This window comes from Myceligenerans indicum (genome assembly GCF_016742955.1).
Lineage (GTDB): Bacteria > Actinomycetota > Actinomycetes > Actinomycetales > Cellulomonadaceae > Myceligenerans > Myceligenerans indicum.
This window is the reverse complement of the sequence record NZ_JABBYC010000039.1, coordinates 1-47,061: the sequence shown is the minus strand read 5'-3', so window position 1 is coordinate 47,061 and position 47,061 is coordinate 1. Positions and strand designations below refer to the sequence as shown.

Annotated in this window: 41 protein-coding genes and 1 riboswitch; of the genes, 21 read left to right on the top strand and 20 right to left on the bottom strand. The window is 72.2% G+C overall.

From position 1 onward, the window contains the following. Both HGK34_RS16930 and HGK34_RS16925 read right to left on the bottom strand, forming a co-directional pair. Nucleotides 1-2,472 (bottom strand): molybdopterin oxidoreductase family protein (locus HGK34_RS16930; RefSeq protein ID WP_201849519.1); only part of this gene is annotated, 2,472 nt, incomplete at its 3' end. A gap of 3 nt (nt 2,473-2,475) precedes the next feature. Next, entirely contained in the window at nt 2,476-3,798 is a 1,323-nt protein-coding gene (locus tag HGK34_RS16925; RefSeq protein ID WP_307816040.1) for an MFS transporter, read from the bottom strand. A 469-nt stretch (nt 3,799-4,267) separates the two neighbouring features. On the opposite strand from HGK34_RS16925, the gene HGK34_RS23620 reads away from it, so the two are divergent. The 4 genes from HGK34_RS23620 (at nt 4,268) to HGK34_RS16905 (ending at nt 9,373) form a co-directional block, all read left to right on the top strand. Next, nucleotides 4,268-5,773, top strand: a complete 1,506-nt coding sequence (locus HGK34_RS23620; RefSeq protein WP_201849515.1) for a molybdopterin molybdotransferase MoeA — start codon at nt 4,268-4,270, stop codon at nt 5,771-5,773. After that, the gene (locus HGK34_RS16915) at nt 5,770-6,459 is read left to right on the top strand and encodes an NTP transferase domain-containing protein (RefSeq protein WP_307816038.1); all 690 of its coding nucleotides are present in this window, start codon (nt 5,770-5,772) and stop codon (nt 6,457-6,459) included. The genes HGK34_RS23620 and HGK34_RS16915 overlap by 4 nt, the downstream gene beginning before the upstream one ends. 2 nt (nt 6,460-6,461) lie before the next feature. Then, nucleotides 6,462-6,707 carry a DUF6457 domain-containing protein gene (locus HGK34_RS16910; protein WP_201849513.1) on the top strand — a complete coding sequence of 82 codons (246 nt, stop codon included), beginning with the start codon at nt 6,462-6,464 and terminating at the stop codon, nt 6,705-6,707. Nucleotides 6,708-6,817: 110 nt separating this feature from the next. Next, nucleotides 6,818-9,373, top strand: a complete 2,556-nt coding sequence (locus HGK34_RS16905; RefSeq protein ID WP_201849539.1) for a DEAD/DEAH box helicase — start codon at nt 6,818-6,820, stop codon at nt 9,371-9,373. Nucleotides 9,374-9,596: 223 nt separating this feature from the next. Here HGK34_RS16905 and thiC read toward each other — a convergent pair whose 3' ends face one another. After that, the gene (thiC, locus tag HGK34_RS16900) at nt 9,597-11,420 is read right to left on the bottom strand and encodes a phosphomethylpyrimidine synthase ThiC (RefSeq protein WP_201849511.1); all 1,824 of its coding nucleotides are present in this window, start codon (nt 11,418-11,420) and stop codon (nt 9,597-9,599) included. Beyond that, a riboswitch (TPP riboswitch) is annotated at nt 11,415-11,520 on the bottom strand. It overlaps the preceding gene by 6 nt. A 110-nt stretch (nt 11,521-11,630) precedes the next feature. On the opposite strand from thiC, the gene HGK34_RS16895 reads away from it, so the two are divergent. The 3 genes from HGK34_RS16895 (at nt 11,631) to HGK34_RS16885 (ending at nt 14,231) form a co-directional block, all read left to right on the top strand. Further along, entirely contained in the window at nt 11,631-11,846 is a 216-nt protein-coding gene (locus HGK34_RS16895; protein WP_201849509.1) for a hypothetical protein, read from the top strand. A gap of 153 nt (nt 11,847-11,999) precedes the next feature. Further along, nucleotides 12,000-13,691 (top strand): response regulator transcription factor, encoded by a 1,692-nt coding sequence (locus tag HGK34_RS16890; protein ID WP_201849508.1) that lies wholly within the window; start codon nt 12,000-12,002, stop codon nt 13,689-13,691. Nucleotides 13,692-13,817: 126 nt separating this feature from the next. Beyond that, nucleotides 13,818-14,231 carry an ester cyclase gene (locus HGK34_RS16885; RefSeq protein WP_201849507.1) on the top strand — a complete coding sequence of 138 codons (414 nt, stop codon included), beginning with the start codon at nt 13,818-13,820 and terminating at the stop codon, nt 14,229-14,231. Nucleotides 14,232-14,445: 214 nt separating this feature from the next. Here HGK34_RS16885 and HGK34_RS16880 read toward each other — a convergent pair whose 3' ends face one another. From HGK34_RS16880 to HGK34_RS16840, 9 genes are all read right to left on the bottom strand, one after another. Beyond that, nucleotides 14,446-14,679 carry a helix-turn-helix transcriptional regulator gene (locus HGK34_RS16880; RefSeq protein ID WP_307816036.1) on the bottom strand — a complete coding sequence of 78 codons (234 nt, stop codon included), beginning with the start codon at nt 14,677-14,679 and terminating at the stop codon, nt 14,446-14,448. A gap of 3 nt (nt 14,680-14,682) precedes the next feature. Continuing rightward, entirely contained in the window at nt 14,683-15,546 is an 864-nt protein-coding gene (locus tag HGK34_RS16875) for an ABC transporter permease (RefSeq protein ID WP_201849506.1), read from the bottom strand. Continuing rightward, on the bottom strand, nt 15,543-16,544 hold the full coding sequence (locus HGK34_RS16870; RefSeq protein WP_244666875.1) for an ABC transporter ATP-binding protein: 1,002 nt from the start codon (nt 16,542-16,544) through the stop codon (nt 15,543-15,545). The genes HGK34_RS16875 and HGK34_RS16870 overlap by 4 nt, the downstream gene beginning before the upstream one ends. 77 nt (nt 16,545-16,621) lie before the next feature. Beyond that, nucleotides 16,622-17,452, bottom strand: a complete 831-nt coding sequence (locus HGK34_RS22910; RefSeq protein WP_244666874.1) for an Rv3654c family TadE-like protein — start codon at nt 17,450-17,452, stop codon at nt 16,622-16,624. Then, nucleotides 17,449-17,766, bottom strand: a complete 318-nt coding sequence (locus HGK34_RS16860) for a TadE family type IV pilus minor pilin (protein ID WP_307816035.1) — start codon at nt 17,764-17,766, stop codon at nt 17,449-17,451. Before HGK34_RS16860 ends, HGK34_RS22910 begins: the two co-directional genes overlap by 4 nt. A gap of 35 nt (nt 17,767-17,801) precedes the next feature. Then, on the bottom strand, nt 17,802-18,020 hold the full coding sequence (locus HGK34_RS16855; protein WP_244666873.1) for a DUF4244 domain-containing protein: 219 nt from the start codon (nt 18,018-18,020) through the stop codon (nt 17,802-17,804). A 56-nt stretch (nt 18,021-18,076) separates the two neighbouring features. Further along, nucleotides 18,077-19,273, bottom strand: a complete 1,197-nt coding sequence (locus tag HGK34_RS16850; RefSeq protein WP_307816034.1) for a type II secretion system F family protein — start codon at nt 19,271-19,273, stop codon at nt 18,077-18,079. Next, nucleotides 19,267-20,427 carry a TadA family conjugal transfer-associated ATPase gene (locus HGK34_RS16845; RefSeq protein ID WP_307816033.1) on the bottom strand — a complete coding sequence of 387 codons (1,161 nt, stop codon included), beginning with the start codon at nt 20,425-20,427 and terminating at the stop codon, nt 19,267-19,269. Before HGK34_RS16845 ends, HGK34_RS16850 begins: the two co-directional genes overlap by 7 nt. Further along, nucleotides 20,424-21,134, bottom strand: coding sequence for a P-loop NTPase (locus HGK34_RS16840; protein WP_201849503.1), 711 nt, complete (start codon nt 21,132-21,134; stop codon nt 20,424-20,426). The genes HGK34_RS16845 and HGK34_RS16840 overlap by 4 nt, the downstream gene beginning before the upstream one ends. Nucleotides 21,135-21,434: 300 nt before the next feature. Between HGK34_RS16840 and HGK34_RS16835 the strand changes: the two genes are divergently transcribed. Continuing rightward, nucleotides 21,435-22,271, top strand: coding sequence for an HAD family hydrolase (locus tag HGK34_RS16835; RefSeq protein WP_201849501.1), 837 nt, complete (start codon nt 21,435-21,437; stop codon nt 22,269-22,271). 32 nt (nt 22,272-22,303) lie between these two features. Here HGK34_RS16835 and HGK34_RS16830 read toward each other — a convergent pair whose 3' ends face one another. Continuing rightward, nucleotides 22,304-23,074, bottom strand: a complete 771-nt coding sequence (locus HGK34_RS16830) for an enoyl-CoA hydratase/isomerase family protein (RefSeq protein WP_201849499.1) — start codon at nt 23,072-23,074, stop codon at nt 22,304-22,306. Nucleotides 23,075-23,148: 74 nt separating this feature from the next. Between HGK34_RS16830 and HGK34_RS16825 the strand changes: the two genes are divergently transcribed. After that, nucleotides 23,149-23,835 carry a TetR/AcrR family transcriptional regulator gene (locus tag HGK34_RS16825; RefSeq protein ID WP_201849497.1) on the top strand — a complete coding sequence of 229 codons (687 nt, stop codon included), beginning with the start codon at nt 23,149-23,151 and terminating at the stop codon, nt 23,833-23,835. 15 nt (nt 23,836-23,850) lie between these two features. Here HGK34_RS16825 and paaZ read toward each other — a convergent pair whose 3' ends face one another. Both paaZ and HGK34_RS16815 read right to left on the bottom strand, forming a co-directional pair. After that, on the bottom strand, nt 23,851-26,016 hold the full coding sequence (paaZ, locus tag HGK34_RS16820) for a phenylacetic acid degradation bifunctional protein PaaZ (RefSeq protein ID WP_201849495.1): 2,166 nt from the start codon (nt 26,014-26,016) through the stop codon (nt 23,851-23,853). After that, the gene (locus HGK34_RS16815; protein ID WP_201849493.1) at nt 26,013-26,858 is read right to left on the bottom strand and encodes an enoyl-CoA hydratase/isomerase family protein; all 846 of its coding nucleotides are present in this window, start codon (nt 26,856-26,858) and stop codon (nt 26,013-26,015) included. The genes paaZ and HGK34_RS16815 overlap by 4 nt, the downstream gene beginning before the upstream one ends. A 260-nt stretch (nt 26,859-27,118) precedes the next feature. On the opposite strand from HGK34_RS16815, the gene HGK34_RS16810 reads away from it, so the two are divergent. Both HGK34_RS16810 and HGK34_RS16805 read left to right on the top strand, forming a co-directional pair. Continuing rightward, nucleotides 27,119-27,892, top strand: coding sequence for a class I SAM-dependent methyltransferase (locus tag HGK34_RS16810; RefSeq protein ID WP_201849490.1), 774 nt, complete (start codon nt 27,119-27,121; stop codon nt 27,890-27,892). Between the two features lie 127 nt (nt 27,893-28,019). After that, nucleotides 28,020-29,138, top strand: coding sequence for a DNA glycosylase AlkZ-like family protein (locus HGK34_RS16805; protein WP_201849488.1), 1,119 nt, complete (start codon nt 28,020-28,022; stop codon nt 29,136-29,138). Nucleotides 29,139-29,205: 67 nt separating this feature from the next. Here the strand turns inward: HGK34_RS16805 and HGK34_RS16800 are convergent, their stop codons facing one another. Beyond that, the gene (locus HGK34_RS16800) at nt 29,206-30,843 is read right to left on the bottom strand and encodes a thiamine pyrophosphate-binding protein (RefSeq protein ID WP_201849486.1); all 1,638 of its coding nucleotides are present in this window, start codon (nt 30,841-30,843) and stop codon (nt 29,206-29,208) included. Between the two features lie 221 nt (nt 30,844-31,064). Next, nucleotides 31,065-31,739: a GntR family transcriptional regulator gene (locus tag HGK34_RS16795; protein WP_307816032.1), complete on the bottom strand. Its 675-nt coding sequence runs from the start codon at nt 31,737-31,739 to the stop codon at nt 31,065-31,067. Nucleotides 31,740-32,524: 785 nt separating this feature from the next. Here HGK34_RS16795 and acs point away from each other — a divergent pair. The 4 genes from acs to HGK34_RS16775 all read left to right on the top strand — a co-directional run bounded on the left by acs (nt 32,525) and on the right by HGK34_RS16775 (nt 39,341). Then, nucleotides 32,525-34,609 (top strand): acetate--CoA ligase, encoded by a 2,085-nt coding sequence (gene acs / locus HGK34_RS16790; RefSeq protein WP_201849485.1) that lies wholly within the window; start codon nt 32,525-32,527, stop codon nt 34,607-34,609. 218 nt (nt 34,610-34,827) lie between these two features. Beyond that, nucleotides 34,828-35,874, top strand: coding sequence for a mycothiol synthase (mshD, locus tag HGK34_RS16785; protein ID WP_307816031.1), 1,047 nt, complete (start codon nt 34,828-34,830; stop codon nt 35,872-35,874). Nucleotides 35,875-35,886: 12 nt separating this feature from the next. After that, a complete protein-coding gene (locus HGK34_RS16780; protein WP_207193526.1) occupies nt 35,887-38,334 on the top strand; it encodes an RNA degradosome polyphosphate kinase in 2,448 nt (815 codons plus the stop codon). Further along, entirely contained in the window at nt 38,331-39,341 is a 1,011-nt protein-coding gene (locus tag HGK34_RS16775) for an NUDIX domain-containing protein (RefSeq protein WP_307816030.1), read from the top strand. Before HGK34_RS16780 ends, HGK34_RS16775 begins: the two co-directional genes overlap by 4 nt. A 39-nt stretch (nt 39,342-39,380) precedes the next feature. Here HGK34_RS16775 and HGK34_RS16770 read toward each other — a convergent pair whose 3' ends face one another. Further along, the gene (locus tag HGK34_RS16770; RefSeq protein ID WP_201849483.1) at nt 39,381-40,826 is read right to left on the bottom strand and encodes a sugar porter family MFS transporter; all 1,446 of its coding nucleotides are present in this window, start codon (nt 40,824-40,826) and stop codon (nt 39,381-39,383) included. A gap of 390 nt (nt 40,827-41,216) precedes the next feature. Here HGK34_RS16770 and HGK34_RS16765 point away from each other — a divergent pair, with 390 nt between their 5' ends. Both HGK34_RS16765 and HGK34_RS16760 read left to right on the top strand, forming a co-directional pair. Then, nucleotides 41,217-41,837 carry a DUF47 domain-containing protein gene (locus HGK34_RS16765; RefSeq protein WP_201849482.1) on the top strand — a complete coding sequence of 207 codons (621 nt, stop codon included), beginning with the start codon at nt 41,217-41,219 and terminating at the stop codon, nt 41,835-41,837. Next, on the top strand, nt 41,838-42,842 hold the full coding sequence (locus HGK34_RS16760; protein WP_201849481.1) for an inorganic phosphate transporter: 1,005 nt from the start codon (nt 41,838-41,840) through the stop codon (nt 42,840-42,842). Between the two features lie 13 nt (nt 42,843-42,855). Here the strand turns inward: HGK34_RS16760 and HGK34_RS16755 are convergent, their stop codons facing one another. Then, on the bottom strand, nt 42,856-43,488 hold the full coding sequence (locus tag HGK34_RS16755; RefSeq protein WP_244666872.1) for a hypothetical protein: 633 nt from the start codon (nt 43,486-43,488) through the stop codon (nt 42,856-42,858). 218 nt (nt 43,489-43,706) lie between these two features. On the opposite strand from HGK34_RS16755, the gene HGK34_RS16750 reads away from it, so the two are divergent. From HGK34_RS16750 to HGK34_RS16740, 3 genes are all read left to right on the top strand, one after another. Next, nucleotides 43,707-44,204 carry a MarR family winged helix-turn-helix transcriptional regulator gene (locus HGK34_RS16750; protein ID WP_201849480.1) on the top strand — a complete coding sequence of 166 codons (498 nt, stop codon included), beginning with the start codon at nt 43,707-43,709 and terminating at the stop codon, nt 44,202-44,204. A gap of 5 nt (nt 44,205-44,209) precedes the next feature. Further along, nucleotides 44,210-45,826: an MDR family MFS transporter gene (locus HGK34_RS16745; protein ID WP_201849479.1), complete on the top strand. Its 1,617-nt coding sequence runs from the start codon at nt 44,210-44,212 to the stop codon at nt 45,824-45,826. Between the two features lie 63 nt (nt 45,827-45,889). Further along, a complete protein-coding gene (locus tag HGK34_RS16740) occupies nt 45,890-46,384 on the top strand; it encodes a MarR family winged helix-turn-helix transcriptional regulator (protein WP_201849478.1) in 495 nt (164 codons plus the stop codon). Between the two features lie 42 nt (nt 46,385-46,426). Here HGK34_RS16740 and msrB read toward each other — a convergent pair whose 3' ends face one another. Further along, nucleotides 46,427-46,834: a peptide-methionine (R)-S-oxide reductase MsrB gene (msrB, locus tag HGK34_RS16735; protein WP_201849476.1), complete on the bottom strand. Its 408-nt coding sequence runs from the start codon at nt 46,832-46,834 to the stop codon at nt 46,427-46,429. Nucleotides 46,835-46,859: 25 nt separating this feature from the next. Here msrB and HGK34_RS22350 point away from each other — a divergent pair. Further along, nucleotides 46,860-47,061 (top strand): hypothetical protein (locus HGK34_RS22350; RefSeq protein ID WP_207193525.1); only part of this gene is annotated, 202 nt, incomplete at its 3' end.

Sequence of the window (47,061 nt, the reverse complement as noted above, 5' to 3'; positions counted from 1 at the left end):
AGATGTGTATAAGAGACAGGTGGAGGACTCGGTGACGGCCGTGCCGGACGGTGCGGCCGGCGGAACGCCGTCCGGCACGGGCCCGACCTCGACCGCGCACACCTTGAACTCCGGCATGCCGGAGATCGGGTCGGTGGCGTCGGTGGTCACGCGGTTCACCGATCCGGTTCCGGACCAGTGGAAGGGCATGAAGACCGTGTCGGGACGGACCGCGTCGGTCCAGCGTGCGGTCGCCTCGATGGCGCCGCGGGCCGTGGCGAGACGGGCGCGGGCACCGTCCGGCACGCCGATCCGGAATCCGAGCACGGGATGGATCTCGACGTACGGCTCAGGGACGAGGCGTTCCAGCTCCGCGACGCGGTGAGTCTGCGCACCCGACTGGTAGTGCTGCAGGACACGACCGGTGACCAGGTAGAGCGGAGCGCCGGGGCGCACGTCGTCGGACGGTCCGTTGTGGTCGACGGGGACCATGCGCGCCCGGCCGTCGGCGGTGGGGAACCCGTCGAGGAACATGCGCGGCGTGCCGGGGTGCTCCTGTGTCGTGCCGGACGCGGTACCGGACCTCGTGCCGGACCTGGTGCCGGACGCGGTACCCGCCGTCGTGGAGGTGGCCGGTACCGGCCAGAAGTAGCCCGGGCCGTCCGCCTCCTCGTCGGCGTCCAGGCGTGCGTGGGACAGGCCCGAGTAGTCGGCGACACCGCCGCGCGAGGCGAGGGCCAGTTCGTCGAACACCTCGGCGGCGTCGGTGGAGAACCGCACGGAGCCCGGCCCCGTCTCGCCGGGCGTGCCGAGGCGGCGCGCCAGCTCGGCGAAGATCCACAGCTCGGAGCGAGCCTCGCCCGGCGGGTCGGTGGCGCGACGGCGACGGATGATCCGGCCTTCCAGGGAGGTCATGGTGCCCTCCTCCTCGGCCCACTGGGTGACAGGGAGGACGACGTCGGCCAGCCGGGCGGTCTCGGAGGGCACGAAGTCACAGACCACCAGCAGGTCGAGCGACCTGAGCCGTTCGGCGACCGAGTCCGCGTTCGGGGCGCTGACGATCAGGTTCGATCCGTGCACCAGCAGCGCACGGGGCCGGACGCCCGTTCCCGCCTCGCCGTCCGCCGTGGCGGGTCGTGCCCCCAGGGACCTGAGCAGCTGTACCGCGGGCTTCCCGGGGCCGGGCAGCGACTCGGGCGTCACCCCCCAGACACCGGCGACGTACTCGCGGGTGGCCGGATCGTCGATCTTGCGGTAGCCGGGAAGCTGGTCGGACTTCTGGCCGTGCTCACGACCGCCCTGCCCGTTGCCCTGGCCCGTGACGGCGCCGTAGCCGGCGCCCTCGCGGCCCACGAGGCCGAGCGCCAGCGCGAGGTTGATCGCCGCCGTCACGGTCGCGGTGCCCTGAGCGGACTGCTCCACGCCGCGGCCGGTCAGGACGTAGGCGCCGCGGCCGCCGTGGGCCGGTGCCGCCACGGCGAGCAGCCGCGCCACGTGGCGCAGCTCCTGCGCCGGGACGCCGCAGACGGTCTCGGCGCGCTCGGGCCACCAGGCGGCGACGGACCGCGCCACGTCGTCGAAACCGATCACGCGCGCCGCGAGGTACTCGCGGTCCGTGAGGCCCTCGGCGAGGATCACGTGCAGCAGCGCGAGAAGCACCACCAGGTCCGTGCCGGGCACCGGCTGCAGGTGGATGCCCGCACCGTCGTCGGTCAGCTTCGCCGTCGCCGAGACCCGCGGGTCGACGACGACGAGTCCGCCCGCACCGCGCCGCCCTGCCTCGCGTGCCCCGGCCAGATGCTGCACGGCGGGCGGCATCGTCTCGGCGAGGTTCGAGCCGAGCAGGACGACGACGTCGGCCCCGCCGACGTCGGCGAGCGGGAACGGCAGGCCGCGGTCCGCACCGAGCGCGCGGTTCCCGGCTGCCGCCGCGGACGACATGCAGAACCGGCCGTTGTAGTCGATGTTCGGGGACTGGAGCACGGTGCGCGTGAACTTGCCCAGCGCGTACGCCTTCTCGTTGGTGAGCCCGCCGCCGCCGAACACGGCCACCGATTCGGGGCCGTGCTCGGCACGGAGCGCGGCGAGCTTGCCGGCGACCAGGTCGAGCGCCGTCTCCCAGCTCACCGGGACCAGTGCGTCGGCGTCCCGGCGCACCGGCTCCTCACCACCCGGCCCGGAACCCGAACCCTCGGTGCCGACGACGCCCGCCGCCTCGCCCGCACCGCCGTCGAGCAGCGAGCGCCGCACGAGCGGCGTCGTGATGCGGTCGCTCGCCGTCAGCACGGACGCGGAGGTCCAGCCCTTCTGGCACAAGCCCCCGCGGTTGGTGGGGAACTCGCGCGGTGTCACGGTGAGCGGGAGGGCGGGGCGGGACCCGCCGTCCGGCACGGTGGACGCCGTCGCGGGCGCGCCCCCGGCGCCGGGCTGGGTGCCCGGCGCCAGGGACATGCCGCACTGCAACGCGCAGTAGGGGCAGTGGGTGTCGGCCATGGGTCAGACCCTCGCGGCGCGCATCTCGCCGCGCCCGTAGAAGATCCAGCAGATGACGGCCATCACGGCGTACATCCCGATGAACACCCAGAAGGCGGGGACGAGCGAGCCCGTCGCGTTGGTCGAGATCGCGAACCCGCGGGGGATCAGGAACCCGCCGAACGCCCCGGCGGCGCCGGCGATGCCGATGCAGCCTGCCGCGGCACGCGCCGTCGAGCCCGAGACGCGGAACACGGCCGGGATCATGCGGTAGACCGATCCGTTGCCCACGCCCGTCGCGACGAACAGCAGCATGAACGAGGCGAAGAACATCGCGAAGCTGTGCACGCCGAGCGAGTAGATGGCGCCCACCGTGCCCAGCGCCATGACGACGAAGGAGACGAGGGTGATCGACACGCCGCCCAGCCGGTCGGCGAGGATGCCGCCGAGCGGGCGGGTGGCGGAGCCCACCAGGGCGCCCATGAAGGCCAGGGACAGGGACATCTCGGGGAACTGGCTGTGCATCAGCGTGGGGAAGGCTCCGGCGAACCCGATGAAGGAGCCGAACGTGCCGATGTAGATGAAGCTGATGATCCAGGTGTGTCCCAGCTTCGCCGCCACGGCGAACGAGCGCGGGTCCGCCTTGGCGGTGCTCAGGTTGTCCATGAACCGCCAGGCCAGGACGACGGCCAGCAGGACGAACGGCACGAACACGAGGGAGGCGCGCTCCAGCGCGAGGCCGGCGCCGCCGACGATCACCAGCGGCACGACGAACTGCACGACGGCGGTGCCGACGTTCCCGCCCGCGGCGTTCCAGCCGAGCGCGGCGCCCTTCCCCTTCTCCGGGTAGAAGAACGAGATGTTCGCCATCGACGAGGCGAAGTTGCCGCCGCCGAAGCCTGCGAGCGCCGCGGCGCCGAGCAGGACGCCGAACGGGAGGTCGGGGTTCTGCACGGCGAGTGCGAGTGCCGTGCAGGGGATGAGCAGCAGTCCGGCGGACACCATGGTCCAGTTCCGGCCGCCGAAGATGGGAACGGCGAAGGTGTAGGGGATGCGGAGCGTGGAGCCCACGAGCGCCGGAACGCCGATGAGCCAGAACATCTGGTCGGTGGTCAGGTCGAAGCCGGCGGCGGGCAGCTGCGGGACGACGATGGACCACAGCGCCCAGACGCAGAAGCCGAGGAGTTCGGCGAAGATCGAGATGAGGAGGTTGCGGCGGGCGATGCGGCTGCCGCCGTCGTTCCAGAAGGTGGAGTCCTCCGGGTCCCAGTGCTGGATCCAGCGGCCTGTGCGGTGGTGCTTGCGTTCCGCGGCGGCGCTGATGCCGGCGGCGCGCGCTGCCTCGATGGCGTGGGCGGGGGCGGCGTCGGAGATCGTCGCCGCGCCGTCCCGGACCACATCGGTCGCGGTCGCCGCGTCGGCGACGGCGGTGGGGTTGTCTTCTCGGGCGGTCGGTGCGGACACGGGATGCCTCCCTGGTGGGTGGGTGCCCGACGACGTCGGGCATCCGGGAACGATGTTCCCGGCACCGGCCCGACGTCGGACCGGATGCGACGACAGTAGGAAAGCGGTGTTTCCATGCCCGTCATGAGGTGGTGAAGCAACCGTAAGAAAGAACGCACAGGCGCCGACCGGCGGCTGTGAGAGGGGACGCTCGTCCGCACACGCCCGGATTCGGGCCTCGGGGGCGGTGGATGCCGGGATCGACCGCCGTGGCCGGGTGCGCGGACCCGCGGGCTCGCTCTCACAGACTACGACCGCCGGCGGTGAGACCACGGCAACTCCTGGCGAACAGCGGACGACTAGCGTGGACATCGTGGAACCGACCCCCCGCACCGTCGCCGAGCACGTCGAGCGCGTGCTCGCGCTGGTCACGCCGCTGCCCGCGGACGAGGTGACCCTTGCCCGGCTCGTCGACCGCGGTTCCGGGACCGCCATGCCGGGCGAGGTGGCGGCATCCACGGAGGCGCCGGTGCTCGCCCAGGACGTGTACGCCGTCGGCTCCGTGCCGGCCTTCGACCACTCCGCCATGGACGGCTACGCGGTACGCAGCGAGGACCTGCCCCTGACCGGCGATCCGGTGACTCTCCAGGTGGTGGCCGACATCCCGGCCGCGGCCACCGAACCCCGCGACCTGGCGCCGGGTACCGCCGCGCGGATCATGACCGGTGCGCCCCTTCCTCCGGGCGCCGACGCCGTGGTCCCCGTGGAGCGGACGTCCACCGGCCGGTTCGACCCGGTCGCGGGGTCCCGACCTCGCGCGGCGGCACCAGGGCAGGCGGAGACGGAACGCCGCCCGGCCGGGGACACGGTCACGCTCGGGCGCGAGCCGCGTGACCACATCCGCCTGCGCGGCTCGGACATCGCGGCGGGCTCGGTGCTCGCGCGTGCCGGGCGGGAGCTGACGGCGCCGGTCGTGGCCGCGCTCGCCGCCGCCGGCGTGACGCGGGTCGGTGTCCGACGACGGCCCCGGGTGGCGGTCGTCGCGACGGGTTCGGAACTCGTGCCGTCCGGGTCGCCGGCCCGACCGGGGCAGATCACCGACTCGAACTCCCTCATGCTCGCGGCCGCCGCCCGAGCCGCCGGAGCGGATGTCGTTCGTCTGGGCCCCGTCCCGGACGACGCGGACGCGTTGCGGACGGTCCTCGACGAGGCCGTCGGTCACGTCCGGGAACCGGGGCGCGCCGCGGGCCGCTCCACGGCCACCGGTCCTCCGGCGGACACGTCACGGCGCGGGAGCGGCCAGGTCGCGCGCGCGATCGATCTGGTGGTGACCGCCGGGGGCGTGTCCGCCGGTGCCGCCGACGTCGTGCGGGCCGTGCTGTCGGCGGGGACCACCGGCCCCGCCCAGGGCGGGGGCGGGCGGGCCCGGACCGAGAGCGATCCGGACCGGGCCGGGGCCGAGCCGGACGGGGACAGGCGTGCCTGGGACGGGGCCGTGTCCGGTGTCGATCTCGCCGCCGTGGGCATGAAACCCGGACGACCTCAGGCCCTCGCGCGCTGGAGGGGGACCCCGTGGATCGCGGTGCCGGGAACCCCCGTGGCCGCCTACGTCTCCTTCGTCATGTTCGTGCGGCCCGCGATCCACCGGCTCCGAGGCCTCCCGCACCCCGTCCCGGAACTCCGCCCGGCGGCCGCGGGCTGGAAGAGCCCACGCGGGCGGGAACAGGTCGTCCCGGTGCGGGTACTGCCGCAGGGCGTCGCCCCGACCGGCGACGGACACCACCTGTCGGCGCTGCTCGCCGCCGACGCGCTCGCCGTCGTCGCGGCCGGTGTCGAGAAGGTCGAACCCGGCGACCCGGTACCGGTGATCCAGCTGTGAAGGACATCGAGAGCGTCCAGGACGTGGCGTGCTACGACACCGTCGTGCTGGCCGGCGGCCGCGCGTCTCGTCTCGACGGCACCGCCAAGCCCGGGCTCCTGTCCGGCGGCGGCGTCCCGCTCCTCCACCTCGCTCTGGACGCGGCGGCGGGGGCGCGCCGGATCGCCGTCGTCGGCCCGGCCGACCTGGCGGAGGCGATCGCCGCTCACCCTGCGGCGTCCCGGTCCGTTCTGACCCGGGAAGACCCACCGTTCGGCGGCCCTGTGGCCGCCATCGCGGCCGGGCTGGCGGCACTCGCCCCACCCGCCCGGCGCGCTCCGGCCGATCCGCCGCCGCCCTGGGTACTGGTACTCGCCGTCGACGTCCCGCGGGCCGCGGGAGCCGTGCCGCGGCTGCGCGCCGCCGTCGAACGTGAGCCCGAGGCGGACGGGGCCCACCTCGTCGCCGGCGGGCGGGCGCAGTGGCTCGTCGGCCTCTATCGCACCGACGCGCTCGGGGAGCGGCTCAGCGCGCTCCACGCCGGCCGGGCCGAGCCCCCGGCGGGGCGCGGTGCCTCCGTCCGGCGCCTGCTGGACGGCTTGCGCCTGCTCGAGGTCCAGGACCCTGGCAGTCTGTCCGCAGACGTCGACACGTGGGACGACGCCGAACGACTCGGCGTCCGCCCCGGTCCCCCACCGAAGGAGTGACGATGACGGATCTGCAGACCTGGATCTCCGCCCTGGAGACCGAGCTCGGGCTCGATCCCGGCACGGTCGACATGAACGTGGTCCTGGACCTGGCACGCGACGCCGCCCACGCGGTCGCACGCCCGGCCGCCCCGGTGACCACCTATGCCGTCGGCTATGCCGCGGGCCTGGCCGCCGCGGCCGGGAACACCACGGACGCGGCCCGCAAGGCTCTGGCCCTGGCGAACCGCTGGCCCGAGGAGGCCTGAGCCGGGGGTCGTCACCTCGCACGCGCGTTTGTCAGACTTGGTCCGTGCCGTTCGCCGAACATCCGCTGCTTGACGTGCTCACCGCGAACGGGTCGCGGGCCGATCGCCTCATGCATGTGCGGACCCTTCCCGGTCGCACGGGCGAGCAGGCTGACTGGCCGGACTGGGCGGATCCCCAGGTCGTCGAGGGATACCGGGTGCTGGGTGCCGACCGGCCGTGGGTCCATCAGGCCGAGGCCGCCGACGCCGCGTGGCACGGACGCCATGTCGCGCTCGCGACGTCGACCGGTTCAGGCAAGTCGCTTGCGTTCTGGCTGCCGGTGCTGTCGGCCGTCCGGTCCGCCGACGGCGGTCGCACCCCGACGGCGGCCGGCGCCGTGCGACCGACGGCGATCTATCTCAGCCCCACCAAGGCCCTCGCCGCCGACCAGCTCCACGCGCTGCGGCGCGTGCTCGACGCCGCCGGCACGAGCGACGTGCGCGTCACCACCTGCGACGGCGACACCCCGCGCGAGGAGCGACTCTGGGCCCAGAACCATGCCGACGTCGTGCTGACCAACCCGGACTTCCTGCACTTCGCGCTGCTGCCGGGACATCGCCGCTGGTCGCGGCTACTGCGCGGGCTGCGTTACGTGATCGTGGACGAAGGGCACGCCTATCGCGGGGTGTTCGGGGCGCACGTGTCGCACGTGCTGCGCCGGCTGATCCGGCTCGCGGAGCACCACGCCACGGGTCCGGCCTTTGGGTCGTCCGTGGCTCCTGCGTCCCACCGGCAGACCGGACGGGTCACGTTCGTCGTGGCGTCGGCGACGAGCGCCGAGCCCGGCGTCAGCGCCGGGCGGCTGGTCGGCGTACCCGCCGGGGGAGTCGCCGTCGTCGACCGCGACACCTCACCCGCCGGACGGCGCACGTTCGCGCTGTGGCAGCCGCCCGAGATCGCGGGATACGGCTTCGCGCGGTCGGGCGGCGGCTCGGGGGACGACGACGCCGGCGCCGACCCCTGGGCGCTCGACGCCGATCCGGCTCATGAGTCGCCACCACCCGCCGAGCACGCCAGGGAGAGTCCTCGGCGCTCCGCCACCGCCGAGGCGGCCGATCTGCTCGCCGACCTCGCCGCCGCGGGCGCCCGCACGCTCGCGTTCACGCGTAGTCGGCGGGGTGCTGAATCCGTCGCGCAACGCGCCCGAGACCACCTGCGGCACGCGGTCTCGGGCGCGATCGCTCGTCCCACCGAGCGGATCGCCGCGTATCGCGGCGGATACCTCCCCGAGGAACGCCGCGAACTCGAGCGCGCCGTGCGGACCGGGGAGATCCTCGGGCTGGCCACGACCAACGCGCTCGAACTCGGGGTGGACATCTCGGGTCTCGACGTCGTCCTCGTCGCGGGCTGGCCGGGCACACGCACGTCGCTCTGGCAGCAGGCGGGCCGGGCCGGGCGTGCAGGGGCCGACGGGCTCGTCGCGTTCGTGGCCCGCGAGGACCCGCTCGACACCTACCTGGTCCATCACCCCGAGGCGGTCTTCGACGCGCCGCTCGAGGCCACGGTCTTCGACCCCGGGAATCCCCACGTCCTGGCCCCGCACCTGTGCGTCGCGGCGCAGGAGATCCCGCTGCGGGCCGCCGACCTCACCCGGTTCGGCGACCCGGCCCACGTGCGGCACGTGCTGGAGGTCCTGGTGGCACGAGGTGCTCTGCGGCGCCGGTCGTCCGGCTGGTACTGGACGCACGTGCAGTCCGCGGCGGGCCTGACGGACCTGCGCGGGTCGGGTGGCTCGCCGGTCCGCGTCGTGGAGGCAGGCTCGGGACGCATGCTCGGGACGGTCGACGCGTCCTCGGCGGACGGCCAGGTGCACGACGGCGCCGTCTACGTCCACCAGGGCGTGACCTATGTGGTCGACAGGTTCGACCTCACGGACCACACGGCCGTCGTCGTGCGCCGCGACGTGGACTACGGGACGTGGTCGCGCGAAGTGATGGAGGTCGCGATCGTCGGGGCCGACGACGGCACGAACGAGATCGCACCCCTTGGCGGCGGCGAGGGACGGGACACGGAGATCCCGACCTCTGCCGTCGCGAACCAGGATTCCGGCGAGGACCGGCCGGTCGTCTCCCGCGAGTGGGGACCGGTCACCTGGGGAATCGGACCGGTCGAGGTGACGAGCCAGGTGGTGAGCTTCCAGCGGCGGCGGCTGCCGGACATGCAGGCTCTCGGCACGGAGGCGCTCGACCTGCCCGAGCGGACCCTCGGTACGACGGCGGTGTGGTGGTCGGTACCCGAATTCGTGCTGCGGGCCGCCGGGGTGTCGCCCGACGAGACGCCGGGTGCCCTGCACGCGGCCGAGCACGCGTCGATCGGGATGCTGCCGCTGCTGGCGACCTGCGACCGCTGGGATCTCGGCGGGGTGTCGACGGAACTGCACGCCGACACGGGGCAGGCCACGGTCTTCGTCTACGACGCGTTCCCCGGCGGGGCGGGCTTCGCGGAACGCGGCTACGAACTCGGCGCGACGTGGCTGCGTGCCACACGGGACGCGATCGCCGGGTGCTCGTGCTCGGACGGCTGCCCGGGGTGTGTGCAGTCACCGAAGTGCGGCTCGTACAACTCGCCCCTGGACAAGGCGGCGGCCGTGCGGCTGCTGGACGCGGTGCTGTCGCACGCGCCGTAGCGTCAGGTCTCGCCGAAGGTCCGCCGGTAGGCGCCGGGCGTCGTGCGGAGGTGGTCGCGGAAGCGGCGGCGGAGATTGACCGCGGACGTGAGCCCGACACGGGTGGCGACGGTGGCCGGTGCCCGGGATCCGCCCTCTTGGGTGCACCTCCTGCTCGGCCGGCCTGCCGGCCGCGAGGCCGTCGCGCGGAGGAACGAAGGGGGCGGATCTCGGGCGCGGAGCCCTAGCTCGGGGCTCCGACCTGCGGGTCCGGGAGGTAGACCGTGCCGCCGGCGGCGAGGAACTCCTCCGACTTGGCCGCCATGCCCGCGCGGGCTTCTTCCTCCGTGAGTCCTGCCGGCGCCGATCCGACGATCGCCTGCTGCTCGACCGCTCCGCCGAACTCGTCGCGGATGTCCTGGGAGATCCTCATGGAGCAGAACTTCGGCCCGCACATCGAGCAGAAGTGCGCCGTCTTGGCGGCCTCGGCCGGAAGCGTCTCGTCGTGGTACTCCTGCGCGAGTTCCGGGTCGAGCGAGAGCGCGAACTGGTCGCGCCAGCGGAACTCGAACCGGGCCTTGCTCAGGGCGTCGTCACGGTCGCGGGCACCCGGGTGGCCCTTGGCGATGTCGGCGGCGTGCGCGGCGATCTTGTAGGTCACGACCCCGGTGCGGACGTCGTCCTTGTTGGGCAGGCCGAGGTGCTCCTTGGGCGTGACGTAGCAGAGCATCGCGGTGCCGTACCGGGCGATCTCGGTGGCGCCGATCGCCGAGGTGATGTGGTCGTAGCCGGGCGCGATGTCGGTGACCAGCGGACCGAGCGTGTAGAACGGCGCGCCGTCGCACAGCTCCTGCTGCCGCTCCACGTTCTCCCGCACGAGGTGCAGCGGGACGTGCCCGGGGCCCTCGACCATGACCTGCACGTCGTACTCCCAGGCCCGCTTCGTGAGCTCCGCGAGCGTGTCGAGCTCGGCGAACTGGGCGGCGTCGTTCGCGTCCGCGATCGAGCCGGGGCGCAGGCCGTCGCCGAGCGAGAACGCGACGTCGTAGGCGGCGAAGATCTCGCACAGCTCGTCGAAGTGCGTGTAGAGGAAGTTCTCCTGGTGGTGGGCGAGGCACCAGCCCGCCATGATCGACCCGCCGCGCGAGACGATCCCCGTGACGCGGTCCGCGGTGAGGGGGACGTACCGCAGCAGCACGCCCGCGTGCACGGTCATGTAGTCGACGCCCTGCTCACACTGCTCGATCACGGTGTCGCGGTAGATCTCCCAGGTCAGCGCGTTCGCGTCGCCGCCCACCTTCTCCAGCGCCTGGTAGATCGGGACGGTCCCGATGGGGATCGGCGAGTTGCGGATGATCCACTCGCGGGTGGTGTGGATGTCGTCACCGGTGGACAGGTCCATGAGGGTGTCGGCGCCCCACCTGGTCGCCCACTGGAGCTTCTCCACCTCCTCCGCCACGGAGCTGTGCACGGCCGAGTTCCCGATGTTCGCATTCACCTTCACGGTGAAGGCGCGGCCGATGATCATCGGCTCCGACTCGGGGTGGTTGACGTTGTTCGGGATGATCGCGCGCCCCGCGGCCACCTCGGCTCGGACCAGTTCGACGTCGCAGCCCTCCCGGAGGGCGACGAACCTCATCTCGGGGGTGATCTCCCCGCGGCGGGCGTAGTGCATCTGGGTGACGGTGCGGCCGTCGACCGCGCGGCGCGGCGGCCGCTCGGCACCCTTCCACTCCTCGGCCGATGCCTGACGACGGTCGCGGCCGCCGCCGTTCTCGCCCGCCGACGAGCGCGCCGCACGACGGGCGGCAGCGTGGCCGTCGTCTGCTGGGTGCGCCTCACGGCCCTGGTACTCCTCGGTATCGCCCCGCTCCGAGATCCACGGGGCCCGGGAGGCCGGGAGGCCGTGAGTCGGATCGCATCCTGGCCCGTCGGTCCGGTAGACCCGAACCGGCCTGTTCGGCGTGCCGTCGGGCGACGGCGCGAGGGTGATCTCGGTGACGGGTATCTGCAGCCCGCTCTCGTGGTCGACGTCGTACGTGAGCGTGCGCGAAGGGATGGTGGTCATCACTCTCCAACTTCCTACGCCGGAATTACCCGGTCAGGTTCAACGGTCCGGGCACGCACCAGCCCGATCTCAGCCCCTGCGAGGGCACCCGTGGGATCGAAGGTCACGTTACAGCAGGTCCGCGTCCGCACGTCAACAGGAGTGCCGCACAGCTCCCAGAAACGTCACCTGGTTCGCAAAACCACCTCTGACCTGGGATGATATGACGCCGTGGACGACATGACAGTGCAACGCGTACCCCCAGGGCCGGTTCTCGACGCCTTGCGCACCTACCACTGGCTACCAGCCAGGTGGGGCTCAGTCCACCCGGTGCTCCTGGAGGCCGCGCTCGACCTCGCCGACGGCGATCCCCGTCGCCTCCGGATCGACGACGACGGGACGGTCGCCGTCCTGAACGGGCCCGTGGAACCGGAGGATCAGCTCTGACGCATCCCCCAAGGCCCTCATGCCCGTCGGCGGGCGGCCCGTGGACAGGAGCGGCCCCAGGCGGGTCGGCCCGGTGAGAAATGCCGTCCGGTGGAGGCGGGCGGCCTGAGCACGTCGGTGTCATGCTGAGCGCGTCGGTGTCATGATCGAGAGATGAACGGCCGTGACCACCTCGCGGCAGGATCAGGTGCCCTGGCCAGGGGCGAGTGGGCCGCCGCACGGGACGCGTTCCAGCAGGCATGGTCCACCGAGGAGACCGCGGACGCCCTCGATGGTCTGGCCCAGGCGCTGTGGTGGCTCAACGACCCGGCAGCGGCGCTCGCCCTCCGAGCGCGTGCGTTCGCCCGCCTGCGCGGCGAAGGCCGCGACACCGAGGCAACGGCCGTCGCCATCTGGCTGGCCCGCCAGTACCGGAGCCTCTACCGCCGTACGCAGATGGCGGACGGATGGCTGTCCCGAGCACGGTCGCTGCTCACGGAGGTCACGGACGGGCGAAGTCTGCGCGGCTGGCTCCTCCTGGCCGAGTCGGAGGCCGGCCCGCTCGGCGCCGGCACCCTGGCCGATCGCGCCGTGGTCATCGCGCGTGAACACGGGGACCGTGACCTCGAGATCGTCGCGCTGATGCGGCGCGGCGCCTGCGCCGTGGATACCGGTGACGTGGCACGGGGATCGTCCGACCTGCACGAGGCCATGACTGCCGCGACCTCCGGGGAGGGTCATGACGTGCAGTACCTGGGCGAGGCCCTGTGCACGCTCCTGGAGGTTGCGAGCCTCCTCGGGGATCCCGGCATGGTGGCGCCCTGGGCGGAGTTCCTCGTCGGGTTCCGCTCGTCCTACGCGTTCGGTCCCTTGCTGCCCTTCGAGACCATGGCCGCCACCGACCTCATCTCCGCGTTCTGCACCGGGTGCTGCGGCGGGGTGTACCTCGTCACGGGCAGGCTTGACGCCGCGGAGGAGCAGCTCGAACGGGCCGTGACGCAGATGGTGACGACCGGCCTGCGCCCGCGCTGCCTGAATCCTGTCGCCGACCTCGTGGAGCTGCGGGTACTGCAGGGGCGTCTGGAGGAGGCGGAAGCGCTGCTCACAGGTTTCGAGGACGACCTCGAGTGCGCCGGGCCGGCCGCGGCCCTCGATTGTGCGCTCGCCCGGCCCCGGCGTGCCGTCGACCGGCTCGTCGGTGCGCTCGGTGCCCTCGCGGGCTCGCCGTACCGCGCGCTTCCTCTGCGTGCCCGGCTCGTGGACGCCGCGCTCGGTGCCGGGGACGCCGTGCTCGCCGGGGAGTCGGCCCGGCAGGTCGCGGAGGTGGCCGCCACAACCCGGACTCCCCTCCACAGGGCCCATCGTGACGACGCGCTGGGCAAGGTCGCACTCGCCTCCGAGAGCCCCGACGCGACGACACTGCTTCGCTCGGCGGCCCTGGCGTTCGCCGAGTCGGGCGCACCGCTGCCGGCGTGCCGAGCACGGCTGGCGCTCGCCCGGTCCCTGGCGCCCCGGGATCGCGGGCTCGCCGTGACGGAGGCCCGCAGCGCCCTTCAGGCCCTCGACCGGATGGGAGCCACCGCGGAGGCGGACCGTGCCGCGGCGTTCCTGCGCGGGCTCGGCGTCAGGGGACGGACCGGACCCCGCGACGTGGGCCTGCTCAGCAGGAGGGAGCACGAGGTGCTGGGCCTGGTAACCGAGGGCCTGTCCAACGCGGAGATCGCCGAGCGGCTCTTCATCACCACCAAGACGGCCGGTCACCACGTCAGCAACATCCTCACCAAGCTCGGTCTGCGCAGCCGCACCGAAGCGGCGGCGTTCGCCCTGCTGAACCTTCCGGCCCGGCAAGGGCGTGACCACCGCTAGGCAGCGCGCGACACGAAGCGGCCGGGCGGGAACGGGCACCCGGATGGGGAAGATGCCCCATGCTCGATCGCCCGGCGAGAGGCACTCTCGAATCAACACACCAGCCGGATACTCAGGAGGCGTCTCATGGAAACCACCGAGAAGAGCGTCGTGCGACGGTTCTACGAGATCGTCGGCAGCGGGCGCCCCGAGGTGCTCGACGAAGTCTGCTCCGCCGGCCTGAAGGGCCACGCCGGAGCCGGATCAGACCTCCAGGAACTGAAGAACTCCGTCGCGAGCCTGCTCGCAGCCTTTCCCGACCTGACCCCGGATGTCCGGCACCTCGTGCAGGAGGGCGACCTCGTCAGCACCTGGGTGTCCTACACGGGCACCCACCAGGCCGACTTCGCCGGTGTCCCCGCCGGCGGCCGCCGCGTCAAGTTCGCCGCCTGGGACCTCATCCGGGTCGAGGACGGCGAGATCGTCGAGATCACGCAGTACTGCGACCTCTTCACGATCATGTCCCAGATCGGTGCGCTGCCCACTGCCGCTCCGGCATGAGCAAGGAGGAGGAGACCACGAGGGCGCTCCCGCCCTGGGGCGCGACGTCGGCGCCACCACCGCACGGCCGTCCCGCACCGCACGGCCGTCGCACGCCTGATGGCCGTCGCACGCCTGATGGACACAGCCCCCGCCTCATGGTGAGGCGAGGGCTGTCCACCAGCGGTGAAAACTCAGGCCACGATGCTCGCACGACGGCGCGGCACCACGCCGCTCATTCCCCGAGCCGCTTGAACGGTCGGGTGGAGAACACGACCTCGACCGCCACGCCGAAGTACTCGGCGATCCGGAGCGCGAGGTGCAGCGACGGGCTGTACTCGCCTCTCTCCAGGTAGCCGACCGTCTGGTAGTGCACCCCGAGCGCCTCGGCGAGTTCGCGACGCGAGATCCCCCGCTCCGCCCGGAGCATGGCTATCCGGTTGTGTACGACATCGGCGGTCTCTCCCACTGCTCACCATCCCTGTGCCATGACGCGATCGCGCGCCTCTGCCACCGCCGCGCCGGACGCCCGCCGGGCCATCCGCCGCAACACGACCGGCGCGACGATGAAGCCTACGACGGCCCAGGCTCCCAGCACGCCGAACATCTCGAGGGTGCGCCACGACCCGCCGATCTCCGCCGCAGCCATCTCCGCAGGCAGCATCGCCGACCGGGCTCCCAGACCGAGCCAGTAGTACGGGAACACCTGCCCGATCCACTGCAGCCAGGCCGGCAGGGCCGTGATCGGGTAGAAGATGCCGGACGGAACCATCAACACCATCGAACCGAGCAGCAGGAGCCCCGTCTGGGAAGCGTTCTTGAACAAGGAACCGAGCGCCACGCCGACCGGCACCGTCGTGACGAGCCCCATCACGAAGATCCCCGCCAGCATCGCCCAGGTCCGGGCGTCGAGACGCAGGTCGCCCGCCACGGTGAAGCCCGGAATGACCAGCAGGGCCGTGCTGATCAGCGTCGTCGTACCGAACAGAATCGTCTTGCCGACCAGGTACCCGATCATCCCGTTCGGTGTGGCCTTGGCCCGCAGGAGGGTGCCGTCCTCACGCTCCGTCGCGATCATTCCCGCGGGACCGGTGAGTCCGCCGAACGCGATCGACATACCCAGGATGCTGGGCAGCACCATGGCACCGAGCGCGAAGTCGGTACCCGGCACCGTGGTGCCGCGCATGAAGATCAGCACGACCGCGAACACCAGGGGCATCAGGAAATACCACAGGACGTCCCCCGGTTCCCGCAGGGACTGCCGAGCCTCCAGCAGGCCGCGTACCAGACCCGCGCGGACCGCCACCCGCCGGGCCTCGCTCGTCGTCGTGGTCATGAGTGCACCTCACTGTCCGTGTTCCTGGCGGCACTCCGGCCCCCAGCGGCGCCGCGACTGCCGGCGACGTCCCGGCTGCCGGCAGCGCCCCGGCCGGCCTCCGCGCTGTGCACGAGTGCCATGTACGTGTCCTCCAGGCTGGCGCGTCGCACCTCGAGTTCGGTGATGCCCGGCTCCGCCGCCAGCAGATCGCGGACGAACGCCGTGGGATCGTTCCGCTCGGCGGCATGGACGTGGCGGCGCCCGTCCACGGTCCAGCGCACCTCGGCGGACGTGGCCATCTGGCGCGCCAGCTCGTCCGCCGATCCGTTCGCGACGATCGCGCCCTGGTCGAGGATGAGGATCCTGTCGGCGAGCCGCTCCGCCTCGTCGAGATCGTGCGTGGTCAGCAGGACCGTCGTGTTCTCGAAGTCGGACAGCCGGTGCACCAGGTCGTGGAACTCGCGGCGCGCATGCGGGTCGAAGCCCGCCGTCGGCTCGTCCAGGAAGACCAGCTCCGGCCGGCCAACGATCCCGATCGCCACGTCCAGCCTGCGACGCTGCCCCCCGGAGAGGTTCTTGGCCTTCTGGTTCGCCTGCTCCGTGAGGCCGACGACGGCGAGAAGGTCGTCGATGTCCCACGGTCGCGTGACGTCGGGGGTCGAGTACGGCACGTAGAACCGGGCCAGATAGCCCAGGAGCTCACGCACCCTCCACCGGCCGTGGTCCCGCCACGACTGGAGCACGACGCCGAGCCGCGCCCGCCAGGCCTCGTCACCGCGCGCCGGGTCCTGCCCGAGCACCGTGACCTGCCCGGCGGATCGGGTGCGGAAGCCCTCCAGGATCTCGATCGTGGTGCTCTTGCCCGCACCGTTGGGACCGAGCAGCGCCAGCACCTCACCGCGTCTCGCCGTGAACGAGACGCCGGTGAGCACATCCCTTGTTCCATAGCGCATCCGCAGGTCGCGGACATCAATGGCCATGTCCGCCGACCCCGGCGATGTCTGTCCTTCAGCCATCACACCCTCCATATTCTTCGTAGCAGAGATACTACGAACTGTCGTGGTGTCATGTCACGCCCTTTTCTCCGGCCGTCTCATCCCCCGGTGCCGTACTCCCAGTGCCAGGCCTCGGGCTTGACGCCGCCCGTTCCCGCCCAGGCCGGATGGGTCCAGCCGTACGCCCGCGCGTTCGCGGCCATCCACCCGTGCTCGGCCGAGCCGAAGTACTGGATCCCGCCTCCCAGGTCGACCGCCTGGCCCCAGCCGTGGTTCGACGTCCCGGGAGGAGCGGCGAGCGCGCCCCTGCTCGCCGCGACCGCCACCTGCTCCTCGTACGACCGGTAGGAGTCGCGCACCGCGAGGTCTCGGCCGAACGCCGCGCGATAGGCGCCGTTCAGGTGCTCGAAGGCACCGGCCGCGTCGCACCGCAGGCGCTGACCGGCGGCGAACGACAGCTCGCACAGGGCCCGGTCCGGGATCCGGCCGTTCCGGTACCCCCGGGCCACGGAACCCGGCCCGGAGGCACGCCCCGCCGTCAACGGCCCGGCCAGCTCGTCCAGGGTGTCCGGCGCCCGCGGGCCCGCACGGGCGACCGCGTGCGCGGCACCGCGGGAGGACCACTGGCCCGGGAGAGTCACCTCGCGACGGACCTCCACGCGCACGACGCCCGCACCGACGACGCCGCACGAGGTCAACTCCGCGCCGTTGCGAGCGACCGCCACGGCCGTCGTCCCGCAGGCGTCGAGACCGTTCCGCAGCGCGGTCGCGCCCGCCAGGGCGCCGAGATCCGCGGCCGACTGGGCCGCACCCCGGCCGTTCAGCGCGGCCCCGAGCGCGGCGAGCCCGCCCGTGAGCACCAGCACCACGCCGATGATCCCGAGCACCAGCACGGTCCCGGCACCGCGCTCCTCCGTCCGCCGTTTCATGGCTCCACCCACGCGGTCGCGATACCCCGCGCCCGCAGCGGTCCTGCCGCCGGCCACCCGCTCACGACCGGCTCCGTCACGGTCACGCGCACCCACGCGCCGTCACGGTCGGTCGACAGCTCCGCGTCGTCGCCGGCCACGCGTGCGACGGTCCGAGCCACGGCCGACCGCTGTTCACCGATCGCGATCGCTCTGGCCGCCGCCCGGGCCGCGTCCACGGCGCGCATCTGCGCCACGGACGCGGCCACGAGCGTGAGCACCACGACCAGGACCAGCACCACTGCGGGAAGCGCGACGGCAAGCTCGGCCGTCACGGCCCCACGCTCCGTATCCCGGTTCGCGGTCATCCTCAGCCCGCTGAGAGTGCCGTCGTGATCAGCGACGTGAGCAGCGACTTCACGTCGCCGCCCTTGAGGACGACCATCAGGATTCCCGCGAAGCCGGCGGCACCCAGCGTTGCGATCGCGTACTCGGCCGTCGCCATCCCCGCCTCGTGGTCACGTCCCGGACGCCTCCGCCCGGCGGTCCCGCCAGAAGCGGTCACGGTGGTGGCCTTCGCGTGTGTCATCTCTCCTCCTTCGTCCGCCCGCCGCACGGTGCGGCGGGACATTCCTCCGTACGCCCTCAGGGGCCGAGCAGGCCGATTCCCAGGCTGAACAACACCGGCACCAGTCCGACCAGGACGAACGCGGGCAGGTAGCAGCACCCGAGAGGAAGCACGAGGCGTACGGCGAGCCGTGCGGCAGCCGTGCGCGCCGCAGCACTCCGCGCCCGGCGTACCTCCTGTCCCGCGGCGCGCAGCGCCTCCCCGGGCGCCGCGCCGTCGATCCACGCGCCCCGCAGCGCTCCTCGCACCGCTGCGAGCCGATCCGGCGTCCCTGCCCAGGCCTGCTCCCACCCCGCGCCGAGCACCAGGGCGTCACCGGCACCGCGGAGCGCCGCACCGTCGGTCCCTCCGGACGCGCGTCCGACCGCGTCCAGGGCCCGTGGCACCCCGGAGCCCGCTGCGAGGGCAGCCGCCAGCAGCTCGAGCAGCACCTGCACATCGGTTCCGCCGTCGCGCGGACGCCCCCTCGCCGACGCCACCAGGCGCGCGGACCAGAACCATCCGGCCAGCAGGAGCACCACGCCCAGCACCGCCGCCGCGGTCCCGACGCCGCCATCCGTGGCCACCGCGACCGGGTCGGCGCCCAGCAGCCCGCCGAGCCCTGCGCCGGCGACCGGTAGCCACAGGATGACGCGCGCGGTGGCCCGAGGCCCGGCGACGGCCGCGTCGCGCTCCGCACGGGCCTCCGCGTCCCGCACGAGCGAGTCCGCGACCGACTCCAGCACACGACCCAGCGGGGCTCCGACGTCGAGCGCGAGTCGGGTCGCGGCCACGACCGCCCGCGCGTTCCGCTGCCCGAGCAGGCGGCCGAGGGCATCGGCGTCCGGAACACCGGCGAGATCCACCGGCACCCCGGCCGACCTGGTCCACGCCGTCCCGGGCATGGCGCCCGCACGCAGCAGTGCCACCACCTGCAGCACGGTCACGCGCAGGGGAGCGGCGTCGCGCCCACGCGGCGACCGGCCGGTGTGCGCCTCGCCCCCGGCAGCCCGGTCGGACACCGGCGTGAGGGAACCGGCCGCACCGCCTGACACCGCATGCCGAGCGCCCGCCGCCGGGCCACCGGCCCGTCCGGCGTCGTGCCTCGTCCTGATCCCCAGCTCGCGCACCCGGCGCCCCACCGGCGCGAACGCCAGCTGCACCGCTGCCGCGACCAGGACGCCGACGGCGAGGGCCGCACAGCTTGCGTCTGCGCCGTCCGCGACGCTCACCACGGCCCGATCCGCTCGGTCAGCTCGCGCCACGCGGACGGATCCACCTCGGGTGCGCCTCGCCCGTCCCAGCACGCGGCTCGCCGCACCCCGAGCTCACCCCGTCCGTCCCGGCTCACCACCCCGATCTCCGCGAGGTACCGTCGCCCGCGCTCACGGCGCAGGTGCAGCACCACGTCGAGCGCCCCCGCCGCCTGCGCCGCGACCGCCTCGCGTGTCATCCCCGCCAGTGCCGCGAGCGCCTCCAGCCGGGCCGGCACCACGGCGACGGCATTGGCGTGCAGGGTCGCGAGGCCGCCGTCGTGCCCGGTGTTCATCGCCATGAGCACCTCGCGGACCTCGGCTCCGCGGCACTCGCCGAGCACGATCCGGTCGGGGCGCATGCGCAGGGCGTCACGGACCAGGTCGGCGAGGGTGACGCCACCCGCTCCCTCGACGTTTGCGCGGCGCGTGACCAGCGGCATCACGTGGGGGTGGTGTGGTGTGAGCTCGCGGGCCTCTTCCACGGTCACGATCCGCTCGGCGGGACCGGCCAGGGACAGCAGTGCCGTGAGCAGGGTGGTCTTCCCGCTTCCGGTACCTCCGCTGACCAGAATGTTCGCCCGCCGCTCGACAAGCGTGCCGAGCAGCTTCGTCCACTCGGTCGGCAGCGTGCCGGACGCCACCAGCTCGTCCGGGGAGAACGCTCGCGACCTCAGCACACGGAGCGAGATGGCGGCACCTGCCGGTGCGAGGGGTTCGAGGACGGCGTGCAGCCGGGTCCCGTCCGGCAGCCGGGCGTCGACGCTGGGCTGCGCGTCGTCGAGACGCTGTCCGCCGATCGCGGCCAGGCGGACGGCGAGTGCCCTCACGTCCGCGGTGGTCCCCAGCGCGACGGCGACGCGTTCGAGCCCTCGTCCGCGATCCATCCAGACGTCGTCGGGTCCGTTGACCAGGACGTCCGTGACGTCCTCCTCCTCGAGCAGGTCCTGCAACGGGCCCGCACCCAGCAGTTCCGCGCGTGCGGCGCGGCCGAGTGCCTCGAGCGCGCTGGAGCCCAGCACGCGCCCGCTGTCGCGTACGGCCTCCCGCACCGCGGCGGCCGAGCCCACTCCGCCCCGTGCCATGCGCGCCCGCACGTCGTCCAGCAGCGCGGGATCGAGGACGCCGGCGGTCACAGTGCCGCGCCCAGGTCTGCCGCGAGCCTGCCGACGGCCTTCCGGCGCCCGGCGGGCGGCCCGTCGCCGCGTTCCACGGCTCCGGGCAGCGACCGGTCACGCCTCAGGATGCCGTTCACCGACAGCCCGAGCGCCGCCCCCAGTGCGTGGGGGTCGACCTGGCCGGGTGCGGGCCCGCGGACCACGATGCGCACGTCGCGGGCGCCGGCGGCGACGAGCTGGTCGCGCACCAGCTCGGCGCCCGCGGCGCCAGGGAAGGTCAGCGGGCTCACCAGGACGGCGACATCGCAGCCACGCAGCAGTGCGCGTGCCGCACCCGACCAGGAACTGGGCCGCGGCAGGTCGATCACGGCTGTCCGGCCCGATCGTATGATCCCTGCGCACACGTCCAGCACGACGTCGTCGGACGGCGGCCCCGACCGGCGTCTCGCGCTCACCACCGGCACTCCGCGCCAGGGTGGCAGGGCTGCGGCCAGGGTGTCGCCGTCGACCTCGCCCCGGGCCGCGGACAGTTCCGGCCATCGCACGCCTCGCGCACCGTCGATGCCCAGCAGCATCTCGATGCCGGCCCCGCCGGTGTCGAGGTCGACCAGGACCGTCCGGTCGCCGCGCCCGGTCATGCCGAGAGCCACCGCGGCCGCGACCACCGTGGCCCCCACGCCACCGCTCGCGCCGGTCACGGCGATCACGCGCCCGCTGCTTCCCATGCCGGTCCCCCTGTCCGCCGGGTGGTCCCGGCCGTCGCCGCGCCGCCGTGTCCGGCGCGTGTCAACCAGCCTTCCTCGCGGGGATCCGCCGGGGAGGGCCGTCAGGCAGGACCTGTCGACAACTGGGCGGACTGCGCCGCTGTGGTCGGCGTCGCACGCCCGTGCGGCTGCGGAGACGGTCCGTCGAACCGCCTGGGCAGCTGGACACCGTCCGGCCGCGGCCGTGGCGAACGGGTGAAATTCTCCGGCCACCTGCCTGCGGACATCGGTCAGATCGGACAGGCCCGCTAGGCTCGAACAGTGACCGACGAGGCACCCTTTCCCGCACGGCCGGGACGAGACCCCGCCACCGGACGCATCGCCGCGTTCTTCGACCTGGACAAGACGATCATCGCCACGAGTTCGTCCCAGGCGTTCTCGAAGCCGTTCATCGCCGGCGGCCTGATCAGCCGTGCCGACGTGCTGCGCAGCGCCTACGCGCACTTCCTGTTCCTCGTGGGCAACGCCGACGAGGACCAGACCGAGCGGATGCGCGCCCACCTCAGCGCGCTCGCGAAGGGCTGGGACGTCCGCAAGGTCCGCGAGATCGTCGCCGAGACGGTCCACGAGCACATCGATCCGTACGTCTACGCGGAAGCGGTCGAGCTCATCGCGGATCACCACGCCCTCGGGCAGGACGTCGTCGTCGTCTCGGCGTCGGGTGCCGAGCTGGTCGAGCCGATCGCCGCCGCGCTCGGAGCCGATCACGTCCTCGCCACCAGGATGGAGGTGGTGGAGAACCACTACACGGGCGAGATCGACTTCTACAACTACGGCGAGAACAAGGCCGCCGGCATCCGCGACCTCGCAGCTCGAGAGGGCTATGACCTGGCGGAATGTTTCGCCTACTCCGACTCGATCACGGACGCCCCGATGCTCGGCGCGGTGGGGCACGCGTTCGTGGTGAACCCGGACCGCAACCTGCGCCGGCTCGCGGCCGAGTCGGGCTGGGGCGAGCTGCGTTTCGGCAAGCCGGTCGCGCTGCGGCCGCGGGTCGAGCCGGTCCCGGTCGCCGCCGTCGTGGGTGCGGTGGCGATAGGCGTCGCGGCCTTCTTCGTGGTGCGCCACCTGCGCCGCCGCCGACGCCGGGTCGACTGAGGCCGGGCCGCGGCCGTTGTGTCATCCGGCACTCACTCCCCGCGGAACTCCGGCCTCCGCTTCTCCTGGAACGCCGCGAAACCCTCGATGTAGTCGGCGGTGTCCCGCAGCGCGGCCTGCCCCTGGTTCTCCCGTCCGATCGCGGCCCAGAGCCCGAGCCTGCGGTCCCGGATCCCGGCGACGATCTCCTTGCTCACCGCGAAGGCTCGCGTAGGACCGGACGCCGCCCGCCGCGCCGCGGCCCGCGTCGCGCCCAGCACCTCATGGGCCGGGAAGCTGCGGGAGAACAGCCCCGCCCGTACGGCCTCCGCACCCGTCAGCAGATCACCCGTGTAGATCAGGTCCAGGGCCCGGTGCGCCCCCAGGCGCTCCACGAACAGCGAGTGGCCGCCCGAGTCGAGGACCGCTCCGAGCCGGCCGAAGGGCGACCCCACCTTCGCGTCGTCGGACAGGTAGACGACGTCGGTCGCGATGAGCAGACCGAGCCCGACTCCCAGGCAGGCCCCGTGTCCGACAGCGAAGGTCGGCGCCGGGAAGCCCGCGATCCGGCGCAGCACGGGCTCCACCCGCCCCTCGAGGAATCCGAGGACGTCGTCGGTCGCCGGGTCGACGCCCGCGATGTCCCGGCCCGCGCAGAACGCCTTGCCCTCACCCCGCAGCAGCAGTGCCCGCGCGCCCTCGGCCTCGGCCTCGGCGAGCGCGTCGGCGAGCTCGCCGAGTCCGGACGCGTCGAGCGCGTTGAGCCGGCCAGGAGCGTCGAGCACCACCTCGGCGACGCCGTCGTCCACGGACATTCGGATCATCTTCGACCTCCTCGGCGGGCGGACCTGCGCCGGCAACATTACCAACCGATCGTTCGGTCAATATAGTGACGGGCATGACAGACCAGCCCGTCACGGCCGCGCCGTCCCGCCGAGGCAGACCTGGCTACGACCGCCAGGGACTCCTCGACGTCGCCGTCGCGACCTTCATCGAGCGCGGGTACGACGCCACGTCCATCGCGACGCTCGCCGACCGTCTGGGCCTGTCCAAGTCGGCGATCTACCACCACTTCCCCTCCAAGGAGCGGATCCTCGGCGCGGCCCTCGACGAGGCGCTCGACGCGCTCGAAGCGGCGCTCCCCCCGGCGGCGCCCACCGAGGACGGACCTGCCGCGAACCACCCTGCCGCGCACCGCCCTGCCGCTCGCACGGACGACGACGGCGCCCTTCCCGGCCGCGGGAGCAGCCGCCGGCTCGAGCAGGTTCTTCGCGAGGCGGTTCACGTCCTCGTGGACCGCCTCCCCTACGTGACCCTCCTGCTGCGCGTGCGTGGCAACACCGACACCGAGCGCGCGGCCCTGGCCCGCCGCCGCGCCTTCGACAGGCAGGTCACGGCCCTCATCGAGTCCGCGCAGCACTCGGGCGAGCTCCGCACGGACCTCGACCCGCGTGTCGCGGAACGCCTGATCTTCGGGATGATCAACTCGATCGTCGAGTGGTACCGCCCCGGCGGCCGCGAATCGGCCCACAGCCTGGCCGACGACGTCGTCGCCCTGGCCCTCACCGGGCTCCGGGCACCCTGACTCCCGCATCCGGCACTACTCCCGCGGCCACTCCTTCGCCACGAGAGTCAGCACGTCGTACGTCGCCACGGTCTCGTCGTCCTGGTTGCGCAGCACCGCGTCCCAGTGGACCTCGCCGTAGTCGTCCGTCTCGCGCGGGATGATCTGCTTGGCCGTCAACGTCACGGTGATCCTGTCCCCCGGCGACACCGGCGTGAGGAACCGCAGGTTCTCCAGCCCGTAGTTCGCCAGCACCGGGCCTGGATCGGGGTCGACGAACAGCCCCGCCGCGAACGACACCAGCAGGTACCCGTGCGCCACGCGCCCCGGGAAGAACGGGTTCGCCGCCGCCGCAGCCTCGTCCATGTGCGCGTAGAACGTGTCACCGGTGAACTCGGCGAAGTGCTCGACGTCCGCCAGGGTCACCTCGTGCGGCCCCGCCACGACCTGGTCGCCGACCCGCAGCCGGTCGAGTGCCTTCCGGAACGGGTGCACGACGGCGGTCCCCCCTCCGTCGACGGCGTCGGCGCCGGCCACAGGCGCCCCGGATCCCCGTACCGGCGCGCCCGTGTGCCACACCCCCGTGAGCTCGGTGAGCATCCGCGGCGAGCCCTGGATCGCGGTGCGCTGCATGTAGTGGTGCACCGCCCGGACGCCACCGAGCTCCTCACCACCGCCGGCACGCCCGGGACCGCCGTGCACCAGGTGCGGCACCGGCGACCCGTGCCCCGTCGAGGTCCGCGCGTCATCCCGGTCGAGGAACAGGACGCGTCCGTTGGCCGCGCACAACCGCCCGAACAGCGCGCCCGCCACCACGGGATCGCTCGTGGCCACCGACGTCACCAGCGAGCCGCCGCCGCGCTCGACCAGTTCGGCGGCATGATCCACGTCCCGGTAGCCCACCACGCTGGCGACCGGCCCGAACGCCTCGACGTCGTGGAGCGCCGCCGCCTCGGCGTCGTCGAACCGGAGCAGCAGCGGCGCGGTGAACGCACCGTCCGGCGCCGGCCCCAGGCTTCCGTCCGCCCGCACCACCTCCACCGGGGTGGCGAGGTCGGTGGGCCCGGCGACGATCCGGCCGCCCGCCCCGGTCAGCTTCTCCACCTGCCGGTGCAGCTCCTCCCGCTGTTCCCGGGACGCGAGCGGACCCATCGTGACGCCCGCGGCCCGCGGGTCGCCGACGGTCACCTTCTCCTGGAGGCGCGCGCCGACGGCGGCGACGACGTCGTCCACGAGCGCCTCCGGCACGATCGCGCGACGGATCGCCGTGCACTTCTGCCCCGCCTTGGTCGTCATCTCGGTCACGAGCTGCCGGACGTAGGCGTCGAACTCCGCGGACCCCGGAACGCCGTCGGGCCCGAGCACACTCGCGTTGATCGAGTCGGCCTCCGCGGTGAACCGCACTCCCTCGGCGACCGAGCCGCGCAGGCGGCGCGCGGTGTCCGCGCTCCCCGTGAAGGCGACGGAGTCACCGAGCCGCAGGTGCCCCAGCAGGTCCCGCGCGCCCCCCGAGACGAGTTGCAGCGAACCGTCGGGCAGCAGGCCTGCGTCGACGAGGATCCGCACCCACACCTCGGTGAGGTAGGCCGTCGGCGTCGCGGGCTTGATCACCGTCGGCACGCCGGCCAGGAAGGCGGGAGCGAACTTCTCCAGCGGCCCCCACACGGGGAAGTTGAAGGCATTGACCTGCACCGCCACCCCCGCCAGCCGGGTGTACACGTGGCGCCCCAGGAACGAGCCGTCCTTCGACAGCACCTCGGGTGGGCCGTCCAGGACGACGTTGGCGTTCGGCAGCTCCCGCCGCCCCTTGGACGAGTAGGTGAAGAGCACACCGATCCCGCCGTCGACGTCGAACGCCGAGTCCCGCGCCGTCGCGCCCGTACGCGCGGAGACCTCGTAGAGCTCGTCCTTGTGCGCCGTGAGTTCCAGCGCCATCTGCTTGAGCAGCACGGCACGCTCGTGGATCGTGAGGTCGCCGAGCGACTTCTGGCCGACGTCGCGGGCGTGGTCGAGCACGGCGACCAGGTCGAGACCTTCCGCGGAGACGCGGGTGACGGGTTCTCCGGTCGACGCGTCGTGGACGACGACGCCCCGGGATGCGCCTGGCGCGTTGGCGGCGGTCCCGCCGGGTGCGCTCGCGTCGGCGGGAGTCCACCAGCCGTCCCGGACGTACGACGGCAGCACGGGCACGGTGTTCGTCATCGCTTCTCCTTCGTCACTGCGGGCAGGGGTGTTGCCGCTTGCCCGGGTTCCACCTCGGAGGCGGAGCCCGTCGGTGCCGGCGGCGCCGGGTCACGGCGCCTCCGCTCCAGGAACGCCGACATCCGCCGGCGTTTCTCCTCGCTCTCGAACAGCCCGGCCTGGAACTCCAGCTCGATCCGGGGATGCTGGTCGGGCCGGGCCCGCAGAGCGGTCTTCGTGTGCCGGACTGCCAAGGGAGCCAGTCGGGCGATCCTGTCGGCGAGGTCGTGGGCCGCCGTCAGGAGGTTCTCGGGGTCGTGCAGCGCCGTGACGACGCCCCAGGCCAGGGCCTCGTCGCCGGTCAGGACGCGCGCGGTGAGCAGCATCTCGGAGGCGCGTGTGGCGCCGACGATCGCGGGCAGCCGCCAGGTGGCGCCCGCGGCGGGCATGATGCCGAGCGTCGGCTCCAGGCTGCCGATCCGCAGGCGGGGTGTACCGATGCGCAGGTCGGCGGCATATGCGAGCTCGGCACCACCGCCGAGGGCGTAGCCGTCGATCGCGGCGATCACGGGCATCGGGAGCGCGGCGATCCGGTCGAAGCAGTGGGTGTTGATGCCCGCCCGGGCATCGTCGGCGTCCCGGTCGAGGAGTTCGGCGATGTCGGCGCCGGCGGCGAGGTCGCCGTTGGCTCCGGTGAGGATCAGCGTGCGCGGCTCGGCCTCGAGCTCCGCGCACAGCGCGTGCAGGGCATCGATCGTCGCGGTGTCGACGGCGTTCCGGGCGCCCGGCCGGTCCAGCGTGGCCACGACGCGGTCGGCCAGCCGCTCGACGTGCAGCGGGCCGGCCTCCTCACGCTGGGACATGTGCACTCCTCGACGACGCCGTCCAGGTCCCGACCGGAATTAGTGACCGATCGTTCAGGAACTCATCCTGCCACACGGCCCGGAGCTTTGAGAAGGAGCACGGCGTCCTGCGGGCATGACGGCGGCGCCACCCCTGCGAACCGCGGGCCGGCCCCGCGCGGCACCCGGTAACCGCAGCGGTGGCTCCCGCGGCCGCGCCGGTCCGGCCATGCTGTGGGAACCGCATCGGCCGTACCCACCGACGGCTACGGTGTGAGCCCATGTGGGACATCCGGGAGAACCAGAGCCACGCAGTCCGCCGTGCGTCCGCAAGCTTGCACCAGTTCAACGCTCGCCATCCGTGGAGCCACAACGACCACTTCCACGGATGGATCCTGCGGCGCCTGCCTCGCCGGGACGGTGGCGGGCCGATCCGGGTGCTGGACGTGGGGTGTGGACGCGGTGCGCTCGTCGGTCGGCTGCGTGAGCGCGGCGCCGCCGTCGTGGGGATCGACGTGGACGCCGGCATGGCCCGGGCGGCCGCCGCACGTCACGCCGGCGACACCGGCGTCCGTATCGCACACACCGCGTTCGAGGAGGTCTCCGGCACGTACGACACGATCACGATGGTCGCCTCGCTGCACCACATGCCGCTCGACGCCGCACTCACCCGCGCCTCGGACCTGCTCGCGCCGGGCGGTCGGCTGCTCGTCGTCGGGCTGGCCCGGGTCGGCAGCCTGCCCGAGGCCATGATCGACCTCGCCTCGTCGTTCGCGAACCCCGTGGTCGGGCTGGTCAGGCATCCACGCCCCGTATCACCGCACGACAGCCCCTCCGAGACGGCCTCCGTCACGACCGTCCTCACCACCGAAAGCACCGACAGCACCGACAGCACCGACAGCACCGACAGCACCGAGCCTGCCATGCCCGCGCGTGATCCCGACGAGACCTACTCCGAGGTCGCGGCCACGGCCGCCCGGGTGCTTCCACGAGCACGGTTCAGGCAGCGGCTCTTCTTCCGGTACACGCTCGAATGGGCCAGGCCCGGCGCCTGACCGGCGCATGCGTGGACGCGCCCGCCTCGGCGCGTGCCGCCGGGCGGAACCGCACGGACCACGGTCCACCCCGCGCGGGTGGCGGGCCGGGTCCCCGGGTGTCAGACACCCGCCGTAGTCTCGGCCCATGTCCAGCACGCACCGGCTCACCGTCGCCCAGGCACGGCGCATCGCGCTCCGCGCGCAACTGCTCGGCGCCCGCCGGCCGGTCGACCTCGTGCACACGGTGGAGGATCTGACGTTCCTCGCGGTGGACCCGACGTCGGCCATCGCACCGGCAACCGACCTGATCGCGTGGTCGCGGCTCGGGAGCAGCTACTGGCCCGGAGCCGTCGACGACGCCATCGCGGACGGCATGCTGTTCCAGATGCGCGGCACCGTGCGGTCCATGGGGGATCTGCCCCTCTACCTGGAGCAGATGGCGCGGTGGCCGCAGAACGAGACCCTGCGCGGATGGCTACGCGAGAACGAGAGCTTCGAGCGGGACATCCTGCGCCTGATCGAGGCGGAAGGGCCCGTGCTTGCCAAGGACGTCCCGGACACCGCGGTCACGCCGTACCGCTGGGGTGCCGAGGGCTGGAGCAGCCGTCGCAGCGTGGCCGAGATGCTGGAGGCCCTGAACATGCAGGGCAAGCTCGCCATGGTCGGCCGCAAGGGCCGCCAGCGGCTCTGGGACCTGGCCGAACGCGCCTACCCGCGGGTCGATCCCGTCCCGCTGGAGGAGGCACGGCGCGAACGCGTCGACCGGCGGCTCGCCGCCGAGGGCATCGCCCGGTCGCGCGTGCCGAGCAGGTCCGGCGACGGCGACGGGTGGTGGACCGACCTGCCGGGGGACCCCGTCGAGGTCGAGGGGGTCGACGGCGAGTGGCGGGTGGACCCCGAGCTGCTGGAGCGCGCCGACGACGACTTCGAGCCCCGCACGGCCCTCCTCTCCCCGTTCGACGCCCTCATCGCCGACCGCAAGCGGCTGCTGGACCTCTTCGACTACGAGTACGTCCTGGAGATGTACAAGCCGAAGGCGCAGCGCCGCTGGGGCTACTTCGCCCTGCCGATCCTGCACGAGGAGCGGTTCATCGGGAAGCTGGACGCCAGGGCGGACCGGCGGGCAGGCGTGCTGAACGTCTTCGACGTGCACCAGGACCTGCCGTTCGACGGCTTGCTCATGGACACGGTGCACGCCGAGGTGGAACGCCTGGCCGCATGGCTGAGCCTCGGCGAGGTGCGGTACGCCCGCAGCGACGAGTAGTCCGGGAGCCGTCGGCGGGCGGCGCGAGCGGCCGCCGGCGCCGGTCCCGTCCGCACGCCGCGAGCGCTCAGCGCTTCGCCTGTGCCGCCATCTCGTGCATGTACGGCGCCACGATCTCGGGCGACACCTTCGCGTCGACCACCAGGGTGCCGCGCGCGCCGTGCCGCACCCACTGGACCACCCAGTCCAGGTCGGCCGGGCGGGTCACGGTCACGGCCTGTGCGCCGAACCCGCGGGCGATCGCCGCGAAGTCCATCTCGCTGACGCGCATGACGTCCTGGTCCAGGCCCTGCGACCCGTACTGGTGCACCTCGGCGCCGTAGACGGCGTCGTTCACGACGACCACGAGCGTCGACCTGCCCAGCCGCACGACGGTCTCCAGATCGGCGATGCCCATGACGCCGCCCCCGTCGCCGGTGACGATGACCGTGAGCACGTCGGGCCGCGCGACGAGCGCACCCGGCGCCGAGGCGAACCCGAGCCCGATCGACTGGAACGCGGTTCCGACCAGGACCGTCGCGTCGGGGCGGGGCACCGACAGATAGCTGGGTGCCCAGCCGATGAAGTGGCCGCCGTCCGAGACGACCTGCCGTTCCTTGGGCAGCATCCGGTCCAGATAGGTGAACAGGGAGCGCGGGTCCATCCGTCCGTCCCGCGCGACGCCCTCGCCGGTCTCGCGGACGGCGTGCAGGTCGCGCTCCCCCGCCTCGTGCGCCACGCCGCACCACGGCTCGGCCGGGGTCTCCCCGGCCTCGAGCGCGCCGAGCAGGGCGACGACGGTGCGGCCGACGTCGGCCCGCAGGTGCAGGCCGACGCTCGCGTGCGTCGGCTTGGCCGCGACGTCGACCTGCACGACCTTCGCTCCGGGTGCGAACGCCGTCCCGAACGCGGTCTGGAAGCTGTTGAGGCCGGCGCCGAGCACGAGCACGACGTCCGCCTGCCGGATCAGGTCGGCTGCCGGCACGGAGGCGAACCCTCCGCACACGCCGACGTCGTACCGGCGCCCGGCGAACAGCCCGCGCGCAGGGGCGGACGTCGCGGTGAGCGCACCGATCCGGTCGGCGAGCAGGCGGACCTCGGCACCGGCGTCCACCGCGCCCCGACCGGCCAGGACCAGCGGACGCTTGGCATCGGCCACCAGTGCGGCGACCGCCTCGATCTGCTCGGCCCGCGGCTCGGGCGGGTCCGGCTGCTGCTCCAGCCCGGGCACGACGTCGTCCCGCGCGCCCACCGTGGCCAGGTCGTACGGGACGCCGAGGACGACCGGGCGGCGCCGGACCAGGGCCTCCTGGACGGCCGCGACGGTCTGCTTCCCGGGCGCGGCCGGGTTCACGTGCCGGACGAGGGCACCGGTGGCCCGGGCGATCGACACCTGGTCGACGTCGTGGTGGCGGGCCCCGGAAGCCGGGACGTCACCCGTGACCACCAGCATCGGGGTCCGGGCGAGCGCTGCCTCGGCCAGCGGGGTCACCGCGTTGGTGAACCCGGGTCCGTAGGTGGTGGTCGCGACCGCGAGGCGCCCGGTGACGCGGTGGTAGGCGTCCGCCGACGCGACGGTGGCCGCTTCGTGGCGCACCGCCGTGACCCGTGCTTCCGTACGGCTCAAGGCGTCCAGGAGATGGGCGTTCCCGTTGCCCATCAAGGCGAAGACGTCGTCGGCGCAGGCCGCGACGGCGTGGGCGACAGCTTCGGAGACTGTGGTCATGAACGTCGTCGTTCCTCTCGCTCCGCGGGCCGGACGGGATCGCCGCCGGCGCCGAGATTTCGCGTGAACGGGCTCCGGACGTCCGGAGTCCGCGGGGATCACGTCACCCCGGGTAGGGCTCCGCCATCCGTCGGGCCTCGAGGCCCGGGCGACCACGACACCGGCCCGGTCGGCGGGTTGGACGGGCCGGCATCCTGGTCTGTGTTGTCGTGCCGTCCTGCTCACTCCCGGACGGTTCGCCCCCGGGTGGTGAGGTACTCGTTCATCGTGCGCAGCTTGTGGTTCCGGACGGCCCGTTCGACGTCGTCCAGCGGAGCGCCCGCGGTGACGAGCGCGAGGATCCGGTCGTGCTCCTCGACCGAGACGGCGGGCCGGCCGGGCATCGCGGCGAAGCTGGAGCGTCGCACCAGCGACATGTGCAGCCACTCGCGTCGCAGCAGTCCGAGCAGGTGCTCGTTGGGGCAGGCTCCGCACAGCACACGGTGGAACTGCTCGTTCAGCGCGGTGAACCGGACCGGGTCGAAGCCGTCGCCCAGCAAGCCCCGCATGTCCTCGTTGAGCGACCGCGCACGCTCCAGCCGCTCGCCGTCCAGGTGGGGAGCGGCCAGGCCCGTGGCTGCGCCCTCGAGCCAGGCCAGGGTCTGCATGGCGTCCGTGTACTGCCCGACATCGACCCCGCGCACCTCCGCGCCCACGTTCCGGGTGAAGGTGACCAGCCCCTCCGCCTCGAGGCGGCGCACCGCCTCGCGGACCGGCACCGGGCTGACGTCGAGCTCGCGCGCGATCTGGTCGAGCACCAGTCGGTACCCGGCGGTGTACTGACCCTCCAGGATGTGCTCGCGCAACGTGCGGTAGACGCGCTCGGACTTGGAGACGCTCGCGGGAGCCTCTGTCACGATCGGTTCCTCCTTCGCAACCATCGTGTTTGATCTCATATATGATCCTACGCTCGAGGATCGCGTCCCTCAGGCGCATTGTCAAGGGGCGGCGAGCGCGCACGGACCACCGCCGCGCGGCCGCCCGCACACGGAGATCCGCCTGGCGGCACCCACCCCGAGGGAGGTCGCCGGACGAGACCCCGCCCCCGGCAGAAGGCCGCCCGGCGGGGAGATCCGACACCCGTGAGCTGGGCGGCAAGGCATTTTCATCCCTTCCTGCCTGTTGGCGAGAAAATTCAGCGATGGCATGCCACACGTCCCGCTTGCACCCACTCCCCTAATGGTGTGTTATAGGCCACACAGCACTACCAAAGGGGGCGGTGGGGCTTACGCATCGCAAGTCCGCATCCAGGGCACGTCGCCCATGGCACGGCGGAGCATCGTGCGCATCACCCACCCCTGTTGGCGAGAGCGACATCCGGCTTGAGGAACCTCCCAGATGTCGTGCTCGTGGGGGACGAGAACTCGCCACCGCGCTGGTCGGGCCCGTCGCAGGGCCGGGATCGCGAACCGCTTCGCGACGTGCCCGACCATCCGGCCGAATCGATACGGATCGGCAGTGAGACAGCGCTGAAGCCGGACACCGGTTCCGTCACCCGCCGCCGCTCGGCGCCCGGATCCGACCGCTCGCGGCCGCTCGGCTCCCGAATGCGAAGCACACCTCACACCGGACGCCCGGTACGTGATACCTATCACCTTGTGGGACTAGACTCCTGTCAGGAGTCTGAACAAATTCGCCCCTCATGACTCGAGCACGCCCGCGACGACGCGCACCGGAGGTCCCGACCGTGACAGACACTCAGCCCGCAAGCCCGGCGCCACAGTCAGGAGGCGGCTCCAGCCCGAGCCTTGAGAACCTGCTCCGCGAGAAGCGCGCCTTCCCGCCGAGCGCGGAGTTCGCAGCGCAGGCGAACGCCACCTCCGACCTCTACGAGGCGGCGAAGGCGGACCGCCTGGCCTTCTGGGCGGATCAGGCGAACACCCTGCTCACCTGGAAGGTCCCGTTCACCGAGACGCTCGACTGGTCTGGCGCACCGGTTGCCCGCTGGTTCGCCGACGGCACCCTGAACGCCGCCTACAACGCCGTCGACCGGCACGTCGAGGCCGGACACGGGGACCGCGTCGCCTTCCACTTCGAGGGCGAGCCGGGTGACACACGCACCGTCACCTACGCCGACCTGCAGCGTGAGGTCAGCAAGGCGGCCAACGCCCTGACGGAACTGGGCGTGCGCACCGGTGACCGTGTCGTGGTGTACATGCCGATGCTCATCGAGTCCGTCGTCGCCATGCTCGCGTGCGCCCGTATCGGGGCACCGCACTCGGTCGTCTTCGGCGGCTTCTCCGCGGACGCCCTGCGCAGCCGCATCAGCGACGCCGAGGCCAAGGTGGTCATCACCGCCGACGGCGGCTACCGCAAGGGCGCCCCGTCGGCGCTGAAGCCGGCCGTCGACGAGGCCCTGACCCCGAGGGACGGCCAGGCGAGCACGGTCGAGAAGGTCCTCGTCGTGCGGCGCACCGAGCAGGAGGTCGACTGGACCGAGGGCCGCGACGTGTGGTGGCACGACGCCGTCGACGGCGCCTCCGACCAGCACGAGCCCGTCTGGGTCGAGGCGGAGCACCCGCTGTTCATCCTGTACACGTCCGGCACCACGGGGAAGCCCAAGGGCATCCTCCACACCACCGGCGGCTACCTCACGCAGACCGCCTACACGCACCGCAACGTCTTCGACCTCAAGCCCGAGACCGACGTCTTCTGGTGCACCGCGGACATCGGCTGGGTCACCGGCCACTCCTACATCGTCTACGGCCCTCTCGTGAACGGTGCCACCCAGGTGCTGTACGAGGGCACGCCGGACACCCCCCACCGCGGCCGCTGGTGGGAGCTCGTCCAGAAGTACGACGTGTCGATCTTCTACACGGCCCCGACCGCGATCCGCGCCTGCATGAAGTGGGGCGACGACATCCCCGCCGGGTTCGACCTGTCCTCGCTCCGCCTGCTCGGATCGGTGGGCGAGCCCATCAACCCCCAGGCGTGGATGTGGTACCGCGAGCACATCGGCGGCGGCGGCGCGCCGATCGTCGACACGTGGTGGCAGACCGAGACCGGAGCCATCATGATCAGCCCGCTGCCGGGCGTCACCGCGACCAAGCCCGGCTCGGCGCAGGTACCGCTGCCCGGCATCGCGGCCGACGTCGTCGACGACGAGGCCAACGTCGTGCCCGACGGTTCCGGTGGCTACCTCGTCCTGTCCGAGCCGTGGCCGTCGATGCTCCGCGGCATCTGGGGAGACCTGGAGCGGTACAAGGAGACGTACTGGTCCCGGTACGAGGGCCTGTACTTCGCCGGCGACGGTGCGAAGAAGGACGAGGACGGCGACATCTGGCTGCTCGGCCGCGTGGACGACGTCATGAACGTGTCCGGCCACCGCCTGTCCACCACGGAGATCGAGTCCGCCCTGGTGTCGAACGACATCGTGGCGGAGGCCGCCGTGGTCGGTGCCGCGGACGAGACCACGGGCCAGGCCGTCGTCGCCTTCGTCATCCTGCGCGGCGAGCACGCCGATCGGGCGGCGACCGACGAGGGTGCCGCGGCGGTGCAGACCGAACTGCGCAACCACGTGGCCAAGGAGATCGGGCCGATCGCGAAGCCGAAGCGCATCCTCGTGGTGCCGGAGCTCCCGAAGACCCGCTCGGGCAAGATCATGCGCCGCCTGCTGCGCGACATCGCCGAGGACCGCGCCGTGGGCGACGCCACGACGCTGGCCGACTCCTCCGTCATGGACAAGATCGCGGCGGGCCTCAAGGCCCCGTCCGCCCAGGAGGACTGACCCGCAGGCATCGTCCGTCAGGAGGCGGGCGGGACACCCGTACGGCTGGTGCCGGGTGTCCCGCCCGCCTCCTTCCGTTCGATCGCCACGGTACCGAAACCCACGAGAACGAATCGTTTAGCGCTCCCTCCTCCCGGAGAGGCGGCACAGCCCGCCGAGGTGGCCGGCCCGCGACCACCTCGGCGGACTTGTTGATGGACATCAGGGATGATGGGGGCGTGTCTCTCTCTATCGAGATCGGTCCGCTCGGGTCCGCGACCCGGCATGCCGTCAGGAACGTCGCCGCAGCGGCGGCCGGACCGGACGGCGTCGTACCGCTGTCAGAGCAGCCGCTGCTGAACCTCGCGCGTGACGAGCCGTGGCTCACCCATATCGTCGCCCGCGAGGACGACACCTCCGATGATTCCGGGCCTGGCCGGGTCACGGGGTATCTCCAGCTCGACCGGTCCGGTCCGGTCGCGTCGGCCGAGCTCGTCGTCCACCCGCACCACCGTCGCCGCGGGATCGCGCGGCGGCTGCTCCATGCCGCGGAGCTGGACGTCACCTTCCCGATGCGTTCGGGCGAGCCCGGTGGCCAGCAGCTGCGCGTGTGGGCGCACGGTGATCTGCCGCCCGCCAGGGACTTCGCCGCGTCCCTGGGCTACAGCCCCGTCCGTGAGCTGCGGTTCCTCGCCCGCCCGCTCGACCAGCCCCCATCGGTACCCGGAATGGCCGACATCGTCGTTCCGGACGGTTACGTGCTGCGCACGTTCCGCCCCGGAGCGGACGACGACGCCTGGCTCCGCCTCAACGCCCGCGCCTTCGCCGCCCACCCCGAGCAGGGCCGCCTCACGTCCGAGGACCTCCACGCACGCCAGGCCGAGCCGTGGTTCGACCCCGAAGGCTTCTTCCTGCTGTTCCCCGCCGGCGACGCCGGGTCACCCGGCCCGGGCGCGTCGTCGGAGTCTGGCACGTCGTCCAGGTCGGGCGCGTCGTCCGAGGCCGGCCCGGGCATCGACCCCGTCGCCTTCATCTGGACCAAGATCGAGACCAACCAGCCCCCCGGGTCACAGGACGGCGAGATCTACGCGGTCGGTGTCGCGCCCGAGGCGCAGGGCGCGGGCCTCGGCCAGCTGATGACCGACGTCGGCCTGGCACACCTGGCCCGGGCGGGTGCCGGTCGCGCCGTGCTGTACGTCGAGGGTGACAACGCCCCGGCGCTCGCCACCTACGAACGCGCAGGGTTCCGGCAAGACGCGCTTCATGTTCAGTACTTCCGGCCGTGACACCATGACGTCATGAGTTCCACGCGTTCCCGCGACGAGCGGGGGAGGTTCGTCAAGCGGCCCGGGACGTCCACCGTCCCGGCCACGACGGCGCAGACCGGGGTGACGGCGCATGCCTCGCATCCGAACGAGAGCATCCACGAGGACCCGGCCCCCGCCCTCGAGGTGCCGAGCGAGGCCACGCCCGCCTCCACCTCGTCCCGGCCGCTCACTCCGGAACTCGCCGCGCACATCGCCGAGCACATCGCGGAGGAGCCCGACGACGTCGCCGCCGTCGCCCTGGCAGAGGCCGCGAACGACAGCGCCGCGCTCCCCGACGACCGATTCCTCGAACGTGAGACCTCCTGGCTCGCCTTCAACGAGCGTGTGCTCGAACTCGCGGAGGACGTGCGCCTCCCCCTTCTGGAACGGGTCCGCTTCCTGGCGATCTTCGCGTCGAACCTGGACGAGTTCTTCATGGTCCGGGTGGCCGGCCTGAAGCGCCGCATCGCCGCGGGACTGGCGGTGACCAGCGCGTCCGGCCTGAGCCCCCGGGAGGTGCTCACCGCGATCTCGGAGCGCGCCCACGAGCTCACGGCACGACATGCGCGAGTGTTCTCCGAGAAGGTCCAGCCGGCCCTCGCGAACGAGGGCATCACGCTGTCCCACTGGGAGGACCTGGACACGAAGGAGCAGGAACGCCTGCACAAGTTCTTCCGCAAGCAGATCTTCCCGGTCCTGACGCCACTCGCCGTCGACCCGGCACACCCCTTCCCGTACATCAGCGGCCTGTCGCTGAACCTTGCCGTCGTCGTCGCCAACCCGTCCACGGGCAAGGAGCACTTCGCACGCGTCAAGGTCCCGCCGCTGCTGCCCCGCTTCGTCACGGTCGACAAGCAGGGCAAGCCTCGCCGGCCGGGCACCAAGAAGGCCGACCCGCACCGCGGCCCGATCTCGTTCGTGCCGCTGGAGGAGATCATCGCCCAGCACCTCGACCAGCTCTTCCCGGGTATGGAGGTCCGGGAGAGCCACACGTTCCGCGTCACCCGGAACGAGGACGTGGACGTCGAGGAGGACGACGCCGAGAACCTCCTGCAGGCGATGGAGAAGGAACTGCTGCGCCGGAGGTTCGGCCCGCCGGTACGCCTGGAGATCGCGGAGGGCATCAGTGCCCGGATCCGGGACCTCATCGTGCGCGAGCTGGGCGTGCGGGAGTCCGAGGTCTACGAGCTTCCCGCACCTCTCGACCTGACCGGGCTCACGCTGCTGGCGGACCTCGACCTGCCCCCGCTGCACTACCCACCCTTCGTGGGCGGCACCCACCGGCACCTGGCCGAGGTGGAGAGCGCCAAGCCCACGGATGTCTTCGCGGCGATCCGGCGGCGTGACATCCTGCTGCACCACCCGTACGACTCGTTCTCCACATCGGTGCAGACCTTCCTGGAGCAGGCCGCGGCCGACCCGAACGTGCTGGCGATCAAGCAGACGCTGTACCGCACGTCGGGCGACTCGCCGATCGTGGACGCGCTGATCGACGCGGCGGAGGCCGGCAAGCAGGTGCTCGCGCTCGTGGAGATCAAGGCGCGTTTCGACGAGGAGGCCAACATCTCCTGGGCGCGCAAGCTCGAGGAGTCCGGCGTCCATGTGGTGTACGGGATCGTGGGCCTCAAGACGCACTGCAAGCTGTCCCTCGTGGTGCGGCAGGAACCCGACGGGTCGCTGCTGCGCTACTGCCATGTCGGCACCGGCAACTACCACCCCAAGACGGCCCGCCTCTACACGGACCACGGGCTGCTCACCTGCTCCCAGGATGTGGCGCAGGACCTGACGCGCCTGTTCAACCAGCTCTCCGGGTACGCTCCGCTGTCGAAGTTCCACCGGCTGCTCGTCGCGCCGCGCGCGGTACGCGCCGGCCTGGTGGAGCGGATCGAGCGGGAGACCGCCGCCGCCCGCGACGGGTACGAGGCCTGGGTGAAGCTCAAGGTCAACTCGTGCGTGGACGAGACGGTCATCGACGCCCTGTACCGGGCGTCGCAGGCCGGGGTGAAGATCGACCTGCTCGTCCGTGGGATCTGCGCGCTGCGGCCCGGGGTCCCGGGCCTGAGCGAGAACATCCGGGTCCGCTCCATCCTCGGACGCTTCCTGGAGCACTCGCGCATCTTCGCGTTCGCCAATTCCACGGGCCCCCAGATCGGGGAGGGGCCCGACGCCGGTCCGGAGGTCTTCATCGGGTCGGCCGACCTCATGCACCGCAACCTCGACCGGCGCGTGGAGACCCTGGTCCGGGTGACCGACCCGCTGCACGTCATCGAGCTGACCGAACTCATGGACACCTCGATGTCGGACTCGACGTCGTCCTGGCACCTGCATTCCGACGCCACGTGGGAACGCCACTCGACCGGGCCCGACGGTCAGCCGCTGCGCGACATGCAGGCGGTCCTGATCCAGCGCCAGCGACGCCGCCTCGAGCCTGTCCGGTGACGGCGGCACTCGGCCCGGGCGCCACGCACGCGCCGGTGATCAACTCCGCCGGGGCACTGGTGTGGCGGATGCGCGGCGGGTCGCTCCAGGTGCAGCTCGTGCACCGGCCCAAGTACGACGACTGGTCCTGGCCCAAGGGCCGGCTGGACAACGGCGAGACGTCCCAGGCCGGCGCGATCCGCGAGGTGGCCGAGGAGACGGGGAAGCCCATCGTGCTCGGCCGTCCGCTGCCGGGGCTGCAGTACCTCACGCCCGAGGGGCGCGTGAAGCACGTGCGCTACTGGGCCGCGCGCCGAGCACGCAAGGGGCATGACTCGTTCGCGCTGGCCGCGCGCTCGCCCGTGGCCCCGGTGAACCGCCGCGAGATCGACCGTGCCGAATGGCTCGGGGTGGACGACGCCGCAGACCGGCTGACACGGGAGGCCGACCGCCGCCCGCTGGAGGCCCTGGCCGAGGCGTACGAGGCAGGGCTGCTCGGCACCCGCACCGTGGTCATCGCCCGGCACGGGCGGGCCTACCCCCGATCGGAGTGGCACGGTTCGGAACGCGACCGGCCGCTGACCCCCGTCGGTCATGCCCACGCCGCGGCGCTCGTCCCGGTGCTCGCCGCCTACGGGGTCGAGCAGGCGGTCAGCTCCCGCTGGGAACGGTGCGCGACGACGATCGACCCGTACGTGCGGGCGGCGGGCCTGCGCCCGTCGTTCAGCGAGTACCTCACCGAGGCGCAGCACGAACGGTCGCCCTCACGTGTGGCGGCGACGATGCGCGACCTGCTCGCGGAGACCAACGAGTCCTCCGTGCTGTGCACGCACCGCCCGGTCATGCCGACCGTGCTGGACGCGCTGGCCCAGCACGCACCGCACGACGTGGCGGACGTGCTGCCCAGCCGCGACCCGTTCCTCGACCCGGGCGAGCTGCTGGTCGCGCACGTGGCCCCGACCGGCACGCAGAACGGCGGGGAGCCCCAGGTGGTTGCCGTGGAGCACGTCGCGCCGCCGCTGCACTGATGCCGCGGCGCCGCCGACGCGGCCGCCCACCGCGCACGGTCACGACGACGGTGTGTGCATCTGCTCGGACATGTCCTCCAGCTGCATCCCCTTCGTCTCCCGAACGCGGGTCAGCACGAACAGGAACGAGAGCGCCGCGAAGGCCGCGTACACGAGGTAGGGGATCGAGGCACCGAACGTCGAGAGCAACGGTGGGAAGGTCAGGGTGATGGTGAAGTTCGCCAACCACTGTGCCGCCGCCGCAACGCCCAGCGCCGCCCCGCGGATACGGTTCGGGAACATCTCACCGAGCAGCACCCAGACCACGGGTCCCCAGGTCGCGCCGAAGAACACGACGTAGAGGTTCGCCGCGACCAGAGCGATCCCGTTCCACGGGCTTCCCAGATGGATGTCCTGTCCCGCCCCGGTCGCCTGCGTGAACGCGAGGGCCATCAGGGCCAGCATCACTGTCATCCCGGCCGAGCCCGTCAGCAGCAGCACCTTGCGGCCCACGCGGTCCACCAGCGCGATCGCGATGAACGTGACGGCCACGTTGGTCACCGAGGTGATCGTGGAGACCAGGAAGGCCTGGGACTCGGCGAAACCAACTGCCTGCCACAACGTCGTCGAGTAGTAGAAGATCACGTTGATCCCCACGAACTGCTGGAACACCGACAGCAGGATGCCCACCCAGACGATCGGCTTCAGGCCGAGCACAGGGCCGCTCAGGGTTCCGTGCCGGGCGTTGGCCTGATCCGACTCGATCGAGATCCGGATCCGGTCCAGGCGGTCGTCGACGTTCTCGTCCGGGCCCAGCACGCTCGCCAGAACCGTTCGTGCGTCGTCGAGCCGGCCCAGGGAGACCAGGTAGCGCGGCGACTCGGGGATACGCAGCGCCAGCGCGCTGTACACGCCTGCCGGTACCACCGCGACCAGGAACATCCAGCGCCACGCCTCCCAGCCCCACCACAGGTCCTGGGCCGCGCCGCCCGCCCGGGTGGCCAGGAGCTGGTCCGAGAGCAGGGCCGCGAAGATGCCCACGGTGATCGCGAGCTGCTGCAGGGACCCCAGCCGGCCGCGCATCGCCGCGGGCGCGATCTCGGCGATGTACGCCGGCGCGATGACCGAGGCGATCCCGATCCCGACGCCCGCCATGAACCGCCACACGGCCAGATCCACCGCGGACCACGCGATCGCGGACAGGATCGAGGAGGCGAAGAACAGGATGCCGCCCAGGAGCATCACGCGGGTGCGGCCCCAGCGGTCCGCGAGCCGCCCGCCTGCCCACGCGCCGAACGCGCAGCCCAGCAGCGCGATCGCGACAACGAGCCCGGTGACCGTGGAGTCCAGCGCGAACTGCCCCTCGATCGCGTCCACCGCGCCGTTGATCACGGACGAGTCGAAGCCGAAGAGAAACCCGCCGACCGCTGCCGCGATGGCGAGGACGAGTGCCCGGCGGTGGGCGGAACGTCGGACGACTGCAGCTGCCCCCGGAGCGGTGGACATGGCGCCTCCCTTGCCTCGGGCGGCGGGTATCTGGCGTCGCCCCCTGTGTTGTGATGCTAGATCCGCGCTCGCAGTTCGGCCCGGTGGACGCCGGCAGGGCGAGATTCCTCACGTCGGAAGCTCTTGGAATTCGGCGACAGGCCGTTAGGATGGTCTGCGGCGACGCCGGGCTGCGGTAGCCCCGGGCTCCATCTTCAGCCGCTACGAGCGGCCCCGCGCCGAGAGGCGCTCCCGGTCCGGCGTCGCCGATCTCTCTCCCGCCGCACGCTTCTGCCCAGCTCAGCGTGCCGTGTGTCACGAAGCCGTCAAGAAGAGCTATCTGGTTGGCGATCGCGCTCCAAGCCGCTCTACGCTGAGGCAGTTCCACTCGTCTCTTGTCGGGAGCCACCTGTGCGTCTGCGCCTCACTCCGCGGGACACCACGTTTTTCGATCTTCTGGGTGCACTGGCCAAGCACCTCGTCACCGGAGCATCGCTCCTGGCGGAGTTGTTGGGAGCGGATCTCGACGGTCGGGAGAAGCTCGCGGGCCGGCTGCGCGACGAGGAACACCTCGCCGACGAGATCGCGCACCAGATCATGCGCCGCCTCAACCAGACGTTCGTGACACCCTTCGACCGGGACGACATCTACGCCCTGACCTCGGCCCTCGACGACTGCATGGACTCCATGGAGGAGGCGGCGGACCTCATCGTCCTCTACAAGGTGAACGAGCTTCCCCGCCGTGTCTCCGACCAGGTCCAGGTGCTGCACCGGTCGGCCGAGCTCACGGCGGACGCGATGCCGCGCCTGCGCACCATGAGCAAGCTCCAGGACTACTGGGTCGAGGTGAACCGCCTGGAGAACGAGGCGGACAAGCTCCACCGCAAGCTCATCGCCTTTCTCTTCGACGACGTCACGGACCCCATCCTGCTCATGAAGCTCAAGGAGATCGTGGACGTCCTCGAGGACGCCGCGGATCACTTCGAGAAGGTGGCGAACCTGGTCGAGACGATCGCGCTCAAGGAGTCCTGAGTGGAGGCCTCCCTCGTCGTCGTCGTGGTGGCGCTCGCCCTGGCATTCGACTACACCAACGGTTTCCACGACGCGGCCAACGCGATCGCGACGTCGGTCTCGACGCGCGCGCTGACACCGGGCATCGCGCTGCTTCTGGCGGCCGGGATGAACTTCGCGGGGGCGCTGCTGGGCACGGAGGTCGCGGAGACGATCGCCAGGTCGATCGTGAATCTCGAGGGCGCCTCCACCCAGGAGGAGCTGACCGTGGTGCTGGCCGCCCTCGTGGGAGCCATCATCTGGAACCTCGTCACGTGGCGGCTCGGGCTGCCGTCGTCGTCCACGCACGCCCTGATCGGCGGGCTGGTGGGCGCCGGACTCGCGGGCGGCATGGCGGTGTACTGGTCGGCGATCCTCGACAAGGTGGTGCTGCCCATGGTCGTCTCGCCGGTGGTGGGCTTCGCCGGCGCGTTCGCCGTGATGGTCGGCGTGCTGTGGATCTTCCGGAACGCCTCGCCGGGGCGGACCGCACGCAGGTTCCGGCTGGCGCAGACGGTGTCGGCCGCCGCGATGGCACTGGGGCACGGCCTGCAGGACGCGCAGAAGACCATGGGCGTGATCTTCCTGGCGCTGCTCGCGGCAGGCTGGGCCGACCCGGAGACGGGCATCCCGCTCTGGGTGAAGCTGGCGGCCGCGGGAGCGATCTCCGCGGGCACCTACGCGGGCGGCTGGCGCATCATGCGCACGCTCGGCCGCAAGATCATCGAGCTCGATCCCGCCCGCGGCTTCGTCGCCGAGTCGGTCTCGGCGGTGGTGCTGTACGCGAACGCCTTCATCCTGCACGCTCCCGTGTCCACGACCCACACCATCACCAGCGCGATCATGGGTGTGGGAGCCACGCACCGGCTCTCGGCCGTGCGCTGGGGCATCGCGGGGAACATCGCGGTGGCGTGGGTGCTGACCATCCCGGCCGCGGCCGCCGTGGCGGCACTCGCCACCTGGCTCCTGTGGCCGCTCCTCGGCTGACCCGGGCCCCTCTCTACTCCAGCAGGCCCTGACGCCAGAGGCCTGCCGCGTGCTCGAGCTCCTCGGCGGTACGCAGCAGGGAGCTCGCGCCGTGCGTCATGGAGGCCGCGGCTCGCGGGTCGGCGTGCTCGCGCGCGTCGGCGTCGAACGCCGCACCGGTGGACAGGATGCGGCAGAACGCCCCCGCCCGCTCCAGTGCGACGGCGAGGTCGCCCGTGAAGACACCGGACAGCACGGCATCTGCGAGGCGTCGCAGGTCGGCGGGCTCGGGAGGACTCGGCACACCGGCCACCGCCTCGCTCACCGGAGCCGCGTCGACCCCGAGGCGGTAGCGCAGGGCGATGGTCTGCAGGTCTCGGCGCACCCACTCGCGCAGCACGTAGATGCGCCAGAGCGCACCCGGGAGCGACGACGCCGCGGCATCGGCCCAGAGCTCCGCGACCGTGTCGAGCCCCTCGTGCTCCACGAGGCGCACGAGCCGGTCCACCACCCCCGGATCCTCGGTGGTGCGCGCCCGATCGACCAGGATGCGAGCGGTGACGTGGGCGACCTCGTCGCGCATTGCAGGGTCCAGCTCTCCCGTGATGGCCTCGGCATCGCGCGGGTCGAGCATGGCGGGTCGGCGTGGAACACGATGGTCGTCCATGCCCTCAAGTGTCTCTTTTGGCCAGGCCGACAGCGAGACCCCAGCTGTTCGCGTGGAGCGCAAAGAACGAGGGTCACACGACCGGCGCGGCGTCCGGCCTGCACCGGCGCGGCACCCGCACGGCCCGCCGCCCAGGGTGTCCGCTACCTCACACCCATGAAGGTTGCCTGATGCAACAATCCGGAGATACTGTTGCTTGCAGCAACCAAGGAGTCCTGATGAAGCACACCGAGCCCGCCGAGTGCGCCGCGACCACCGTCGGCACCGATGAGCTGATCGACGCGCTCACACAGCTCGGCCGGCGACAACGCGTCGCGGCCGAGCGGATGGCGCGCGAACTCGGCTGGCCGCGGGCCGGCCTGAGCGTCCTGCGGATGCTCGGCTGCTCGGGCCCGGCCTCGCTGTCGGACATCGCCGCCGCACTCGAGGTCGACGTGTCCGTCGCGAGCCGCCAGGTGGGCGCTCTCGTCGATGCCGGGTACGTCGTCCGCACCATCGATCCGGAGGACCGCCGGATCCGCACCATCGCCATCACGGACTCCGGCCGTGCGCTCGTCGTCCGCTCGCGGGAGCAGTTCGGGCAGATCGCCGCCCGCGCCTTCGCGACCTGGTCCGACGACGACATCGCCGCTGCCGTCACGCAGCTCCGCCGCCTCTCCGAGGCCATCGGCGCCCCGGAAGACCTCAGTCCGCACCAGAACGTCTCGAGGAACTGAACCCCATGAGTAGCAGCACCGACACGCGCACGGCGGAGGCACCGCCGTCGAACACTCCCACCGATCGCGCCTCGATGTCCCGTCGGCAGGTCCTGGAGTCGCTCTCCGGGATCCTGCTCGGCATGTTCGTCTCGGTCATCGCCATGTCGGTGGTGTCGAGCTCACTGCCCAGGATCGTCACGGACCTCGCGGGCACCCAGTCGTCCTACACCTGGGTGGTGGTCGCGACCCTGCTGACCTCGACGATCACCGTGCCCATCTGGGGCAAGCTCGCCGACCTGTACAACCGCAAGACCTTGGTCCAGATCGCGCTGGCGATCTCGGTCCTCTCGGCGGCGTTCGCAGGGTTCTCCCAGGACGTCGGCCAGCTCATCACGGCGCGTGCGTTCCAGGGCATCGGCGCCGGCGGCCTGCAGGCCCTGTCCGTGGTCCTGATCGCCGACATCGTCAGCCCGCGGGAACGCGGCAAGTACATGGGGCTCGTCGGAGCCTTCATGGGTGTCGGCATGGTCGGCGGGCCGATCCTCGGCGGCTGGCTCACCGACACGTTCAGCTGGCGCTGGAACTTCTTCGTGGGGCTGCCCTTCGCGGTCGCCTCCATCATCACGCTGCAGGCCACGCTCAAGCTGCCGAAGCGCCCACGCCGCAAGGCGAAGATCGACGTCGTGGGGGCCCTGCTGATCTCCACCGGAATCGCATCGCTGCTGCTGTGGGTCACGTTCGCCGGCGACAAGTTCGACTGGGCCTCCTGGCAGACCGCCGCGATGGTCGGCGGCGCGCTCGTGGCCCTCGCGGCGGCCGTCGCGGTCGAACTGCGGGTGGACGAGCCGCTGATCCCGATGCACCTGTTCCGCAACCGCACGCTCGTCCTGGCCGTGATCGGTTCGGTGGCCGTGGGCGTGGCGATGTTCGGGACCTCGGTGTTCCTCAGCCAGTACATGCAGCTCGCGCGCGGCAAGACACCCACCGAGTCCGGCCTGCTGACCATCCCCATGGTGGCGGGGATGTTCCTGACCTCGACGGTCGTGGGACAGATCATCACGCGCACCGGGCGCTACAAGCCGTTCATGGTGACCGGTGGCGTGCTGCTCACGGGCGGCCTCGCGCTGCTGTCCACCATCGACTACCGCACCAGCCTGGTGCTGGTGAGCATCTACCTGTTCCTGCTCGGCGCAGGGGTCGGCATGCTGATGCAGAACATGGTTCTGGCGACGCAGAACACCCTGCACATCAAGGACTCCGGCTCGGGAACGTCCACCGTGGCGTTCTTCCGGTCGCTCGGTGGCGCGATGGGCGTCTCGGCGCTCGGGGCCGCGTTCGCCTCGCGGGTCAGGGACGAGATCGCCGACGGGCTGCGAGCCATCGCGGGCAAGCTCGCCGAGGCCGGCGTCGACGTCACCCAGCTCGGCGGATCCGAGGGCAGCCTGCCCGACCTCTCGACCATGCCGCCCGCGGTCCGGGACGTCATCGAGCGCGCGTACGGCGACGGCATCGCGGAGATCTTCCTGTTCGCCACGCCGCTGGCCGCGGTCGCGCTGATCGCCGTGCTCCTGATGAAGGAGGTCCCGCTCGGGCACAAGTCCGGCCTGGAGCAGCTGGAGGAACTCGACAGCGTCGGGTGAGTCCGTCCCGCCGATATCCGGTCGCTCCTGTGCCCCGAGAGCCGGAGGGGGAATGATAGGTGTATGTCCGAGACACCTACCCCCTCCGGCAATGGCGCCGCACCGGACGACCTCGCGCCGTTCAGCGCGCTCGAGCACGAACTCCGGCTGATCATCCGCCGCGCGAGTTCCGCCGGCGCGACCATCGCCCGCCGGGTCCATCCGGAGCTGGAGTCCAGCGCCTACCCTCTGCTCGCACGCATCGCGCAGCACCCGGGGACACGCGGCTCGGACCTGGCCGCTCATTTCGGCGTCGGGCGGGCAACGATGTCCCGCCAGCTCAGCCGGCTCGCCGACCTCGGCCTGGTGGAGCGCGACACCGACCCCGAGGACAGCCGCGGGCAGCGCATCACGCTCACCGCCGACGGCGCGTCACGCTTCGAGAAGGCGCGGGCCAACCGCATCGAGATGTTCGCCGGCGCGCTGGCGCACTGGGACCGCGAGGATGTCCAACACCTGGCGGACCTGCTGCACCGCTACTCGGAGGACCTGGTCACCTGGCAGTCGCGACACCGGTGAGAGGCCCTTTCCGGGCCGCCGGCCGCGGCCCGGGCACCGGCCTCAGCCGTTCTCGCCCTCTTCGAACGTCAGACTGATCGAGTTCATGCAGAAGCGGTCACCCGTCGGGGTCTGCGGAGCGTCGTCGAACACGTGGCCCAGATGCGAGCCGCAGCGTGCACACCGCACCTCGGTGCGGACCATCCCCAGCGACCGGTCCTCCAGCAGCTCGACCCGGTCCCCGGCAAGCGGGGAGTAGAACGACGGCCACCCGCAGTGCGAGTCGAACTTGGTCTCGGACCGGAACAGTTCGTTCCCGCACGCCCGGCATCGGTACACGCCCACGCGCTTCTCGTCGAGCAGCTCACCGGTCCAGGCCCGTTCCGTCCCGGCCCGCCGGAGCACGGCGTACTCCTCCGGGGACAGCTCCTCGCGCCATCGGTCCTCGGACTTGGAAACCTCGTACGTCATCGCTTGCCTCCACTCGGTTCCACGGGTGGCCCACCGACCTGCCCCTCAGGCAAACCTATTCGGCGGCCTGCGTGTTCCGCCCGCGCCCACCGCGACCGCCCCGCCGGCGACGCCGCCCGCTGCCCGGCGCTCCCTGCGAGCCGTGGTCCTGCGCACCGCCTCGCGGACCTCCGTTCCGCACGGCGCCGTTCGCGGCCCCGCCCTGGACCTGTCTCTTATACACATCT

Coding starts and splice junctions, on each gene's coding strand:
- HGK34_RS16910 (WP_201849513.1), top strand. CDS start 6,462: ATGACGGATCTGCAGACCTGGATCTCCGCCCTGGAGACCGAGCTCGGG.
- HGK34_RS16905 (WP_201849539.1), top strand. CDS start 6,818: ATGCATGTGCGGACCCTTCCCGGTCGCACGGGCGAGCAGGCTGACTGG.
- thiC (WP_201849511.1), bottom strand. CDS start 11,420: ATGACCACCATCCCTTCGCGCACGCTCACGTACGACGTCGACCACGAG.
- HGK34_RS16890 (WP_201849508.1), top strand. CDS start 12,000: ATGAACGGCCGTGACCACCTCGCGGCAGGATCAGGTGCCCTGGCCAGG.
- HGK34_RS16885 (WP_201849507.1), top strand. CDS start 13,818: ATGGAAACCACCGAGAAGAGCGTCGTGCGACGGTTCTACGAGATCGTC.
- HGK34_RS16875 (WP_201849506.1), bottom strand. CDS start 15,546: ATGACCACGACGACGAGCGAGGCCCGGCGGGTGGCGGTCCGCGCGGGT.
- HGK34_RS16870 (WP_244666875.1), bottom strand. CDS start 16,544: ATGGCTGAAGGACAGACATCGCCGGGGTCGGCGGACATGGCCATTGAT.
- HGK34_RS22910 (WP_244666874.1), bottom strand. CDS start 17,452: ATGAAACGGCGGACGGAGGAGCGCGGTGCCGGGACCGTGCTGGTGCTC.
- HGK34_RS16855 (WP_244666873.1), bottom strand. CDS start 18,020: ATGACACACGCGAAGGCCACCACCGTGACCGCTTCTGGCGGGACCGCC.
- HGK34_RS16840 (WP_201849503.1), bottom strand. CDS start 21,134: ATGGGAAGCAGCGGGCGCGTGATCGCCGTGACCGGCGCGAGCGGTGGC.
- HGK34_RS16830 (WP_201849499.1), bottom strand. CDS start 23,074: ATGATCCGAATGTCCGTGGACGACGGCGTCGCCGAGGTGGTGCTCGAC.
- HGK34_RS16825 (WP_201849497.1), top strand. CDS start 23,149: ATGACAGACCAGCCCGTCACGGCCGCGCCGTCCCGCCGAGGCAGACCT.
- paaZ (WP_201849495.1), bottom strand. CDS start 26,016: ATGACGAACACCGTGCCCGTGCTGCCGTCGTACGTCCGGGACGGCTGG.
- HGK34_RS16815 (WP_201849493.1), bottom strand. CDS start 26,858: ATGTCCCAGCGTGAGGAGGCCGGCCCGCTGCACGTCGAGCGGCTGGCC.
- HGK34_RS16810 (WP_201849490.1), top strand. CDS start 27,119: ATGTGGGACATCCGGGAGAACCAGAGCCACGCAGTCCGCCGTGCGTCC.
- HGK34_RS16805 (WP_201849488.1), top strand. CDS start 28,020: ATGTCCAGCACGCACCGGCTCACCGTCGCCCAGGCACGGCGCATCGCG.
- HGK34_RS16800 (WP_201849486.1), bottom strand. CDS start 30,843: ATGACCACAGTCTCCGAAGCTGTCGCCCACGCCGTCGCGGCCTGCGCC.
- acs (WP_201849485.1), top strand. CDS start 32,525: ATGACTCGAGCACGCCCGCGACGACGCGCACCGGAGGTCCCGACCGTG.
- HGK34_RS16780 (WP_207193526.1), top strand. CDS start 35,887: ATGAGTTCCACGCGTTCCCGCGACGAGCGGGGGAGGTTCGTCAAGCGG.
- HGK34_RS16770 (WP_201849483.1), bottom strand. CDS start 40,826: ATGTCCACCGCTCCGGGGGCAGCTGCAGTCGTCCGACGTTCCGCCCAC.
- HGK34_RS16755 (WP_244666872.1), bottom strand. CDS start 43,488: ATGGACGACCATCGTGTTCCACGCCGACCCGCCATGCTCGACCCGCGC.
- HGK34_RS16750 (WP_201849480.1), top strand. CDS start 43,707: ATGAAGCACACCGAGCCCGCCGAGTGCGCCGCGACCACCGTCGGCACC.
- HGK34_RS16745 (WP_201849479.1), top strand. CDS start 44,210: ATGAGTAGCAGCACCGACACGCGCACGGCGGAGGCACCGCCGTCGAAC.
- HGK34_RS16740 (WP_201849478.1), top strand. CDS start 45,890: ATGTCCGAGACACCTACCCCCTCCGGCAATGGCGCCGCACCGGACGAC.
- msrB (WP_201849476.1), bottom strand. CDS start 46,834: ATGACGTACGAGGTTTCCAAGTCCGAGGACCGATGGCGCGAGGAGCTG.